Origin of the sequence: Janthinobacterium sp. SUN137 (assembly GCF_030587265.1) — a bacterium.
Classification (GTDB): domain Bacteria; phylum Pseudomonadota; class Gammaproteobacteria; order Burkholderiales; family Burkholderiaceae_D; genus Janthinobacterium; species Janthinobacterium kumbetense.
Genome location: NZ_JAPWHZ010000007.1, coordinates 1 through 57671, shown reverse-complemented (window position 1 = coordinate 57671; position 57671 = coordinate 1). Strand labels below are relative to the sequence as shown.

At 63.7% G+C, this 57671-nt stretch carries 37 protein-coding genes and 1 rRNA gene (1 of these 38 running past the window's edge); 14 read left to right on the top strand and 24 right to left on the bottom strand.

Going from position 1 to position 57671, the window contains the following annotated elements; translation table 11 throughout:
• The 16 genes from O3298_RS28040 to O3298_RS27965 form a co-directional block, all read right to left on the bottom strand.
• Positions 1–3130, bottom strand: partial view of a glutamate synthase-related protein gene (locus O3298_RS28040; RefSeq protein ID WP_099666074.1) — the 5' portion only. It extends 1571 nt beyond the left edge of the window; 3130 of the gene's 4701 nt are visible here — the first part of the coding sequence; its start codon is at positions 3128–3130; the stop codon falls past the left edge of the window.
• A 194-nt stretch (positions 3131–3324) separates the two neighbouring features.
• Positions 3325–4032, bottom strand: a complete 708-nt coding sequence (locus tag O3298_RS28035) for a transposase (protein WP_305061093.1) — start codon at positions 4030–4032, stop codon at positions 3325–3327.
• Between the two features lie 155 nt (positions 4033–4187).
• Positions 4188–4868, bottom strand: a complete 681-nt coding sequence (locus tag O3298_RS28030) for a response regulator transcription factor (protein ID WP_034753797.1) — start codon at positions 4866–4868, stop codon at positions 4188–4190.
• A gap of 138 nt (positions 4869–5006) precedes the next feature.
• On the bottom strand, positions 5007–6134 hold the full coding sequence (locus O3298_RS28025) for a HAMP domain-containing sensor histidine kinase (RefSeq protein ID WP_305061092.1): 1128 nt from the start codon (positions 6132–6134) through the stop codon (positions 5007–5009).
• 49 nt (positions 6135–6183) lie between these two features.
• The gene (locus O3298_RS28020) at positions 6184–9288 is read right to left on the bottom strand and encodes a DEAD/DEAH box helicase (RefSeq protein ID WP_251351534.1); all 3105 of its coding nucleotides are present in this window, start codon (positions 9286–9288) and stop codon (positions 6184–6186) included.
• A gap of 208 nt (positions 9289–9496) precedes the next feature.
• Positions 9497–9985, bottom strand: coding sequence for a YbjN domain-containing protein (locus tag O3298_RS28015; protein ID WP_070280193.1), 489 nt, complete (start codon positions 9983–9985; stop codon positions 9497–9499).
• 29 nt (positions 9986–10014) lie between these two features.
• The gene (locus O3298_RS28010) at positions 10015–10713 is read right to left on the bottom strand and encodes a hypothetical protein (RefSeq protein WP_305061091.1); all 699 of its coding nucleotides are present in this window, start codon (positions 10711–10713) and stop codon (positions 10015–10017) included.
• A 6-nt stretch (positions 10714–10719) separates the two neighbouring features.
• A complete protein-coding gene (locus O3298_RS28005) occupies positions 10720–12453 on the bottom strand; it encodes a putative porin (protein ID WP_305061090.1) in 1734 nt (577 codons plus the stop codon).
• Between the two features lie 37 nt (positions 12454–12490).
• Positions 12491–13207, bottom strand: a complete 717-nt coding sequence (locus O3298_RS28000) for an energy transducer TonB (protein WP_305061089.1) — start codon at positions 13205–13207, stop codon at positions 12491–12493.
• Positions 13208–13217: 10 nt separating this feature from the next.
• Positions 13218–13628 carry a biopolymer transporter ExbD gene (locus tag O3298_RS27995; RefSeq protein WP_034753784.1) on the bottom strand — a complete coding sequence of 137 codons (411 nt, stop codon included), beginning with the start codon at positions 13626–13628 and terminating at the stop codon, positions 13218–13220.
• A 13-nt stretch (positions 13629–13641) separates the two neighbouring features.
• Positions 13642–15423 carry a DUF2341 domain-containing protein gene (locus O3298_RS27990; protein WP_305061088.1) on the bottom strand — a complete coding sequence of 594 codons (1782 nt, stop codon included), beginning with the start codon at positions 15421–15423 and terminating at the stop codon, positions 13642–13644.
• 56 nt (positions 15424–15479) lie between these two features.
• Positions 15480–17117 carry a ShlB/FhaC/HecB family hemolysin secretion/activation protein gene (locus O3298_RS27985; protein WP_305061087.1) on the bottom strand — a complete coding sequence of 546 codons (1638 nt, stop codon included), beginning with the start codon at positions 17115–17117 and terminating at the stop codon, positions 15480–15482.
• Between the two features lie 146 nt (positions 17118–17263).
• Positions 17264–30916 (bottom strand): filamentous haemagglutinin family protein, encoded by a 13653-nt coding sequence (locus O3298_RS27980; protein WP_305061086.1) that lies wholly within the window; start codon positions 30914–30916, stop codon positions 17264–17266.
• Between the two features lie 180 nt (positions 30917–31096).
• Positions 31097–32044, bottom strand: coding sequence for a FecR domain-containing protein (locus tag O3298_RS27975; protein WP_305061085.1), 948 nt, complete (start codon positions 32042–32044; stop codon positions 31097–31099).
• Positions 32037–32594 carry an RNA polymerase sigma factor gene (locus O3298_RS27970; RefSeq protein ID WP_035823145.1) on the bottom strand — a complete coding sequence of 186 codons (558 nt, stop codon included), beginning with the start codon at positions 32592–32594 and terminating at the stop codon, positions 32037–32039. Before O3298_RS27970 ends, O3298_RS27975 begins: the two co-directional genes overlap by 8 nt.
• A 2-nt stretch (positions 32595–32596) precedes the next feature.
• On the bottom strand, positions 32597–33259 hold the full coding sequence (locus O3298_RS27965; RefSeq protein WP_180278660.1) for a secretin and TonB N-terminal domain-containing protein: 663 nt from the start codon (positions 33257–33259) through the stop codon (positions 32597–32599).
• 260 nt (positions 33260–33519) lie between these two features.
• Between O3298_RS27965 and O3298_RS27960 the strand changes: the two genes are divergently transcribed.
• From O3298_RS27960 to O3298_RS27940, 5 genes are all read left to right on the top strand, one after another.
• Positions 33520–33885 (top strand): hypothetical protein, encoded by a 366-nt coding sequence (locus O3298_RS27960; RefSeq protein WP_305061084.1) that lies wholly within the window; start codon positions 33520–33522, stop codon positions 33883–33885.
• 94 nt (positions 33886–33979) lie between these two features.
• Positions 33980–36328, top strand: a complete 2349-nt coding sequence (locus tag O3298_RS27955; RefSeq protein ID WP_099666063.1) for a Tex family protein — start codon at positions 33980–33982, stop codon at positions 36326–36328.
• A gap of 4 nt (positions 36329–36332) precedes the next feature.
• The gene (locus O3298_RS27950) at positions 36333–36803 is read left to right on the top strand and encodes a GNAT family N-acetyltransferase (RefSeq protein WP_305061083.1); all 471 of its coding nucleotides are present in this window, start codon (positions 36333–36335) and stop codon (positions 36801–36803) included.
• A 105-nt stretch (positions 36804–36908) separates the two neighbouring features.
• Positions 36909–37220, top strand: coding sequence for a Grx4 family monothiol glutaredoxin (grxD, locus tag O3298_RS27945; RefSeq protein WP_305061082.1), 312 nt, complete (start codon positions 36909–36911; stop codon positions 37218–37220).
• Positions 37213–37827 carry a UbiX family flavin prenyltransferase gene (locus O3298_RS27940; RefSeq protein ID WP_305061081.1) on the top strand — a complete coding sequence of 205 codons (615 nt, stop codon included), beginning with the start codon at positions 37213–37215 and terminating at the stop codon, positions 37825–37827. The genes grxD and O3298_RS27940 overlap by 8 nt, the downstream gene beginning before the upstream one ends.
• A 24-nt stretch (positions 37828–37851) precedes the next feature.
• On the opposite strand, the gene O3298_RS27935 is transcribed toward O3298_RS27940, so the two are convergent.
• A complete protein-coding gene (locus tag O3298_RS27935; protein WP_289919990.1) occupies positions 37852–38178 on the bottom strand; it encodes a hypothetical protein in 327 nt (108 codons plus the stop codon).
• An 89-nt stretch (positions 38179–38267) separates the two neighbouring features.
• Positions 38268–38675, bottom strand: a complete 408-nt coding sequence (locus tag O3298_RS27930; RefSeq protein ID WP_034753756.1) for a hypothetical protein — start codon at positions 38673–38675, stop codon at positions 38268–38270.
• A gap of 244 nt (positions 38676–38919) precedes the next feature.
• On the opposite strand from O3298_RS27930, the gene O3298_RS27925 reads away from it, so the two are divergent.
• The 7 genes from O3298_RS27925 to O3298_RS27895 all read left to right on the top strand — a co-directional run bounded on the left by O3298_RS27925 (position 38920) and on the right by O3298_RS27895 (position 46059).
• Positions 38920–39294, top strand: a complete 375-nt coding sequence (locus O3298_RS27925) for a hypothetical protein (RefSeq protein ID WP_305061080.1) — start codon at positions 38920–38922, stop codon at positions 39292–39294.
• 94 nt (positions 39295–39388) lie between these two features.
• A complete protein-coding gene (locus tag O3298_RS27920) occupies positions 39389–39793 on the top strand; it encodes a MerR family DNA-binding transcriptional regulator (protein ID WP_251351570.1) in 405 nt (134 codons plus the stop codon).
• A 124-nt stretch (positions 39794–39917) separates the two neighbouring features.
• Positions 39918–41102, top strand: a complete 1185-nt coding sequence (locus tag O3298_RS27915; protein WP_077398251.1) for an isovaleryl-CoA dehydrogenase — start codon at positions 39918–39920, stop codon at positions 41100–41102.
• Positions 41103–41155: 53 nt separating this feature from the next.
• Complete coding sequence (gene aceK, locus O3298_RS27910; RefSeq protein ID WP_289919792.1) at positions 41156–42955, top strand: bifunctional isocitrate dehydrogenase kinase/phosphatase; 1800 nt, start codon at positions 41156–41158, stop codon at positions 42953–42955.
• Positions 42952–44148 (top strand): acetyl-CoA C-acyltransferase, encoded by a 1197-nt coding sequence (locus tag O3298_RS27905; protein ID WP_152285190.1) that lies wholly within the window; start codon positions 42952–42954, stop codon positions 44146–44148. The genes aceK and O3298_RS27905 overlap by 4 nt, the downstream gene beginning before the upstream one ends.
• Before the next feature lie 74 nt (positions 44149–44222).
• Positions 44223–44891: an SDR family oxidoreductase gene (locus O3298_RS27900; protein WP_305061079.1), complete on the top strand. Its 669-nt coding sequence runs from the start codon at positions 44223–44225 to the stop codon at positions 44889–44891.
• 40 nt (positions 44892–44931) lie between these two features.
• A complete protein-coding gene (locus tag O3298_RS27895; RefSeq protein WP_289914075.1) occupies positions 44932–46059 on the top strand; it encodes an acyl-CoA dehydrogenase family protein in 1128 nt (375 codons plus the stop codon).
• 479 nt (positions 46060–46538) lie between these two features.
• Here O3298_RS27895 and O3298_RS27890 read toward each other — a convergent pair whose 3' ends face one another.
• The 4 genes from O3298_RS27890 to O3298_RS27875 all read right to left on the bottom strand — a co-directional run bounded on the left by O3298_RS27890 (position 46539) and on the right by O3298_RS27875 (position 53494).
• Positions 46539–47459 carry a YihY/virulence factor BrkB family protein gene (locus O3298_RS27890; protein ID WP_305061078.1) on the bottom strand — a complete coding sequence of 307 codons (921 nt, stop codon included), beginning with the start codon at positions 47457–47459 and terminating at the stop codon, positions 46539–46541.
• Positions 47460–47532: 73 nt separating this feature from the next.
• Positions 47533–48612, bottom strand: coding sequence for an LD-carboxypeptidase (locus O3298_RS27885; protein ID WP_305061077.1), 1080 nt, complete (start codon positions 48610–48612; stop codon positions 47533–47535).
• Between the two features lie 89 nt (positions 48613–48701).
• Positions 48702–51455: a TonB-dependent receptor gene (locus O3298_RS27880; protein WP_305057704.1), complete on the bottom strand. Its 2754-nt coding sequence runs from the start codon at positions 51453–51455 to the stop codon at positions 48702–48704.
• A 221-nt stretch (positions 51456–51676) separates the two neighbouring features.
• Positions 51677–53494, bottom strand: a complete 1818-nt coding sequence (locus tag O3298_RS27875) for an ABC transporter substrate-binding protein (RefSeq protein ID WP_305061163.1) — start codon at positions 53492–53494, stop codon at positions 51677–51679.
• Positions 53495–53710: 216 nt separating this feature from the next.
• Between O3298_RS27875 and O3298_RS27870 the strand changes: the two genes are divergently transcribed.
• Complete coding sequence (locus O3298_RS27870; protein ID WP_034753725.1) at positions 53711–54949, top strand: nucleoside recognition domain-containing protein; 1239 nt, start codon at positions 53711–53713, stop codon at positions 54947–54949.
• An 8-nt stretch (positions 54950–54957) separates the two neighbouring features.
• Complete coding sequence (dacB, locus tag O3298_RS27865; RefSeq protein WP_305061076.1) at positions 54958–56460, top strand: D-alanyl-D-alanine carboxypeptidase/D-alanyl-D-alanine-endopeptidase; 1503 nt, start codon at positions 54958–54960, stop codon at positions 56458–56460.
• Positions 56461–56474: 14 nt separating this feature from the next.
• Here dacB and O3298_RS27860 read toward each other — a convergent pair whose 3' ends face one another.
• Both O3298_RS27860 and rrf read right to left on the bottom strand, forming a co-directional pair.
• A complete protein-coding gene (locus O3298_RS27860) occupies positions 56475–57338 on the bottom strand; it encodes a CPBP family intramembrane glutamic endopeptidase (RefSeq protein ID WP_305061074.1) in 864 nt (287 codons plus the stop codon).
• Positions 57339–57558: 220 nt separating this feature from the next.
• Positions 57559–57671 (bottom strand): 5S ribosomal RNA (gene rrf / locus O3298_RS27855).

Here is a 57671-nt window from a genome sequence, read left to right as displayed (position 1 = left end):
GCGCCAGATCTTCGATCGAATAGATGTCGTGGTGCGGCGGCGGCGAAATCAAGCCCACGCCCGGCACGGAAAAGCGCAGGCTGGCAATGTATTCCGACACCTTATGGCCTGGCAACTGGCCGCCTTCGCCCGGTTTCGCGCCCTGGGCCATCTTGATCTGGATCTGGTCGGCCGAGTTCAGGTAGGCAGCCGTGACGCCGAAGCGTCCCGACGCCACCTGCTTGATGCGCGAACGCATGGAATCGCCTTCCTGCAGCGGAATATCGACGACGATCTGCTCGGCGCCCACGACGGACGCCATGGTGTCGCCCTGGCGGATCGGGATGCCCTTCAATTCCTGTGTGTAGCGGTTCGGATCTTCGCCGCCTTCGCCCGTGTTCGACTTGCCGCCGATGCGGTTCATGGCCACGGCCAGGGTCGCGTGCGCTTCTGTGCTGATGGAACCGAGCGACATGGCGCCCGTGGCGAAGCGCTTGACGATTTCCTTGGCCGGTTCCACTTCGTCGAGCGGGATCGCCTTGGTCGGGTCGAGCTTGAATTCGAACAGGCCGCGCAGGGTCAGGTGGCGACGGCTCTGGTCGTTGATGATTTGCGCATACTCTTTATAGCTGGAGAAATTGTTGCTGCGCGTGGAATGCTGCAATTTCGCAATCGCATCCGGCGTCCACATGTGGTCTTCGCCGCGCACGCGGAATGCGTATTCGCCGCCCGCGTCGAGCTTGTCCACCAGCACGGGATCGTTGCCGAAGGCCAGCGCATGCAGGCGCAGCGCTTCTTCCGCCACTTCAAACACGCCGATGCCTTCCACGTTCGAGGCCGTGCCCTTGAAGTATTTGTCCACCAGCGACTTGTTCAAGCCGATGGCTTCGAAAATTTGCGCGCCGCAGTACGACATATACGTGGAAATGCCCATCTTCGACATGACTTTCATCAAGCCTTTGCCCACTGCCTTGGTGTAGTTGTAGATGGCTTTGTCGCCCGACAAATCGCCCGGCAAGCCGTGCGCCATCTCGACCAGGGTTTCCATGGCCAGATACGGGTGAACGGCTTCCGCGCCATAGCCAGCGAGCAAGGCGAAGTGGTGGGTTTCGCGGGCCGAGCCCGTTTCCACGACGAGACCGGTGGACGCGCGCAAGCCCTTGCTCACCAGGTGCTGGTGCACGGTGGAGGTGGCCAGCAGCGCGGGGATCGCCACCTGGTCGGCGCAAATGGCGCGGTCCGAGACGATCAGGATGTTGTGGCCGGATTTCACGGCGTCGACGGCTTCCGCGCACAGCGAGGCCAGGCACGCTTCCACGCCTTCCTTGCCCCAGGCCAGCGGGTAGCAGATGTCCAGTTCGTACGACTTGAACTTGCCGCCCGTGTGGGCGCTGATGTTGCGCAAGCGGGCCATGTCGTCAAAGCCCAGCACGGGCTGCGCCACTTCCAGGCGCATCGGCGGATTGACGTTGTTGGTATCGAGCAAGTTCGGTTTCGGGCCGATGAAGGACACGAGCGACATCACCATCGCTTCGCGGATCGGGTCGATCGGCGGATTCGTCACTTGCGCGAACAGTTGCTTGAAGTAGTTATACAGCGGCTTCAATTTGTTCGACATGACGGCCAGCGGCGAGTCATTGCCCATCGAGCCCGTCGCCTCTTCGCCGGCCACGGCCATAGGCGCCATGAGGAATTTCAAGTCTTCCTGCGTGTAGCCGAACGCCTGCTGGCGATCCAGCAACGATGGCTGCTCTTTTTCGCCCTGGGCGCGGTCCTGTTTCGCCTGCCCTTCGGCCAGCTTGATCTCGTCGAGCTTGATGCGCACCGAGTTGATCCACGCTTTATATGGCTTGGCGTTGGCGTAGGTGTTTTTCAGTTCCTGGTCGTCGATGATGCGGCCCGCTTCCAGGTCGATCAAGAACATCTTGCCAGGCTGCAAGCGCCATTTCTGGATGATCTTCGACTCGGGAATCGGCAGCACGCCCGATTCCGACGCCATCACCACCAGGTCGTCGTCCGTGACGATGTAGCGGGCCGGACGCAAGCCGTTGCGGTCCAGGGTGCCGCCGATGTGGCGGCCGTCCGTGAACGCCATGGCGGCAGGGCCGTCCCACGGTTCCATCATGGCCGCGTGGTATTCATAGAAGGCGCGGCGGTTGTCATCCATCGTCGTGTGGTTTTCCCACGCTTCCGGAATCATCATCATCATCGCCTGGGCGATCGGATAGCCGGCCATCAGCAGCAGTTCCAGCGCATTGTCGAAGCAGGCCGTGTCGGACTGGCCTTCATAGATCAGCGGGAACAGCTTTTGCAGGTCGTCACCCAGCACGGCCGACTTCATCACGCCTTCGCGCGCGCGCATCCAGTTGAAGTTGCCTTTCACCGTGTTGATCTCGCCGTTATGGGCGATCAGGCGGTACGGGTGGGCCAGCGGCCATTCGGGGAAGGTATTCGTCGAGAAACGCTGGTGCACCAGGGCCAGGGCCGAGATGCAGCGCGCATCCTGCAAGTCCTTGTAATACACGCCCACCTGGTCGGCCAGCAGCAAGCCTTTATACACGATGGTACGGGCCGACATCGACGGCACGAAGAATTCCTTGCCGTGCAGCAGTTTCAAGGCCTGGATGGCGTGGCCCGACGATTTGCGGATCACATACAGTTTGCGCTCGAGCGCGTCGGTGACCATGATGTCCGGGCCGCGGCCGATGAAGATCTGGCGAATCACCGGTTCCTTGGCGCGCACGGTGGGCGACATCGGCATGTCCGTATCGATGGGCACGTTGCGCCAGCCCAGCACGACCTGGCCCTCGATGCGCACGGCGCGTTCGATTTCCTGTTCGCACGCGATGCGCGATGCGTGTTCCTTCGGCAGGAAGACCATGCCCACGCCGTATTCGCCAGGCGGCGGCAATTCCACGCCCTGCTTGGCCATTTCTTCGCGGTAATACTGGTCGGGAATCTGGATCAGGATGCCGGCGCCATCGCCCATCAGCGCATCGGCGCCCACGGCGCCCCGGTGATCGAGGTTTTTCAGAATCAGCAAACCCTGTTCGACGATCGAATGGGTCTTGTTGCCCTTGATATGGGCGACGAAACCGACGCCGCAGGCATCGTGTTCATTGGCTGGGTCGTACAGGCCTTGCGCTTTCATGGGCTTCTCCGCTGCATATGACTATCGAAAAACTAGAGTAGTGCAACGCAACAAAAAACTCAACTACAACAATTAGGGTCGGAGTTGAATTAAATTCGATTCTGTCGCTCTAAAAATTTAATAGGGACATAGTCGTAGGGATTTCAATAAAAGCGCGGAAAGGAACCATTTTTTGTTTTAAATGCGAATGCTTTTTAATTGGCGGCCGCGTCGGCCACGATTTTGCGGGGACGGCCCCGCTTGGCAGGCAGCACTTGCCGCTGCATTTTCTGCTCCAGCGCCTGCTTGAAAGCGTCGGAACCCAGCGGCCAGCCCTTCAATACAGCCTGTTCCACCACTTTCACCTGGCTGCTGCCCAGGCCTTGCTCGAACAGGCGCAGATACGCCGCCTCGCGGTCGAACGGCGTGTTGCCCAGCGCCCAGTACAGCGCATGGTCGGTGATGACGGGATCGGGACGCACGCCCGCATGGTGGGCATAGCTGGACCAGCTGTAATCGAGCGCCTGGCCCGCCAAGCCCGTTTGCACGGGCACGCATTCCAGGTAGCGGCAGCACGTGAGGAAGAAATTGTCGGGATCGATGACGGAAGTTTTGTAGCGTCCCTGCCACAAGGCGCCTTCGCGGCCGTATTTCTGGTTGAAATACGGCACGTAATAGCGTCCCAGCCACTGCATCAGCTGTCCCAGGCCCGTCGCATCGGCCGGCGTAGCCAGTAAATGTAGCTGATCAGGCAATAAAACATAGGCGTGGATGGCCACCTTGAAAATTTTCGCCCCCGTTTTCAGCCAGGACAGGAATTGCGCGTAGTCCGCCGCGTCCTGGAACACGGGCTGGCGGTTGCTGCCGCGCTGAATCACATAATGGGGCAGTGCTGGAATGATGAGGCGGGGCAAACGGGCCATGGCAGAATCGGTAAAAAGAAGGCTAAGGCCTTGATTTTACACACTTGCGAGCGCAAGGCACGACTCTGACCCTGTTTTATTTGAAATGCGGAAAAAAGCGGTTGACTCTGTCCCTTTTATTGCGCCGGCCACTTGCGGGCGGCGCAACAAGGTCATCAGGACAGGTTGAAACTGGCTGACAGGCTGTAGCCTTCGCCATACGCGCTGCGCAGCGGCAAGTCCTGGCCCAGGCCCGTCTTGGCTTTCTTGCGCAAACGATACACGAGCATGTCGACCCGGCGGCCCGCATCGGGATCTTCGCCGCCCATGCCGGCCACGATGACGTCGCGCGGCACGGGGCGGGTATTGATGGTGAGCAAGTGCAGGAAGTTGAATTCCTTTTCCGTCAAGGCGATGACGGCGCCCATCAACTCAAGTTGGCGAGCGCTTACTTTCAACGTCCACTTGCCAGGCTCGGGTACGGGATCTTGCGGCCCCACGCGGCGGTCGAGCGCTTCGATGTGCGCCGCCAGTTCGGGGAATTTGATCGGCTTGGTCAGATAGTGGTCGGCGCCCAGGCGCAAGCCCAGGATGCGGCTGTCGAAGGCGACGCGCCCCGTCAGCACCAGCACGCCGATTTGCGGATACAGCTGACGCATGCGGGGGATGACGTTGAAGCCGTCTTCATCGGGTAAACCCAGGTCCAGTACGACCACGCCGACATTGCCATGGCTCAACGCCGTCCACATACCGCCAGCGGAGCTGGTGATATGGACTTCGTGTTCGAGCTCAACGAGGAACTCCGCCATGTCTTCGGCGTAGTCGAGATTGTCTTCGACGATCAGTATTTTCGTCATTGCTACGCCATTCTTCCGTTAGTGAGCACACCGAGGGCAAACCATGCCATGCACTTCTACACCATGATGGACGGCACAATAGGTTTACGTCAAGGAATTATCACGGTTGCCTTCAGCGGAAGCAAGGCTTTTCCTTGTCTAGACAGGAAGCGGCAGCCAAATGCGGAAAAGTGCCCCGCCTTCGGGCAGATTATGCCCCTGCAAACTCCCGCCATGCACGTCCACCACGGCGCGCGCCATGTACAGGCCCAGGCCCGCGCCCGGATGCGTGGCATTAATTCCACGGAAACCTTTTGCGAACAATTGCGCCAGTTCGTCTTCCCGCAAGCCGGGCCCCGCATCGCGCACGCACAGCGCCACGCCGCCCTCGGGCACCAGCCTGGCCGACAAGGTGATGGCGCTGCCCGGCGGGCTGAACTTGACGGCGTTGTCCAACAGGATTTTCAGGCACAGGGCCATGCCGGGCACGTCGCAGCGCAGCCTGGCCGGCAAGTCTTCGTCGAGTTCCAGCTGCACGCGGTGGCTGACAGGCACGGTGGCGGCCGCCTGCTGCAGCAAGGCCAGCGGCGCGATGCCGTCGGCGGCCCGCTCGCGGCCGATGGCCGCCATGCGTTCGGGCGACAAATAGTCGTCGATCATGCCCAACAAACGGTCGACGGCCGTCTGGATTTTCACGTAGCGCTTGCGCGTGGCCTCGTCCGCCTCGGTGGACGTCGAGACGAGACGCTGGATGGCGCCGTCGATGGTGGCCAGCGGCGTGCGGAATTCATGCGACAGCATCGAGGCGAAGCGCTTCTGCTCCTTTTCCCGCTCGGCTTCCTGCGCCTGCGCGGCGCTGACGTCGCGCAAGGTACCCGCCAGGGTCACGCCCCGCCCTGCCGCCGCGGGCACGATGGTGGAATGGATTTCCAGGGCCAGTTGGTGACCGTCGGCGTGCGGCAAGTCCACTTCGCGCAACAGGGTCAAACGGCTGGCGTCGCCGTCGCGCCAGCGCTGCAGCCGGGCCGGCACGTCCGCCGCCAGCTGCGCCGCATGCGCGCGCAAGGCAGGTAAGTCGTGGCCCGTCAGGCGCTGCGCGGCGGGGCTGATATAGATCAATTCGAGGGTAGCGGCGTCGAGCAGGAAGGCCGCGTCGCGGCCGTGTTCGGCCAGCAGGCGGAATTGCGCTTCGCCCGCCCGCGCACGCAGCAAGGCGCGACGCAACTGGACGAAGCGCAGCGCCATGAGGATGACGCCGGCAAGCAGCAGAAGGAGAAAGGGCAGCATGCGTTATACCTGGCAAGAAAGAATCGCCAAGTATAAGCGTGCGGCAACGTTAATCCTCCAGCGGGGCGAAAATCTGCTGCAAGTCTTCCTGTGTGAGGGCCATCTTTTGCGATTCGCCTTCGGCCAGGATCGATTGCGCCAGCTCCGATTTCTTTTGCTGCAGCAGCTGGATTTTTTCTTCCAGCGTGCCCTTGGCGATCAATTTGTAGACGAATACGGGCTTGTCCTGGCCGATGCGCCAGGCGCGGTCCGTGGCCTGGTTTTCCGCCGCCGGATTCCACCACGGGTCGTAGTGGATGACCGTGTCGGCCGCCGTCAGGTTCAGGCCCACGCCGCCCGCCTTCAGGCTGATCAGGAAGATCGGTACGGCGCCCTGCTGGAAGGCCGCCACTTGCGCGCCCCGGTCCTTCGTTTCACCCGTCAGCAAGGCGTAGGGGATGTCGCGCGATTCCAGTTCTTCCTCGATCAATTCCAGCATGCTGGTAAATTGCGAGAAGACGAGAATCTTGCGCCCTTCGTCGAGCAAGTCTTCCACCATCTGCATCAAGTCGAGCAGCTTGGCCGAACCGGCCGACTGCTTCTTCGCTGGCAAGGATTTCACGAGGCGGGGGTCGCAGCACACTTGCCGCAGTTTCAGCAGCGCTTCGAGGATGACGATCTGGCTGCGCGCCACGCCCTTCTTGTCGATTTCTTCGCGTACTTTTTGATCCATCGCAAGACGCACGGTTTCATACAGGTCCCGCTGCGGCCCCGTCAATTCCACCTTGCGCACCATTTCCGTTTTCGGCGGCAATTCCTTGGCCACATTGTCCTTCGTGCGGCGCAGCAGGAAAGGCTTGATGCGGCGATTCAAGAGCATGCGGCGCAGCGGATCATCCTGGCGCTCGATCGGATGGCGGAACTGGGTGTTGAACGTCTTTTCGTCGCCCAGCAAACCCGGCAGCAAGAAGTGGAATTGCGACCACAGCTCGCCCAGGTGATTTTCCAGCGGCGTGCCGGACAGGCACAGGCGGTGGCGCGCGCGCAGCAGGCCCGCGCTTTGCGCCGCCTTGCTGCGCGTATTCTTGATGTAGTGCGATTCGTCGAGGATGACGAGATGGAAATCGTGCTCGCGCAAGGTTTCCTCATCGCGCGGCAACAGGGCGTAGGTAGTCAGCACCAGGTCGCATTGGTCGATCTGGTCGAACTGCTGGGCGCGGTCCTTGCCTTGCAGCAGCAATACCTTCAGGCCGGGCGCAAATTTTGCCGCCTCGTCCTGCCAGTTGCCCATCAAACTCGTCGGTGCAATCACCAGCGCCGGATGCGTCAAACGGCCCGCCTCCTTTTCCACCAGGATATGCGCCAGGGTTTGCACGGTTTTACCTAAGCCCATGTCATCGGCCAGGATGCCGGCCAGGTCGTGGTCGCGCAGGAATTGCATCCACGCCAGGCCATCGGCCTGGTAATCGCGCAGGGTCGCCTGCAGGCCGGCTGGTGCCGCCACTTTTTGCACGGCGCCGAACTGGCTCAGCTTGCGGCCCATGGCGCGCAGCTGCTCGCCGCCCGTCCACTGCATGTCCAGGCCGCGCGCCAGCTCTTCCAGGCGCGCCGCGTCCAGGGTCGACATGCGCACCGCATGTTTGATCTTGTCGCTGAAATACAGTTCCCCCAGCGTGTTCAGGATGGGGCGCACCCTGCCCCACGGCAGGGCCACACGGGTGCCGTCCGACAAGGTCGCCAGCATCTGGTCATCGTCCGCATGCGCCTCGATGACTTTCGGGTTGAAATCGTTGGGCGCATTGCGGATCAGTTGCACCAGCACGGGCAGCAGCGGCACGCGCTCATGGTTGACGACAATGCCCAGTTCCAGCTCGAACCAGGCGTTGCCGCTGTCCGGGTCCTGGTCGTCGATTTCCGCGTACCAGTCGCCCACGTCGCTCACGTCGTAGCGGTACTTGGCCGTCTTTTCCACGATCCAGCCCTGCGCCAGCAAGGCGTCAATGCCGGACTCGGCAAAACGCAGCCATTCCGCCTGGGAAGGCAGTTGCAAGGCGCCCTTCAAGCCGCTCAAGGGGGCGGAGCCCGGCTTCTTGAATTGCAGCTCGGCCAACGTCGCCAGCGCGCGCGCTTCATCGACCGTGTTTCTCTGGATAATTTCCGTCACATCGCCCACTTGCCGCACCACGCGCTGCGACGGGTCGAACGAGACTCTTTCGCCATCGTAGTCATAGGACAGCACGGCGAAGTCGCTCCAGCGCTGCGCGCCGCCATCGGCCAGCATGGCGCTATCGAGCAGCAAGACCGGTTGCGCCGGCACATCCTTGCGCAAGCGCTGCGGCAACGGTTGCGGCAGCGGCATCAAATGCTGCAAGCCCTGCGCCAGCAGCAATTGCGACACGCGCACCTTGTCGTTCGCGTTCAGGGGCGGCGCCTGCGCCACCAGCGCCTGCAAGTCGGCCAGGGAAATGTCGGAGCCGCCCTGGTTCAGTTCCAGCACGCCGCACGACAGGTTGTCGATGTACCACGGCGGATCCGTGGGCAGCATGTAGTCGATCTGGTCGGCGCCATGGTGCTTCGCGCCTTCCGGCGGGTCCACTTGCCAGCCCAGGCGCATGGTCTTGCCTTCGTCGCGCCAGAACAGGCGCGCGGGACGCACGGGACCTTCCTTCAACGGGTACACGAGGCCATTGCCGACATCGGCCCAGGAATTAGCCCACAACAATTTATCCTGCTCGGCCAGCATTTTCAGCAGGGCCGCACCCACCTTGCCCTTCGGCTCCGTGGCGCTGCCCGTCTGCGAATTCTGCCCGCTGCGCATGGCCACGAAGAAACGCACGAGGTCTTCGTCGGCTGGCGTCAAAAACGTGGGGGGCGCCGACAGCAGGGAAAAGATTTCGCTGATGGGAGAAGCCGCCGCCACGTCGCCATTCGGCCGCAGCCGCGCCTTGTACAGGCACAGGGCCACGTGGCGGCCACCGCTGGTGGGCGCCAGCACGTAGATCAATCGATGCTGGTTGAGTTTGGGGTCCGGTTCGGCAATGCTCAGCACGGCTTTCGGATGGGCGGCTGCCTCCACCCGCTGCAGCCAGGTGGCGACGGCATACGGCAAAGGCGCTCCCGGCGCGCTGGCCGGGGCAACTGGGGTTTCACTGGTTTCGTCGCGGGTAAAATCCATGGGGCGCATTTTTGTGTAAAGGTCGTATCCAAATCGGCAACAGGCAATATTATCCGCCATACAGCCGTTGCTGGCTTGATTCACACACGCTCTTTGAGCAGTTTTAATGCGCGATGCCTAAAAAATAAGTATTTAATACGACACTTGGGACCCGCAGACGGCAAAAAAGGCCCGTCACGGGCCTTTTTTGCCGCCGTTGACCCGCTTATCAGGCCGGCACAGTTTCTTCTTCTGCCACGTTGACGGCTTCGACGAGCGGAGCGGTGCTCGTATCGGCCGGCGTAAAGTTGCGCAAAAACAAGAAGAACTGACCCATCATCTGCGTCCACAGTTGCAGATTGATATTCAGGTACTCGCGGCTGACGCCGCCGGCGACCAGCACATCCATTTCCAGCACGACGAAATCGCCATGCTGGGCCACGCGGGCAAAACGCTTGCTGCGGTGCCATTCGGCCAGCAAGCCGGCCGGCAAGTCGCCGCCCTGCACGCGCAGCGGGCAGCTCAGGGTCAGATCCGCATACTGGCCAGGCGATGCTTCATTGCCCCACAGCACTTGAAAGCCGATGCCATGGCTGGCGCTGTGCAGGCGCACGACACCGTCGTGTTCGATGCTGGTGACGGCGCAACCGGCTGCCTTGATGGCCTCGGCCGTTTGTTCCGCATTCAGGGTGGTCAGCAAGCTATTCGTGTTTTCCATCGTCATTCCATTCATTTCGAAAAGTAAAATTATTGGGGGGCCGGTGCGGGGGCGGCCGGCGTTGCTGCCGCTTCGGTTTGACGCGCATCAAAGCGGCCCTGGTACAGCTGGTCGCCGTACTGCTGGGCAATCTGTTCGAGTTTCACCCTGCTTTGCGCGGCGAACGGCTGGCGCGCCTTCATGACGTCCAGCACGTCGAGCCCTTCATACGCTTGCAGGATTTCCTGTCCGGCCGCATACAGCTGGGCATTCTTGCTTTCGCAGCGCGCCAGGGCGCCGCGCTGGGACGCCACTTCGCCGTCGAGGCGCACACGCTCCGCTTCCAGCTGCTTGCCCGTGGCGGCCAGCTGTTCGCTGGCCTGGCGGTACTGCGCCAGGCTGGCGCTTGCCTCTTGCGCGGCGGCGGCGCTGCGCTGTTGCTGCTCGCCCAGTTTTTCCCGTTGCGCGCGCTCCTGCGCCAGTTGCGACTGGCTGCGCGCCAGTTCCTTTTTCAAGCCATCGCTGGCAGGCGCGGCGACGGGCGCCGCCTTGGCGGCAGGTACGCCCTTGGCTTTCAGCAATTCCAGCTCGCCGCGCGTCTGCTGCAGTTGCGCCGTGACATTGCGCAACTCGGCGCGCAGGCGCTCTTCCATGCTCTGGCCCTTCTGTCCCTGCGCCTGGGCCGTGCCGGCGGCCAGCAAGCTCAGCAACAGTAAAGGCACGCGCACTTTGTTGGATATCAACATCATGGCTCCTTAAAAACGCGCGTTCAATTCGATTTGCAGGGTGTCGATCGACAGTGCCGAACCGAACACTTCGCGACTCGACGTCCAGCGGCCGTTCAGCCAGGTATTCTTATCGAGCGCATACGCGCCGCCCAGGTAGTAACCGCGCGCATTCGTGCCGCCCAGGTGGAAGGTGGAATCGTTGTAAGCGTCAGGCAAGGCATCCGGTTCGATGCGCTTGTAGCCCAGCAAAACGTTCCAGTCGCCGCGCGCCGCCGGGCTGGCCTTGCCCAGGGTCGCCTGCAGCATGTAGGCATTGCCGCCGCTCCGGAAATCGGCTTGCGACACGCCGCCCGTGCCGCCGAAATTGTTCATGATGCCGCCCTTGGCGCGCGCCCACATTTCGTTCTTGTCGTAGGCCATGTTGCGCACATAATCGCCTTCGATGCGCAAGTCCGTGCCGCCGGCCACCTTGCTATCCCAGCGCGCATTCAGGTTGGCCAGGCGGAATTTCGACGCCAGGCCCACGAATTGCGGCTGCGGCGTGTTCGCCGGGTCCAGCGGATTCAGGGCGATATTGCGCAACAGCATCAAACTGTTGCCCTTTTGCATGCTCGACGGACGCGACCAGTCCGTGTTGCAGCCATCGGCGCCCGCATACAGCGCACACGGCTGCGAATACTCGCCGCTGATGTTGCGGAAATTGTAGTAGGCCAGCGCGCCACGCAATTGGTGGTCGCTATTGATCTTCCACGACGCGCCCACTTGCGCGCCCAGCAGCCATTTGTTTTCACTGGACATTTTTGCCTGGCTGCGGCTAGGCGCATTGTCGGACGAATATTCGAGCGGAATCAGGCCCAGGGTACCGAACACGGTGACGTCCTTGCTGTCGCCCACCGGTTGCTGCACCTTGGCGGCGATGCCGTCGAAATTGAGTTCGCTGGAAAACAATTCATCACTGGAAACAAACGGATTGTCGAAGCGGCCCGCCGTCAGTTTCAGCCAGGAAGCGGGCTGGTAGGACAGCCAGGCCTGGTCCAGCCAGATGTTTTTCTTGCCCAGGCCGCCGCCCAGGGTTTGCGTGGTGGATACCGGGCTGTCGTCATTGCCGCTGGCCAGGCGGATGCCTGCCTGCGTGCTGTCGGAAATGTCGGCCAGGATGCCCAGGCGGGCGCGCGCGCGCAGCAAGTGCTTGCGGTCTTCGCGCGTGTTCAGCAACGCCGGCAAGGCCAGGTTGGTGTTCGAATTGACGTCGTAGCCGCTGCCGCTGTTGAGCGAGCGCCAGTCGATCTCGATATTGCTGTTGGCCATGTCGTAATAGCGCGATTCGTAGCGCGCGCGCACGTCGCCTTCGACGCGGATGCGCTTGGTCCAGGCCGGCGTCTCATTCGGCGCCGCCCAGCCGCCCGCCTTCGCCTCGGCCAACACTTGTCCCTTGATTTCGTCGCGGATCTGCTCGCGCACGGTTTGCGAAATATACGGCACGCGCACGTCGCCCGGCTGCACCTGCGCCAGGGCCGCCGGCGCTGCCGCCGGACGGGCTTGCGCGGCGGCCAGCGCTTCGCTTTGCGCCTGCGCCAGCAGCGCTTCGCCGGCATCCTTGTTGAGGGCGCCGCTCTGGATCAGGCCGCGGATCAGTTTGACCATGGTGCTGTCGGCCGGTGCTTGCGCTTGCACGGCGCCTGCTGCCACGCTCAGGGCCAGGGCAGCGAGCGCCAGCGGAAGGCGGCGCAGGCGCTGTGGGGAAGAAAATAAGGAATTCATTGTTTCTCTCGAAAAAAATTAATATGAATTGGGGGCGCTATGGCCGGCGGCCCTTGATCGACACACGTGCCGGGAAACGCAGGGACGCCGGCGGCCGCTCGTCGGCGCGGAAGTCGCGCACCATGGCCAGCACTTGCTCGTCCGTCTGCGCATTGCCCGTGCCTTGCACCAGCTGCACTTTCGTCGTCCTGCCTTCCGTATCGAGCCACAGGTCGACGCGGATGTCGGCAAACGCCAGCTGGCGCGTGCGCGGATCGCGGGCAAAGGCCAGCTGCAGCGCGTTGGCCACATAGCGGCCATACGATCCAGCGCCGAGGCCACCGCCACCGCCGCCGCCCGTCATGCCGCCGCCGCGCCCGGCCTGGATGCCGAAGGCATCGCTGCCGGCCTGCGCCGCGCCGTCGATGGTGACAGGGTCGCCCTTGTCCGGCGACGGGCTTTCCGGCGCGTCATCCATGGGCTTGTCGGCCGGCGTCGGTTCCGGCTCCGACACTTCCGGCACCACCTTGTCGGGCGTCGGTTCCGGCAGTTTTTCCGGTTCCGGCGGCGGTGGCGGCGGAGGGGGCAGCATCAGCATCGGCGGGGCCGCCACTTCGCGCTTGGTCGCGGCCGTGTCCGACAGCAAATACCAGACCAGCGCGGCCAGCGCACCGGCCAGCAGCGCGCCGCCGGCCACGCCGCCCCAGCGGCGCCACCACTGCGCCGCGCCCGACGGTTCCAAGGCGGCCATCTTCATCATGTCGTCACGCTTCACCTTGCGCTCCTCATGCCGGCTTGCCGGTCACCAGGCCCACCTGGTTCAGGTCTATGCGGCGCAGCAAGTCCAGCACTTCGACCACTTTCGCGTATTGCACGGCGGCATCACCGCGCACGATCACGGGGAAGTCGGGCGTCAGGGCCTTTTCCGTGCGCAAGCGCTCTTCCAGCTCGGGCAAGGTGACGGGATAGGCGTCGAGGAAGACCTGGCCCGCGTTGTCGATGGTGATGGCCTTGGTCTTCGGTTTTTCCAGCGCCATGGCCGAACTGGCCTTGGGCAGGTCGACCTTGATGCCGGGAATGCTGGCATTGCTGGTCAGGATGAAGATCACCAGCACCACCAGCAGCACGTCGACGAAGGGCGTGATGTTGATGCCGCCGCTACGCTTGCGGGGGGTAAACTTGGCGGAGGTGGCCATGGTTATGCGCCCCTCACGCCTGTTGCAGCACGGGACGCATCTGGCGTCCGTCGCCCTGCTCTTCAGCCAGACGCGTGGCGAATTCGTCGACGAAGACAGCCATATCGGCGACGATGGCATCCGAACGCGACGACAGCCAGTTGTAGCCGAACAGGGCGGGAATCGCCACGCCCAGGCCTGCAGCCGTACACAGCAGCGCCGCCGCCATGCCTGGCGCCACCGAGTTGATGTCCACGGCGCCGGCCATGGCCGCCACGACGAACACCAGCATGATGCCGATCACGGTGCCGAACAGACCGACGTACGGCGCGCCTTCGATGGTGGTCGAGAGCCAGATCATGCGTTTCGACATGCGCTCGCTTTCACGCACCATCACGCCATCCATGGCGGCGCGGATGGCGCCGATCGTCGCGTTGGACACGGCGTTCAAGTCGTAGCCGCGGTCGTGGCGGCGGCGCATCTCGTCGATGGCCACGTCATACAGGCGCCACAGCGAGGAATCCGTCTTCACGGAAGTGCTCAGCTTGCCGTTGCGCGCCAGGTGGTCCAGCGGCGCGCCGGCCGCTTCGTGGAACGACTGCATGAATTGCGCATTGGCGCGCGAGATGGCGCCATAGCTACGGCCCTTGCCGATCATGATGATCCACGACAAGACCATCATCAGGCCCAGCACGCCGACGACGATCCACGCGTCGAGCGGCATGGCGGCGATGATGAAGCCGAAATGGCTCTTGCCGGCCTGCTGTTCGTCGGCGCCAAACACGGCCAGGCGCGATTCGGAACCTTGCGAGACGGCGTCGGCCAGCAGCAGGGCGTCGGGACGGGCCGTGCGCGACAGGCGCAGCTCGTCGATGGCGCCCGTGAAGTTGTTCAGGGTGGCGGCGCCGGAAGCGACCGGCGCCGCATCGGCGCCCACCGACGCGGCGCTGGTGAAGGCTGGCAGCGCGGTGGCAAGCGACACGGCCGGACGGCCGCCCACGTACAGGGCCACGTTGGCTTTATCGGCTTTCACAGCCAGGTGCGACCATTGCGCGGCCTGGATCGGTTGGCCGGGCTTGCTGCGCTGGCCATTCACCTGCACGAAAGGCACGCCCTGGTCGACGCCGATCAGCAATTCGTTGGCGCCGTCGCGGCGCGCATACAGTACTTGCTGCGGGCCCAGGTTATCGGGACGCACCCAGGCGGAAAAGGTGAAGGGCGCGCCGGCGGCCAGCGCCAGCGAAGGCGAGGCAGGCAGCATCAGCGGTGCCGTACCCAGGCGGGCGCCGGCGCCGATGACGGAACCGTCCAGCGCCGGCACGGCTGTCTGGGCATGGTTGCCGTAGGCGGTGCTGTCGCGCGAAGGCACGCCAGGCTCGGTGAAGTGGTACACGAGGCTGTAATCGGGGTCGAAGGTGCGCTGGCCGTTGCCGGAAGCGGGCGCCTTCGGATTGCCGTAGTACATCCACAGCTGCTGCGGCGTGCCGGCCGTCAGGGCCGGTACGTCGACCCAGATCAGGGCGATGCCCAAGAGCGGGTTGAACTGCTCGATCTGGTGGTTCAGCACCGTCTTGTCGTCGCCCGCCACGAAGCGCAGGTCGGCGCCGTTGTCGCTGACGCCTTCGAAGTTGAAGTTACCAGAATGCAAGCGCAGCAGCACGGGAATGCGGCCGGGATCGCCGCCCACGGCGCCCGCCTTCGGGCCGGCGTCGACGGTGACGGGTTTGCGGTAAGCCCAGTCGGGCTGCCACCAGGCATGCGCCAGGCCGGGAACGAGCGTGCCCAGGATCGTGAGCAAGAAAAGAAAACGTTGCATGACAGTGATTCTCCGAAGAAAAGTCTAAAAAAGTGCAGTGCTGGTGAGCTGGCCCGTCAGTAGCTGGCCGACAGGTTGAAATTGATGCGGCGCACGTGTTTGTGCGTGCGCGGGCCATCGCGCAGCGGGTAAGCGAAATCGATGCGGCCATTCAGGTAGCGCAGGAACTGGAAGCTGCTGCCCACGCCCACGGAGGCCAGGCCGAACAGGTCTTTCTGCTCGATCATCGGATCGCGCAGACGCAGGCGCGCGCCATCGGCAAAGGCAAACAGGCGCCAGTTTTCCAGGTGGCTGAAATACGTCAGCTGGGGCGTGCGCCATTCGACGGTGCCGGAAACGCCATAGTCGCCCGTCGCTTCGGCCGACAGGTAGCCGCGCACGGAATTGGCGCCGCCGGCGGCCATCTGCTCGCCCGACACGAGCGCCGCGTCAGCCAGCTGGCCCGACATGCGCCCGTGCAGCTGCGCGCCGCTGCCCAGGGTGTAAGTGGCGTTGGCGTCGCCCTTCAGCACGAGGAAGCTGGGAGACGCCTTGTAGCGCTTGTTGTCGTAGGCGGCGCTGTCGCTGCCGTAGCCGAACGCGGCGCGCGTGCCGGCCACCAGCGACAGGCCCAGGCCGTAAGTCGCCGCATCCGTCTGCGCAAAGCCGTTATACGACACGCTCAGGGGCACGTACTTGAGCGGAATATTGCTGCCCGTGCCATTGAGTTTCAAGGCTTCCTGGTTATCCTTGAAATCGATGCCGGCAGAAAAGCTGTGCCACCAGATGCCGCTGTTGGGCACCGTGTAGTTGACTTTCATGCCCAGCGCGTGGCCCTTGCCCAGCACGCTGGTGCCGCCCGTGCTGGCCACGTTGCTGTTCGACTGGTAGCCGGTCGCTTCCACGCTCCAGCCCTGCGTGCCGATCGGCGCCACGTACGAGGCGGACCACACCTTGGTCTGGTTCAGGTCGCCCGGCGTGCCGAAAAAGCTGATGGTGGCGCTATGTCCCATCTGCCACAGATTGTCGTGACCGACCGACATGCTGCTGCGCAACTTCTTGGTATCGGCGCTGTAATCGTTGTTCAAGCCGATGCTGGCGCGCCACGGACTGCTGTCCTCGACCTTCAAGTCCACGTCCATGGTGCCGGGCAGGCTGCCCTGCTTGACCAGCGGCATCACCTGGCGCTTGGGACCGCGGTTCAGGGCCGTCAGCTCCACTTGCGCCTGCGTAAAGTCGGGCACCTTGCCTTCCGTCAAGGCCGGCACTTGCTGGCGCACGTCGAGCGGCGAGTTGTATTGCGCGCCGACGACGCGCAAGCGTCCCACCTTCGTTTCGCTCACCTGCAGCACCACCACGCCCTGCTCCACCTGCTGCTCCGGCAAGTCCACGTAGACGGACTGGTAGCCGCGGGCTTGATATGCCGCAACGAGGGCGTCGCGCGCCCCTTCCACGTCCTTCAGGGTGCGGCCCGGCCCCAGGAAGGGCGTCACCGCCTCTTCGATGGCACGCGCATCGAGCACGGTATTGCCGCGCACCAGGTATTCCTCGATCGTCACCTGCCGTTCCGGCGCGGCCACAGGAGCGGCCGCCGGGACCGCGTCCTGCGCGCGCGCCATGCCGGGCAGCGCCAGCATGGCCAGGCACAGCATCGTCAAGGCGGTTGCAGGCGCCGCTGGCGGCACGCCCCTGCCCTTGGTTGTCATTTCACGCATCTTCCATTCACCTTAAAATCAAACGGTTGCCCTGTGTTGCGGCGCTGGGCCGGCGTATTTTTGTTGCTAATGCTGATCTACTGATGCCTAGACAGCCGCCGCGCGCGGCGACTGCCGAATGTCATCAAATGTTCATAAAACTCCGCTCAAGGCTGCAAACCGCGCCGCTCGTTCGGCGTGAGCGCCTGCAGCTGCGGCGCCGTCAACGGCCCCGCCCCCAGCACCTGCACCACACCGGCCGGCTGGTAGCTGGACGCCTGCGGTTCGCCGCCCGTGTGCTTGCCAACACCGGCTTCGTCCGCCTGCTCGTTGCCAAAGCCCAACACCTTCACCGTGAACAGCGACGGCTGCGCCTGGCGCGTGGCCGCCCGTTCGCGCTGCAGCACGTCCTGCGCCGCCGTCACGGCTTGCGTGGCGGCCGCGCTGGCATTGCTGAGCGCCCCCACGTTCACCGAGGCGATCACGGGCATGCCCGTGGACTTGCCCTGCACCTGGATGTTTTCCGCGTTGACCACCTGCAAGGCCGCCAGGTTGACGTTGCCCGAGACGCGGATGCCCGCCTCGCCCGCGTCGATGGTGCCCAGCGGGGCGATCAGGTCGATGTCGCCGGGCGGCACCTCCGGGATCGGGTTCAGGGTGGCGATGCCGGCGCCCGTCGTCGGCGTGCTCGGCGACAGGCTGACGAGGCCGATGCTGTCGTAGGTGCGGCGCTGCGGCGTGTAGACGACGGTGGACTTGGTGCCGCGGCCCGCATTGATGTCGCCCGTGGCCGACCAGGCCAGGATGTTGCCGCCGAATGTGGTGAAGATGCGGCTCTGGCCCAGCAGGATGCTGTCTTTCGCATACATCTGGATCTCGCCCGCCCCCTGCGTCAGCACGCCCGAGCCTTCGCCCGGCGCATAGCCGCCGTCGACGCCGATCAGCGCGCGCCCGCCCGGCACCGCGATGCCGATATCGCCGCCGAAATCCGTGTGGATGCCGGCATCGTTGACGATCACGTGCGGCACGTTGACGGTCGGACGCCCCGCCTCGGCCCACTCCTGCGGACTCAGGTAGCGCACGCCCGCGACGGGCCGCTTGGTATAGATGCCTGCGTAGTCGTTGACCGTGTACAGAGCGCTGCTGAACATCGTCAGGTCGCCCTTGTACTCGATCTTCTTGCCCGCCTTGTCCTGCGTCGGAAAGAGGGTGGCGATGGCTTCGCGGCCGCGCAGGTAGCTGCCGCGGCGCACGCCGTCCGGATCGTTGTACTCGCGCCCGGCCGCCTTCAGTTCGGCAAAGTAGACATTGCTCAGGTACACCTGCTGCTGTTCCTTCGGCAAAGCGGCAAAGAAGCTGCGCGCATCGGTGGCCGGGTCGTAGCGGATACCCAGGCCGCTGTCGCCGCCAAAGCGCGTCGTCAGCCAGTTCACTAGGTGCAGCTGGCTGACCTGCGCGTATTCGCGCGCCAGGTCGCGCCGCACGCCGCCCGTTTGCTGGCCGGCCTTTTCCAGTTCCGCCTGTTTCGTGCCGAGGAAGGCGGCAGCGCCCGCCTCGTCGCCTTTGTAGCCGAACTGGCCGCGCAGCCAGTCGGCCAGGGTCAGCTTGCCGCCGTAGACGTACACGGCGCTGCCGGCCTGGTCGGCCAGCGGACGGCCCGGGTCGGCCAGCTTGGCCGGGTCCAGGTAGCGCGCCGCGAAGGCCGCGTAGTCGGGGCCATTGCGGCCCACGCCGGCGGCCACGCTGATGCCGGCGCCATTGCCCCGTTCGGCGGCGCCGACATTCACGATGGAACCGAGGCTGCGCAGCTCGCCCTTGTCGGCCATATACAGGTCGCGTCCGGCGCTCACATTGAGCTGGCCCGGTCCCGCCACATAGAAGGTGCTGTAGCGGATATCGCGCCCGGCGCTGACGACGGAAACGTCATCGGCATGGCGGTGCACGAACAGGTTGCCGCGCGCCGTCGAGCTGCCGGTGACGACCGGCTTGTCCGGATAGTCCGGCCGGCCGACAAAGCCCTGGCTGGTCCATCCGGCCGCGCCGTCCGGCACGCCCTCGACGCTGCCGAGCGGCGTGCCCGAGTTGACGATATCGCGTCCGGCGCGCACGGCCACGGCGCCGCCGCCCTCGTACCACAGGCCCAGGGCGCCGCTGACGCCCTTCAGGTTGCCCCGGTACACGATGCCGCCCGTGCGCAGGCCGACGATGTCGCCGCTGCTGGCATAGAAATGCGCGGGCAGCTGGCCTGCCGGCACATAGTCGGACACCGTCGGCGGCGTCATGCTGAACAGCGGATACAGTTGTTGCCCGGCATCGCTGGCACCGTTCGGGGTCGAGCCGAACCATTTCAGCGCACCGGGCGCCAGCGCATCGGCGCTGACGTTATGCAGCGGCAGCAGGCCGTACCAGACTTTATCCAGGGCGCCGACGAAGCCCGGATTGAACGGATTCGGCAGCATGCGCGGGTCGGCGCCCGATGGCGTGATCGGATAACCGGCCGCATGGATGGAATCGGCGGCCAGCATTTCCAGCTGGCCCGTGCCCGTCCTGACAAATTGCGGCGCCACCGGCGACGGCGCCAGGATCACGCCGTTTTGCGGCATGTCCACCTTGCCGCCATCACCACCCAGCCTGCCCAGGCTGGCATTGCCGTAGTACAAGCTGCCGCTGGCGGCCACGGCGCGCAGCACGGACGGCATGACGAAGCGCCCGTCCGTCGGCGCGTGGTTGTCGCCGATCGTCGAATTGATCCAGGACGAGGTGGGCGTCAAGTTGCCGCCCGCGCTGAACAGGTCGATGGCCGTGGCCGGCGTCCACAGCGAGAACCAGCTCCAGCCTTCGCCGGTGCGCGCCACGCCCTGGTAGTTGAACGGCGAACCGTTGCCCAGCTGCTTCACGCGGCCCGCATCGGCCGTGCCGCCCAGCACCAGGTCGCCGCGCGCATCGATGCGCACGCCGCTGTCACCCGGCACCAGGATAGGCCCGCCGCTGGCGATGGACGTGCCCGCCGTGTAGGTTTCGTACGGCCGCGATTCCGTCGGATCGGCGCGGTCGAAACGCAGTTCGACGCCGCCCACGGCGCCCGCCTCCATGCGCAGCGCGCCACGCAGGTTGGTGAAGGTACTGTTGAGCGTGGGATACTGGCGCTCGAAGCGCGTATCGACATTCGCGAAGTCGCCGTTGCGGTCGAAACTGCGCACCGCGGCGACCGGATTGAGGCCGCCGCCGATGCGGATGTCGAGGTCGCCCCCGCCCGTCAGCAGCAGCTTGCCGTCCGGCGTCACCCTGCCCGTGCTGCCCACGGCCACGTTCAGGCCCTGGCTGCGCGGCGCGAATTCGCCGGCCGGGTCGGCACGCGAGGTCAGCATGCCGGCGTCGCCGCCCGCCTGCAGCAGCACATTGCCGCCGCCCAGGGTGCCGATGCCCGTAAAGCCCGACACGACCGGCAAGCCGGCAAACAGGTCGGGACCTTCCGGGCGCGCGACGTAGGTGCCGAAATTGACCCACCACGCCGTCGGCACGCCCGCGCCCGTGCTGCCGCTGCCCTGGCGCCACAGCCAGCTGCCGATATCGCTGGTGTCCTGCTGCGCGTTGAGGAAGCCGATGGCATCTTCGCGGCGTTGCGTGGAGGTGCCCAGGGTATCGCCCTTGACGTCGCCCTGGGCGCGCAGCAGCAGATTGCCGCCGTGCTCGGGATACCAGGCGCGGTACAGGCTCTCGCTGCCGCCATCGACGAAGCGCGTCAGCTTGTCGCCCAGGGCGCCGAGCAGCTGGCCCTTGGCGTTCAGGCCGCGCGGCAAGTTGAACAGATCCTTGCCATCGACCAGCGGCGAGGCCGACTGCGTGCCCGCCGTGTAAACGCCATACAGCGAACGCATGTCGAAGTCGCCCGCGGCCAGCAAGTCGAGGTCGCCCGTGCCCGTGCGCAGCACACTGAACAGGGGCTGGCGCGCCGGTTCCACATTGGTCACATATTCGGGCGGCGTGCCGTCCGCCACCTTGATCACATAATGGGCATAGTACTCCAGCATGAACTCTTCGCTGCCAAACCACGTCTCGATATCAACCTCGCCTTCCGGCATGCCCTCGCTGATGGCTTGTTCACTGAAGATATATTTGCCCGGCAAACCCGTACCCGGCTTGACCGACGTCTTTTCCCCCATGCCGTAATGCGTATCGGCCAGCATCAGATGGGCGTCCTTCGCATGCGGCCGCAGCGCGCGCGTATCGGCCGCGGCCGTATCGGCGCCGCCCACCAGGCGCAGCGACCACGCTTGCGAACCCTGGGCCAGCATGGGCGCCAGCGCCAGGTTGCGGCCCTGGCTGCCGCTGCCATCCTCGCTGCGCAGCGCCACCATGGTCGCGTCGCCAGGCAGCTTGACCAGCGTGCCGGCTGGCAGCACGCTGCCCTTGTCCAGCGCCAGCGCGGAGGCCAGCACCACGCCATTGATGGCATTGACGCTATCGCCCGTGTCGCGCGGTTGGCCTTCCGGGAAGGGCAAGGCCACATTCGCCGGCCACACCATGGCCGCCACCTTGGCCGCGCCAGGCAGGCGCAGGCCGGCATCGAGCTGCATGCCGCTCGATAAGGTCAGCGCCTTGGGCAAGACGGTGCCGGCCGCGTACAGCACGCTGCCGTCGGCATTGCGCACGGCACCGCCCAGCACGCTGCCTGCTGGCAAGTTCAACTCCGCCGTCAAGGTGGCGCGCGCCGCCAGCAAGGTGCCGCTGCGCAACTCCATGGCTTTCATCGGCACGGCAAAATTGACGCTCGTGCCCGATTTGAAATACGTGTCCTCGGCCAGGGTCACCAGGCCCGCTTGCGGCACGACGACCTCGCCGCCCCACGGCAGCCGGCCCTTCACCAGCTGCCAGCCCTTGTTATCCACCGTGACGGGCAGCTTGCTGGTATCGAAACCATCCGTGATGCTGCCAAAGACGCTGAGCTTGCCACCGGCGCGCAGCACCAGCGCACCGGCCTCGCCCGAGCCGTACACGCCGCTCAGGCGCGCCAGCGGATTGACGCCGTCGTAGCGGTGGCCGGACAGGTCGATGTCGCCATCGATATGCAGGTCGCCGCCCGGCGTGGCGCTGACGATCTCGACGCCGAGACGCAGGTGGAAGGCGTTCGCATCGCCGCGCAGGCCGCGCAATTTGTTGTTCATCAAGTTGCCGTTCGCCAGCGCATTGACCATGAAGGCCTGGCTGTCCCCGTGCTTCTCGTCCAGGTAAGCCTGGTTGATGCTCTGGTAGCTGCGGCCGTCCGCATCCTTGCCGGCGCCGGCCGGGGCATCCTTGTATTGCCAGAAGGCGTTGACGTTGACGGTGCGCACGCCGGCGATGTTCAGCGCGCCGGCCGCGTCGATGTCGATATCGTTGCCCGTGGCGCCACCGAGGCGGCGCGCATTCAGGTCGATGCTGCCGTAGTTGCCGCCGCCTTTGCCAGCCTCGCCGCTACGCAGGTCGAAGCGCGCGCCGTTTTCCAGGGTCAGGCGGCCGCCAGGCGACGCCAGTTCGATCACGGCGCGGTTCGGCGCCTCGATCACCTGGCCATAGCTGTCCGTGCGCAGCACCGTGCCGTGCGCGTCGAGCACGGCACCGGACTGGATGGTGACGCCGTCGCGGCCGGCCAGGCGGATGCTGCCCACCTGCTCCCCGCTGGCGTCGATGCGGCCGTTCACCGTCAGGCTGCCGCCGTCGACGGAGACGCTCACTTCGCGCGCCTTGAGCTCGTCACCGATGGCCAAATTACCCTGCTTGAGCTGGAAGCTGCGGCTGCCGAATACCTTGCCCGTGTTCAAACGCTGGTTCAGGCCGGCGAAGTCGCCGATCCGCTGGGCGCGGATGTCCGCACCGCCGGCCGCGTAGCCTACCTGGGTGCCGCCCGCGTCATAGCTGCCGCTGGCGCCGCCCAGCAAGGTGCCGCGCAAATCGACGCTGCCGGCAGCGTCACCGGTGGCTGTCGCGCTGAGCTTGCCGGCGCGATTGTTCACGGCCGACACGTCGATCACGGAGGCGGCCGCCTGGCGCACGTCGCCTTCGCGGCTGTCGAGGATCACGTCGCCGCCCCAGCTGTACTTGCTGGTGTCGTAGAAATCGATCTTGCGACCCGCCAGGTCCAGCTTGGCCTTGTCGCCCAGCAGCACATCGCGCTCGGCCGACAGGGTCAATTTTCCGCTTGGTAAGACCACCGACGTATCCACGCTGACATTGTTGCCGCTCAGCGCCACTTCGGCGCCCAGCGCGCCGGCCAGCGCCGCATTCGTCGGCGAGGCGGCGGCCGCGCCTGCCGGTGCGCTCACCTTCAGGTCGCCGCCCGCCGTAATGCGGTTGACGGAGCCGGCCGCGCCCGTCAGCAGCGGCGTGTTGATCAGCAAATCGCCGCCGCTGTAGCGGTAGCCATTGGTGGCCGTATCCCACGCGCTTTGCGACTGGTAGACGGACAGGCTGCCCTTGTTGTTGGCCGTCAGCTGTTCGCTGGCGTTCAGCGCCACCTGGCCGAAGCCCAGCACCAGGCGATCCAGCTTGTGGATGGTGTCGGGACGGCTGTCCGGCGTGAAGCCGAACTCGATGCGCTTGGCATCGACCTGCAGGCGGCCGCTGCCCGTACCGGGGCCATTCGCAACCACGGCGCCGGGCGCGTTCGTCGCGCCCTGCCACACGAGGGTGTCCGTGTGGATGCGCGCCAGCGCGTCCGCGCCGCCATAGCCGTAGATGGCGGGCGTATTGAGCACCAGGCGCGACAGCGACGACTTGCCCGTGGCCGCATCGATGGTCGACAGCTGCGACGAATCATAGAAGTTGAAGGAGTTGCGCGCTGTCAAGCCCAGGCTTTCCAGCGCCGGTGCACCCGTGCTGGTGTCGCCGCGCAGCAGGCGGTCGAGCACGCCCTGGTTCAGCGCCAGGCCGTCCGGCAGGGCGCCGCGGGCGCTGGCGTCCGCCAGGGACGCCTCTCTGCCGACATTGATCGCCCCCATCGCCAGCACCAGGTTGCGCGTGCCGTAGCGCACGTTGTCGCGCAGGGTAAACGCGCGCTCCGTCACGGCGGCGATGGTGCCCTCGGAATACAGCGAGGTGCCGCCGCCACAGGCGCCGTCCGCCTTCCTGCAGGCGCCGATGTCGATGATGCCGGGGCCATACGATTCGGACGATGGCGCCGCGGCCGGCAGCATGTCCAGCCAGCCGTTCGAAACGGCCAGCACGCTGCCCATGGGCAGGTACACATAGCCGTCGCGCGAGTCCCAGGCCGCCTTGCCGCGGCCCAGCGTATTGATGCCGGAACCCTGCTCGAGGATGATGCCGTCGTCTTTTCTCGCCGTCACCAGGAACACTTCGGCCGCCTTCAGCACGGCGCCGTCGCGCAGCACGATGCCGCCCGCCGATTCGTTGATGGCGGCGATATTGGCGCGCTGGTTGCTGCCCGTGCCAAATTCGCTGTAGGTCACGCGCGGCAAGCCGCCGATGCCCACGCGCTGGGCGCCGAAGGCATTGATCTGCGACGCGTGCACGGAGACGCCATTGAAATCGGCCAGCGGCGCCGTGCCGTCGGCCAGCACTTCGTAGCGGGTCGATGCATGGTTGCCCGTGCCCAGCAGCAGGGAGCCGCCGAAGCCGCCCTCGGCCGGCGCGTACAGGGTGCTGCCATCCATCATCAATGGCGTATGGTTGTTCTCGACGCTGTGCAGGGATGGAGCGATCAGTTGCAGCCGCACGCCCTTGGCGTCGCGTTCGAGCATGGCGCGCGGCACGCCGTCGCGCGTGGCCTGCGCCACGGCAAAGGCGGCATAGCCCGTTTCATTGTATTGCGAATAGCTGCGCAGCACGTCGGCCGGCGTCAGGATGGCTTGCTGCGCCACCACGTCGCGGAACGCCGTGCCCGCCACGCCCGTCTGCGCCGCGGTGGCAAACGAGCCATTGCGCATGGCGATCGTGCCGCCTGTCTCGACGGCGCCGGCCAGGCCATTCAATTCCACGCGGAATGCACCGGGCAGCAGGGCGAAAGTCGATGGCAGCAAGGTGTAGGTGCCGGCCGCCAGGCCGGGCACGCCCGCGCCGATGGTGATCTGGCGTCCCACGGCGGGCTTGCCCGCGCCTTGCTCGGCCGTCAAAGGCGCCACGTCCGGCTGTACGCCGGGAATGATGGCGTACACGGGGTTGGTATTCAGGCCGGGCAGGGTGAAGCCGCCGTTCGGCTTCATCTGCACCAGCGGATTGAGGCGCGCGTCGGTGGAGCCGCCGCGTCCGGCCAGGAAGGCCGCGCCCGTCAAGGTGCCGCCGCCCGACAGGTCGAGCACGGCGCCGGCTTGCACGTCGACGGCGGCGCCCGTCAAGGCGATCTCGGGACCGTTGCCCACGCCCTTGAACACGACGTCGTTGCCGTCATACAGGTAGCTGAGGCCATCGAGCGTGCCGCCGTACGGCATCGTCAAGCCTTTCGCGCTGACGGACGTCAGGCTGCCCGGCAACAGGTTGACATGGCCCGTGTAGGCTTCATAGCCTTCGGCGCCCAGATTGATCTGGCCCAGCGGCGCGCGCAGCACGCCATGCTGGTTGATGGTGGGGGCAACCAGGCTCAGGCTGCCAAACACGGAGAACGGCTGGTTCGGCGTGGCGCTGCCGGCGCTGCGCCCGATATCGAGCGTGCGCAGCGGATCGAGCGTGACGCGGATAATGCCGTATTCGTCGATGGCGCTCTTCTGGCCCACCGTGACCATGCCGCTGTCGCCCGTGGCCGGGTAGATTTGCGCGGCCACCAGGGTGGCATTGCCCGGCTGGTACAGGGCGGCGCTGTTCGACAGGCGCATGTCGCCGCGGCTGTTGAGGGTCAGCTGCTCGAAGGCATCGCGTTCGACCACCAGGTCTGCGCCGCTGCTCTGCGCGATGGTGCCGCGCGTACCCATGTTGACCTCGCCCGCGATATCGAGCATGCCCGCATCGATCTGCAGCAGGGAATCCTCGGCCACCAGCGGCACGCCCAGCATGCCCCGTCCCCTGCCCAGGTTTTTCGAGCCTTTCACGGCATTGGGCACGATGTAATCGTCCTTCTGGGCACGCACGGCCGTGCCCAGGCGCACATACGGTGCCGCCAAGCGCACCTGGCTGGCAAGGCTGGTCGCCTTGTCCTGGCCATCGGGCAAAGGCTGCTGCGCCAGCCCCAGCGAGGTGGCGCTGAGGCGCAGGCTCTGGCCCAGCGACAGGTTGACGTCGCCGTCAAAACTGAGCATGCCATTCACATGCAGGGCAAGGTTGTCGAAGCCGCCCGCCTGCACGCGGTCGACGCCCAGGCGCGCGCTGCCATAGCGCAGCGCCGCATCCTGCTGGCCGGCGCGCAAGTCGACGGGCAAGGCACTTTCGCCCTGCGCCTGCGCCAGCAGCATTTCGCGCGGCACGCGCACCGCGTTGTCCACGTTGCCGCCTTGCAAGTTGTAGCGGTCGACCTTGCCATAATTGGGCGTGTCCAGCGCCAGCGCCAGGGTGCCGCCGGCCGCACCGACGCCACCGGCCGCGGCGCGCAGGGTGCCGTCGGCAAAGATGCCGTTGTACGAACTGAGCGAAATCAAGCCGCCATTGCCAGCCACGTTGACGGCGCCCTGGCTCGGCAAGTCCAGCGCGGCTTGCGCGCCGCTGGCGTCGAGCAGGGCGCCAGGACGCACGACGACAAAGGCATCGGCCGCGTCGACGCTGGCGGCGTCAGCCTTGTAGCGGGCGCCGATTTCGATGCTGCCGCCCTGGTCCGCACGGCCATAGCGACCGCCGCGCATGTCGGTGGCGACCGTGGCGCGGCCAGCGACATCGAGCACGGCCTTGTCGCCGATCCAGATCGACGTCGCTTGTCCCTTGCCGTTCGGCAGGTCCACATCATTGCCCGTGCCAAACGTGCCTGGCAGGATGGCGATCTTGCCGCCCCAGGCGTCGAGCCGCCCATCGACGGTGATCTGGTCATTGCCCGTCAGGCTGATCTGGCGGCCCGGATCAACCTTGATGACGGCGCCCTGGGCCACCGCCAGGGCGCCCTTCACGTGCGGACTGCCGGCCGTCAGCGACAGGTTGGCGCCGGCGCGCTGCGTCAGGCGGGCCTTGCGCGCATCTTCCTGGTACAGCTCCGGCGTCCACAGTTCCAGCGCGGCGCCAGGATCGGTGCCGCCCGCCACCGTATGGCCCGTGGCGGGATTGAAATGCAGCACGGGCATGGTGACGTCAATATGTGCATCCTTGACCACCACGACGCCATCGCGGCCCGTGATGGCGTAGTCGGCAAAACCGCTCCGGAACAGGCTCGCGTCCAGCGCCAGCAGCGGCTTGACGGCCGCGTCGCGCCCCAGCACCATGCCGGCCGGCAGCACCAGACCAGGCGGTGCGCGCAATTCTTCGGTGGCGATGCTGCCCGCCGCGTACTTCGTCGTCACCGGTACGATAGGCAAGCCCTGCGGAAAGGCCGCCGCCGACACCACGAAGCCGGCATTCAGGCCATTGATGACCGTCAGCACGCTGCCGGCTGGCACGATGGAACCCTCCCATACATACGTCGCGTTGTTGATGACGACGTGCGCGCCAGGCGGCAACAGCAGGTCGGCCCCCAGCACCAGCGGTTTTTGCACCGACACATCCACCACCACGGGTTTGCTCAAGGCCTGGCCCGGCTTGATCACGCTGGTGGTCAAGGTGAAAGCCAGGGGAATCGTCTCGCCCTTGGCGATCAGCAATTCATCGGCCAGGCGCAGGGCCAACGGCGAACTGCTGCCGCCTGGCAACACATCGCCTTCGAGCAGCTGGCCGCCGATGCTGACGGCCGCGCCGCTGTCGATCACCAGGCGTCCGCCGCCTTTCACGCCATAGCCGCGCAATTCGCCATCGAGCTTGAGCATGGCGCCCGTCGGCGCCTTCTCCGTCGGCAGATCGACCGCCAGGGTGATGTCGCCGCCGCGCCCGCCCTGCAGGCTGCCATTGCCCATCAGGGCCGCGCCGGACGAGACGTCGATGACGCTGCCGCCCGTCAGGTCGATGCCGCCCGAGCTTTTCAGGCTGACCTTGCCGCCATTGATATACGGCAAACCGGCGCCGGCGCCGGGATCGAGTTCCAGGTTGCTCCACAGGCCGCGCGCATCGAGGCGCACGCCGGGCGCCACGCGCACGCCGGCCGTGCCCGTGGGACGGTTGTCCGGCACGAGCTTGCCATCGGCCCATACCGCGCCCGCATTCGCCAGGTAGCGCGAGACGATGTCGCCGGCGGCGATGCTGCCGCCGCGCGCGCTCACGTTCGCTTTCAGCGCCACGTCGGTGGCGTGCAGGGCGATGTCGCCGCCATCGGCCACGCGCACGTCGGCATTGACGTCGAGCTTGTCGTAGGCATAGATATTCAGCACGCCCAATTCCAGCCCGTTGAGCCAGTCGGCGTCGAGCTGCAAGGTCTGGCTGCGCGCGGCCGGCAAGGCGGCGTCCAGCAGCTGGCCATCGGCGATGCCGGCCACCTTGCCGATTTGCACCTTGTCCAGCACGGCTTGCGGGCTGTCGCGCATCTGGCCCGTCTTGGTATCGAAGACGGGTGTCATTTTGCCGACGATCAGTTGGCCGGCGCGCGCCGCCGCCGTCTGCGCCTGCTTGTAGCCATCCACGCCGTCATCGCGCTTGCGCTGCTGGCGCTCGCCCTGGAACACGGACGTGTCGATATCGCCTTCCAGCACGGCCGCGCCCGTGGAAACGATCAGGCGGCCCGCATCGCGGCCCACCGTATAGCCGTTTTCCAGGCGTTCGCGCGGACCGATCAGGGCATTCGCATAGGTTTCCGTCGTATTCGCGCCCCAGCGCGCATGCGTGCTTTCATAGCCGCGGTACAAACCCGTGTACAGATTATCGCCCGGCGCCGTGCTGAGCTTGTACATCGCGCCATCGGCGCCCTTCAGCCACGTCTGCTTGACCATGCCCGTCTGCACGTCCAGCGAGCCGCCGGCGATATTGATGCGCGAGCCGGCCTGCGTCACCACTTCGCCGCCGCCAAAGCCGACGGTGCCGCCCTGGGCCGCCCATTCACCGATGCCGTGGCCGCTGGTGTTCAGGTAGCCGCTCACTTCCAGCAAGCCGCCGGCCGTGTACCAGCGGTCCGTGGCATAGCCATTCGTACCGGCCGGCACCAGCACCAGGTCGCGGCGGTCGACCCACACATCGCTGTTGTTCAGGTATTTGGCGTCGCGGCTGCCGGGAGCGTCGCGCTGCTCGTTGCCCTGCACGTTGATCAGCACATTGTTGCTGCTCATGTCGACCTTCACGCCGACGGCGCCGGAGACGTCGATGGCGGCGTCGCGCGCCACGTGGCTGCGGCGGGCCGCGTCGACCAGCACCTGGCCGCCCGTGGCAAGGGTCAGCGAATCGCCTTCGAACTCCACGTTGCCGGCCGAAACGATGCGCACCAGCGACTGGTCGCGCCGGTCCAGCGGCGTGTCCGTTCCCTTGCCCGTGTCTTTCAGCAGGGTGTCGCGCTGCACATCGAGCGCCGTGGCGCCGTTATCGTCGATAAAAATGGCGCTGACGCTGCCGCGTCCCATGGTGACCTTGGCGTCGTCGCCCACCGCCGCCAGGTGGATGGCGCCGCGTCCGTTGACGGAGGTGCTCGACAGCAGCACGCCGTCCTGGCGCAGCGTGTTGCCACTCAGCGTGATGTCGCCGCCGGCCGACTGGATCAAGCCGCTGTTGACGACGGCGCCGGCGTCGCTGCCGGCCGCGCGCAGCATCCCGACTTCATTGCCGCGCGTGCTCGAATACTGGTTCTTGTCCGTGCCCTGGCCCGGGCGCACGACGATGGCGTCGCCGGCGGCCAGCGTGGTCTGGCCGTTCGGCGTGGTGATGGCGCCCGCGTTGTGGACGCCTCGGCCAGCCAGCAGCACATAGCCGCCGCCTTCCGTCACCGTCTGCGGCTTGCGCGTGTCGATGCGCGCGCCGGCGGCGACGAGGACATCGGCCTCGGCCTTGCCATGTTTGAAGGTATTCTGGTCCAGCAACAAGTCATTCGCAAAGGTCGGCACGGCGCCCGTGCCCTGCGCCTTGCCGTACAGGCCGCTCTTGAACTGGCTGTCGCTCATGCCCATGGCGGCGGCCGCCAGATTGCGCGTATCGACCTGGCTGCTGCCCGTAAACACGATGCCGTTGCGGTTGACGATCATCACCGTGCCATCGGCCTTGATCTGGCCCTGGATCTGGCTGGGGCGCGCCAGCGGATCATTGACCCGGTTCAATACGGACCAGTTCGATTTCTGGTCGAACTGCAAGGTGGTGTTCTTGCCGACGTTAAAACTTTCCCAGTTCAGTATCGCCTTGTCGTCCGTCTGCACGACCTTCACGACGGTCTTGCCGTCGGCCTGGCTCTGCACCGGTCCCTGGGCATTGAGCCAGCCGGCCGTCAGGCTGTTGCTGTCGATCTGCAAGCCGCCCTTGACCAGGCCATCGGGAGCGCCGCCCGCCGCCAGCGCCGCCTGGCGCGCGGCCGCCTGCACCGCCTGCTCGGCGGCGATGCCGCGCGCGGCCAGCAACAGGTTATTCAGCGATTGCTGCAGCTTGCCTTCGGCCTTCTGCTGCTGCAGCAAAGGATTGTTCAGCGACGTGGCTGGCTGGCCATTCGGCAAGCGTCCCGTGCTGGCGGCCGTACCCTGCTGCGCGCCCTTGCCGGCAAACCAGGCGCCGCTGAACGGCTGCTGCGCCTGCGCGCCGCCTGCCTGCAGCAGCACGGCGATGGCCAGCGCCAGCGGTTTCAGGCGCACGGGGCGCCCGGTCCGGTTGCCCGCCATGGCGGAGGAGGATGCGTGTTTCGTGACCGACTTGCTTCGCTGCATGGCGACATTCCCTTTTCATGTTCCGTTGCTGACCGATATCGCGAGGCGGCGCGCGGCACGCACGGGGCGGGCGGCAGGCACTGATTCGCGGCTTCCAGCAGCATTGACAGGGAACAAGGTCCGGGACTGCAAAAGGTCATGAAAATGTCATAATTGGCGGCATGCCATCGGCGTGCATCGCTAGCCAAACAGCACGATGCCGCCCGGCAGCCGCGTCACGCGCGCGCCATACGCGTCCTGGATCAGGGCGATCACGTCGTCGAGACGGTCGAGCGAAAAGCTCGCTTGCACGCGCGTGAGTTTCAAGGCGTCGCCATTGAGGATCAGCTTGCCGGGACGGTAGCGGTTCACCTCATCCACCACCTCGGCCAGGGTGCTTTGCTTGAATACCAGCAAGCGCTGGCGCCACGCGCTGACGTCGCCCCTGGCCACCGCGCGGGCGATGCCGAAATGCTCGGGCCGGTAGCGCAGCTGCTGGCCGGCCGCCAGTTCCGCATCGTTGCCGGCCTGCGCCACGCGCAGGCGGCCCGCCAGGCACGTCACGCACACTTCCTGGCCAAACAGGCGGATATTGAAACGGGCGCTGCCGGCCGACACGGTGCCGTCGCCCGCCTGCACGCGCACCCGCGCCGCGCCGCGCAAGCCGGCCTGGAATTCCGCCTCGCCCGCCAGCAGCACCAGCGCCGCGGCGCCATCCTGCACGGGCGCCGCGTCGAGGCGCGTCTGCGTATTCATCTGCACCAGCACGCCGCCATCGAGCGCCACTTCGCGCTGTTCGCCCGTACCCGTGGCGTAGTCGGCGGCAAGACCCGCGACGGCCGGCCACAGGTCCATGGGCGGGCGCAGCACCAGCAAGCCCAGCGAGGCGGCGACGGCGCCGCCGAGCCAGGCGCGCCGCGCCGTGTTGACGGGTGCCTGCGCCCGCTTGACGACGCGCGCGGCCGGCGCCATGGCGCCCCACACGGCGCGCGCCTCGGCAAACGCGTTGGCATGCTTGCGGCTGCGCGCGCACCAATGGCGAAACACTTGCGCATCGCGCTCGCTGACCTGGCCCGAGGCCAGGCGCACGACCCACGCCTGCGCTTCCTTCTGGATGACACTCATGTCGTCTTCCGCTTGTTCAGTCATGATGTTTAGACGTTTTTCCCGCGCCGGGACCGAAGCGCTGAATGAAATCGCGTCCCATGCGCTCGCAGCAATGTTCCAGGCCGGCGCGCAATTCCTTCTCTACCGTGCGGGCGGAAATGCCGAAGCGCTCGGCGATATCGCGGTGCGGCAACTGGTCGACGCGGGCGGCGATGACGATGGCGCGCCGGCGTTTCGGCAACTCCTGCAAGGCCCGCTCCAGTTCTTCCAGTTCGGCGCGCGCGCTGAAGGTGCGGGCCGGGTCGGCCAGCTCGTCGGCCATCTCGTACAGGTCGTCGATATCGGGCAAGCTGAGCAGACGCGCATTGTCGCGACGTTGATCTTCCGCAATGTTGATGGCGATACGCATCAAATAGGCGGACGGGTAGCTGATGGCCTCGGGCGCATTCATCCGTTCGACCCGCAGATACGTTTCATGCAGCGCGTCGTTGGCCAGGTCTTCCGAGCCCAGGCGGCGCTGCAAGTGGCGGCGAAACTGTCCGTAGCGTTCCAGGAACAGCTTGCGCAAGGTGGTTTTGAGCAATTCCGGCATGGTCAGGGCGCCCCGGCCAGCAGGTAGGGCGCGCAATCGGCATCCGGATCGGGCCGCGGCGTCAATAAAATCGTCAGCGGCTGCGGCAAGCCCGCCGGTGGCGCGCCATCCATCAGCAGGCTGCGCAAACGCTGCAGCACGGCGCGGTCGCGCTGTTCCACGCCGCTCGGTTCCAGCACGTGTACGGCGCGCACCTTGCCCCGCTCGTCAAGCCACAGCTGGAAAGCCAGGCGGTAGCGACCGAAGGCGTCCGGATGCAAGCGGCACAGGGCGCGCGTGAGCGAGCGCTGCAGGATGGCCGCATAGCCTTGCAACGGTAGCGCGGCAGGAGCGGCCTCGGCCGGCACGGGCGCCGGCGCCACGGGGGCGTCGGCCAGCGCCAGCAAGGTAAACGCGTTGCTGCCGCTGAAGCGCGCGCCCAGCTGCGTGCCTGCCAGCAAGCGCTGCAGCGCTTCGGCCGGCGTATAGTCGCCGCGCACGGGCGCTGCCACGCGACCGGCCGCCAGCTGGCTGCTGACGAGCACGGAATACCCGGTCACTTCGCCGAACGCCACCAGAGCCGCATCGAGCGGCTGGGCGGGCAAGTCGAAGCGCAGGGTCGCGTGCGCGCTGGCGTCAGCACCGTCCGCACCCGCAGCCGGCCGCACGAATGTCATCAATGTCATGAATGTCATCAGCAAGCAGGCGGACAGGGCATTGCCCGTTGCGGCGCGGCGGTGGCTTAGTGTCATTTTCCAGGGGAATCAACGAAAAATCCTGCTCATGAAGTGTCTTGACTGCAATGTTGCCTGCAGAATGGCAAGATGGTAGCTTCATAAAATGACAACTGCATGACATGGCATCGGCCCGCATGCCGGCCTGTGTCATCGCCGCGACATATGATCTTGCTATGCTGAACGCCTGATCCACCACTGCGGGAGCCGCCATGGCACGCCTGTTATCACTATTGCTGCTGGCCTGCGCCACCCTGTCCGCACAGGCGGACGAGCACACCGTCGTCGTGAAGGCGGCCGCGCCGGAGAAGGGCTGCGTGGAAGTGGAAGTCAATGGCAAGCGCGCGCAATCGATGTCTTGCTTGAATGAAAAATTATTGCCAGATAGCAACACCGTGAACCGGCAGCCGCCCGCCCTGTCCGGCGCGGAAGCGATCGTGCAGCGCCCGTCGAACCAGCTGGGCCTGTACAACCGCGCCGCCCTCGAACACCGCATGGGCAATGCCTTTGGCAAATCCGTCACGCCGCAGCGCCCGCCGCCGGCGACGCCCGCCAGCCCGCTGCTGCCGGCCCGCTAACGCTGTTGTCAACGCACAGTCCATTTGCGCTGTCAAGATTGCGCAATCGCGCCGATTGCGTATCATTCCAGGCTTGATCGCTCTGGAAACAACCATGCTGCCCACTATCGAACAACGTCTTGCCCTTGAACTTGCCGCCAAACCGGTGCAGGTTGCCGCCGCCATCGAACTGCTCGACGAAGGCGCCACCGTGCCCTTCATCGCCCGTTACCGCAAGGAAGCGACCGGCGGCCTCGACGATATCCAGCTGCGTCTGCTCGAAGAGCGCTTGCGCTACCTGCGCGAGCTGGAAGAGCGGCGCGCCGCCATCGTGGCCTCGATCACGGAACAGAACAAGATGACGCCCGAGCTGCTGGACGCCGTCATGCACGCGGAAGACAAGACGCGCCTGGAAGACTTGTATCTGCCATACAAGCAAAAGCGCCGCACGAAGGCGCAGATCGCCATCGAAGCGGGCTTGATGCCGCTGGCCGACGGCTTGCTGGACAATCCGGAACTGACGCCGGAAATGGAAGCGGGCAAGTTCCTGCGCGAAGCGTTCACGAGTGCCGATGGCAACAACCCGGGCGTGGCGGACACCAAGGCGGCCCTCGACGGCGCGCGCCAGATCCTGATGGAGCGTTTCGCCGAAGATGCAACGCTGCTGCAAACCTTGCGCGAATACGTGCAGGAACACGGCATCGTCGAATCGAAAGTGGTGGAAGGCAAGCAGGACGAAGGCGAAAAATTCGCCGATTATTTCGATTACTCGGAAACCATTTCCACAGTGCCGTCTCACCGCGCGCTGGCGCTGCTGCGCGGCCGCCGCGAGGGCATCCTCGACGTCACCCTGCGCCTGGATACGGAAGCGGAAAAACCGAAATGGGATGCGCCGCACAACCCGTGCGAAGGCCGCATCGCCGCCCGCTTCGGCATCAAGAGCCTCGGCCGTCCAGCCGACAAATGGTTGCTTGACACGGCGCGCTGGACCTGGCGCGTGAAAAGCTTCATGCACCTGGAAACGGAACTGATGGGCGCGCTGCGCGAACGCTCGGAACTCGACGCCATCAATGTCTTCGCCACCAACCTGAAAGCGCTGCTGCTGGCCGCGCCGGCCGGCCAGCGCGCCACCATGGGCCTGGACCCGGGCTTGCGCACGGGCGTCAAGGTCGCCGTGGTCGATGCCACGGGCAAAGTGGTCGACACGGCCGTGATCTACCCGCACCAGCCGAAAAACGACTGGGACGGCTCCCTGCACACCCTGGGCCGCCTGGCCGCCAAGCACAATGTGTCCCTGATTTCCATCGGCAACGGCACCGCCTCGCGCGAGACGGACAAGCTGGCGCAGGATTTGATCAAGCAGCATCCGGAAGCGAAGATGACGAAGATCGTCGTCTCGGAAGCGGGCGCGTCGGTGTATTCGGCGTCCGAGTTCGCCTCGAAAGAGTTGCCGGACATGGATGTGTCCCTGCGCGGCGCCGTGTCGATTGCGCGCCGCCTGCAAGACCCGCTGGCCGAACTGGTGAAAATCGACCCGAAATCGATCGGCGTGGGCCAGTACCAGCATGACGTGAGTCAAAGCCAGCTGGCCCGTTCGCTCGATGCCGTGGTGGAAGATTGCGTGAACGCCGTGGGCGTGGACGTGAACACGGCGTCGGCGCCGCTGCTGGCGCGCGTCTCCGGCCTCTCGGCCAGCGTGGCGCAAAGCATCGTCACCTACCGCGACATGAAGGGCGCGTTCACCTCGCGTGCGGCCTTGAAAGCCGTGCCGCGCCTGGGCGACAAGACGTACGAACAGGCAGCGGGCTTCCTGCGCGTGATGGGCGGCGAAAATCCGCTGGACGCCTCGGCCGTCCATCCGGAATCGTACCCGCTGGTGGAAAAAATCCTGGCCGATATCAAGAAGGATATCAAGGCCGTCATCGGCGAAACGGCCCTGCTGAAAACACTCAGCCCAGCCAAGTATGCGGATGAAACCTTCGGCGTGCCGACCATTTCCGACATCTTGAAGGAACTGGAAAAGCCGGGCCGCGATCCGCGTCCGGAATTTACGACGGCCACCTTCAAGGAAGGCGTGGAAGAAATCCGCGACTTGCGCCCGGACATGATTCTCGAAGGCGTGGTCACCAACGTGGCCGCCTTTGGCGCCTTCGTCGACATCGGCGTGCACCAGGATGGCCTCGTGCACATCTCGGCCCTGTCGAACACGTTTGTGAAAGACCCGCACACGGTGGTCAAGGCGGGACAAGTCGTGCGCGTGAAAGTGCTGGAAGTCGATGAAAAGCGCAAGCGCATCGCGCTGACCATGCGCCTGACGGATAGCGCGCCGCAGGCGGGCAGCAAGCCGGAGCAACGTGGCGACCGCAACGACCGCCGCAGCATGGCGCAGCACCAGTCGCAGTCGCGCAACGCGCCGGAACCGGCCGGCAGCATGGCCGCCGCGTTCGCCAAGCTGCGCGGTTAAGTTCGTGGCCGCCAGGCAGGGTATCACCATCCTGGCGGCGGACGCGGCCGGCCCGGATGCGCAGCTGCTGCTCGACGAATTGTCGGACGCATTGCTGCGCATCAATGGCGACAGCGGCCGTTCTTCCTTCGATGCCGAGGCGGCCACGCCGCGCGGCGGCTTTTATCTTGCCCGCAACGCCGCCGGTGACCTGCTGGGCTGCGCGGCCCTGCGCCCGCTGGGCGGGCCGGACAGCGCCACGGCAGAACTCAAGCGCATGTATGCGCGCCCCGGCCAAGGTGGCGTGGGCGCGGCCCTGCTGGCCCATGTGGAGGCGCAGGCGCGCTGCTTCGGCTATGCGCGGCTGCACCTGTCCACCCGCGTGGCGAATACCCGCGCGGTGGCGTTTTATGCCAAACACGGCTATGCACCCGTCGTTGCCTGGGGCAAATACGTGGGCGCGGCACAATCGGTGTGCTTGGGCAAACAGTTATAAGCGTCAACGTGGCTGACTTGCCCGATTTATGACTTGAGCGCATACCCGTGCCGGCGTTTTCTTATAAAATGACGGCATCTATTTATTTACCCATCAGAGGCAGCTATGAGCGACGTACAAACCTGGATCAAAGAAACCGTGACGAACACGCCAGTCGTGCTGTTCATGAAGGGCACGGCCCAGTTCCCGCAGTGCGGCTTTTCCGGCCGCGCCATCCAGATCCTGAAAGCATGCGGCGTGGAAAACATCGCTACCGTCAACGTGCTGGATGACCCTGAAGTGCGCCAAGGCATCAAGGATTACTCGAACTGGCCAACCATTCCGCAACTGTATGTCAATGGCGAGTTCATCGGTGGTTCCGATATCATGAATGAAATGTTTGAATCGGGCGAACTGAAGTCCCTGCTCGATGCCTGATAGTCAACAGCAGCGGCCGCGCCGTATCGTCGTGGCCATCACGGGCGCCACGGGCGCCGTGTATGGTTTGCGGCTGCTGCAATTGCTCGGCGCCATCCCCGGCGTCGAGACGCATCTGGTCTTGTCGGATGCAGCCGTATTGACCCTGCACCAGGAAACGGGCGTGGGGCGCAAGGACATCGAAGCGCAGGCGCACGTGGTGCACAAGCTGCGCGACATCGGCGCAAGCATCGCCAGCGGCTCGTTTCAATCGGATGGCATGGTCGTCGCACCGTGCTCGATGAAGACCCTGGCGGCCGTGGCCCATGGCCTGTCGGATAATTTGATCACGCGGGCAGCCGATGTGGTACTCAAGGAGCGCCGCCGCCTGATTTTGATGGTGCGCGAAACGCCGTTCAACCTGGCGCACCTGCGCAATATGACGGCCGTGACGGAAATGGGCGGCATCATCTTCCCCCCACTACCCAGCTTTTATCACCACCCGCAAAGCATTGCGGAGATGGTCGACCATACGGTCGCGCGCGTCATCGACCTGCTCGGCATCGAGCACGCCCTGGCGCCGCGCTGGAATGGTTTGAAAACCCCCAGCGACGGCACGCCTGGCTAGCCCTCTCCGCTTGCTACCGCCAATTCAACGCTTCTCAAACTGAACGGCACTGGCCTGCTTCAAATCCCTGGCTTCTTCAACCATCCTGCGGTGGGCGATCCGTTTGCGCATCACTTCCGCATGTTGCGCGGCAGTCATGGGGGGCACGGTCATCAAGTCCTTCAGCTGCGCGGTATTGCTGTAGTTACTTTTCATAAGACGGCTCAAATGCTCGGCTCCGTAGTGGATGAACTGGCTGCTTCTGATGTGATTATGCGCTGGTATTGGCCGCTGCGCCGCTGCGCGCGGGATTATTGTCAAATAATTCCGCTGCAGCGCAACATGCGAGGTCTTATTGTGCGACAAAATCATGTCTCCAGTATGACGTTGCGCAAATAAAAGGACAGGAAGAGCGCCGCCAGCGAAAGGCGGACGGCGCCGGCCGGGGATGGCCTGAATGCTTACTTTTGGTAGTTGACTCTGACCAGCATGCGAATAAATTCTCGCGCGATTTGACGATGATGTTCATCTAATCTTTGCAAATCGGCAATTAATTTCACATCGGCGGACTCAAACCGCGACAAAGCGCTGCCCGCTTCGCCATTCGGCGTGGCGCTTTCCGGGCCGCCAAAACGCAACCATTCCGCCGGAACGCCCAACCATTGGGCAATCATGCGCAATTTCTCTTGCGTCGGAATTGCTTCACCTACTAACCATTTCCTAGCTGCATGCACGGTAATCGGGCGCCCGTCGAAACGGATATTGAATTCCCGGGCCAGTCTGGTCGGGCTGTCTGGAGAATAATGGGCGTTTTTGAGAGCCAACTGAAGTCGCTGGCTGAAGCTTTCGCGTTCGTTAGAAGAATTCATAGGTGTACTATTTCATGTTGTAACATGAAAGTCAGTTTCTTGAATGACCATACAGAATGTTACATTTGAAAAGAGTATCAATTAACAATTAACACTCCGGCCGGGCTTTCCGGGTAGAAAAGTGGGCCGAATTTTCTCTTGTGATTCTGCGTGGCTTCGGGTCAAATTCGCGGCTGGCCTTGATTTTCGCACTGCAGCACGATTCAAAGCCTCGGTTTGGCATTACAACGTACGGTATCGGATAATGCCCTCCTCTACCGATGTACGCAATGCCCATGTCATACAATTTCTTGTAGACAAAGTTTTCAGAAGGGCCATTTTGTTTCCAACATGGAAACGATTCGAACAACGTGCTCAGAGTGAAACGTTGTTTTTTGATCGTGCCGGTTGGAAAGAATCTGCGCCCGAAAAATTTTACTGCCATCGCAGCGAAAAGAATGTCGCTGTTATGCCAGGAAAGCTCTTTTTGGTGTCATCTTGGCCACCAACTCTCGATCTTAAGCGCGTTTGCGCCAGAAGAATCAATTTATTTTCAGTAACTGTTGCCTTATTCGCCAAATTCCCCTATCTACGTCCTCTTTTTTCTTTGTTGCAGCACGGGCAGGGCACGCTACAATAGTATTGACGTTGACGTAAACGGCACTTTGCCACCCATTACCCCGCAGCACCCATCCAGCGACCGACCACCCATGCAACCGACACCGCCCGCAGCAATGACGACCTATACCATTACCGAACTGGCGCGGGAATTCGACATCACGGCGCGCGCCATCCGTTTCTATGAAGACCAGGGCTTGCTCAGTCCGAAACGCGAAGGCGCGGGCGGGCGCAGCCGCGTCTACACGCCGCGCGACCGCACCCGATTGAAACTGACCCTGCGCGGCAAGCGCCTGGGCCTGGCGCTGTCGGAGATCAAGAGCCTGGTCGACATGTACGAGTCGCCGAAGGACACGCGCGCGCAGATGGACCGCTTCCTGGGCGTGCTGGCGCAGCACCGGCAAACCCTGGAACAGCAGCGCATCGATATCGAAATGGCACTGGCGGAAATCAGCGCGCATGAAGACGCTTGCGCGCACATGCTGGCGGACTTGAACCTGGATCAGGCGCAAACCAGCTAGGCAGCGATGCGGCGGCGCAGGCCGCACGCGCATCGCTTTACGTTTACGTAAACGTCACAACTGAGTATCATAGCTTCACTGACCCGGCATCCATGACCGCCACACTTATAACGACGAGGACGACATGCTCCATCTCCCAGGCTTGACCTTTGACCACGGCGAAGACATCGCCTCCCTGCGCGAAGCGATCCAACAATTTGCCGCCGCCGAAATCGCGCCGCGCGCGGCCGAGATAGACCGCACCGACCAGTTCCCCATGGACCTGTGGCGCAAGATGGGCGACATGGGCTTGCTCGGCATTACCGTCAGCGAAGAATACGGCGGCGCCGGCATGGGTTACCTGGCGCACATCATCGCCATGGAAGAGATTTCGCGCGCCTCGGCCTCCGTCGGCCTGTCCTACGGCGCCCATTCGAACCTGTGCGTGAACCAGATCAAGCGCAACGGCACGGCTGAACAAAAGGCCAAGTACCTGCCGAAGCTGATCACGGGCGAACACATCGGCGCGCTGGCCATGTCGGAACCGAACGCGGGCTCGGACGTCGTCAGCATGAAGCTGCGCGCCGACTTCAAGGGCGACCGCTGGGTCTTGAACGGCACCAAGATGTGGATCACCAACGGCCCCGACGCGGACGTGCTGGTCGTGTACGCGAAAAACGACCTGGAAGCGGGTCCGCGCGGCATGACGGCTTTCCTGATCGAAAAGAATTTCAAGGGCTTTTCCATCGCGCAAAAGCTCGACAAGCTGGGCATGCGCGGTTCGCACACGGGCGAACTGGTGTTCCAGGATTGCGAAGTGCCGGCCGAAAACGTGCTGGGCGGCCTGGGCAAGGGCGTCAACGTGCTGATGTCGGGCCTCGACTTCGAACGCACCGTGCTGTCCGGCGGCCCGCTGGGCATCATGCAGGCGTGTATGGACCTGGTCGTGCCTTACGTACATGACCGCAAGCAATTCGGCCAACCCATCGGCGAATTCCAATTGATGCAGGGCAAACTGGCCGATATGTATTCGACCATGATGGCGTGCAAGGCCTACGTGTATGCCGTGGGCCAGGCGTGCGACCGCGCCACCACGCCGGAAGCCGTGCGCCAGTTGCGCAAGGATGCGGCCGGCGCCATTCTGTATAGTGCGGAAAAGGCGACGTGGATGGCGGGCGAAGCGATCCAGGCCCTGGGCGGCAATGGCTACATCAACGAATTCCCTGCCGGCCGCCTGTGGCGCGATGCCAAGCTGTACGAAATCGGCGCCGGGACCAGCGAAATCCGCCGCATGCTGATAGGCCGCGAACTGTTTGCGGAAACCAAGTAAGCACGGGCGCGCGGTAATCGACTGGGTGAAGAGCTATTTATGCGAGCACAGCTATGACGCACATTGCCTTCCCCAAATTGCTCTCTTCCCAGATTGCATTCGATATCGCGCGCACCATCCGCGACGGCTTCGACAAGCATTACCGCCTGTTCCGCGAAACCAGCCAGCAAGCCAAGCAGTATTTCGAGCAAGGCGCCTGGGCCGCGGCACAGACGGCGGCCCGCGAACGCATCGACTTTTATGACAAGCGCGTGCAGGAATGCGTGCAGATGCTCGAAGATGAGTACGAAGAGTCGGAGTTGAGCGATGAAGTGTGGCGCGAACTCAAGCTGCACTACATCGGCATGCTGACGGAACACAAGCAGCCGGAACTGGCGGAAACCTTCTTCAATTCCGTCTGCTGCAACATCCTGCACCGCACGTATTTCAATAACGACTATATTTTCGTGCGTCCCGTCGTGTCCACGGAATACATCGAAACGCAAGACCCGGTCCCCACCTACCGCGTGTATTACCCGGGCAAGGACGGCTTGCGCCACACCCTGACGCGCATGCTGACGCACTTCCAGCTGGATTGCGCATTTGCCAACCTGGAGCGTGACGTGGCCCAGGTGGAAGCGCGGCTGCAGCAACTGTTCGGCGGCGACAGGATCGAACCGAACCACCAGATCCAGGTCTTGACCAGTTTGTTCTACCGCAACAAGGGCGCCTATCTGGTCGGCAAGGGCATCAACGGCAACCGCGAATATCCGTTTGTCGTGCCCATCCTGCACAACCGTCACGGCAAGCTGGTGCTCGACACGGTGCTGTTCGAGCAGCAGCAGATCGCCGTGCTATTTTCATTTACGCGCGCGTATTTCCTGGTCGATATGGAAGTGCCGTCGGCGTACGTGCAATTTCTCCGAAGTTTGCTCCCGCGCAAGCCGCGCAGTGAAATTTATACGATACTGGGCTTGCAAAAACAGGGCAAGACGCTGTTTTACCGCGACTATCTGCAGCATCTGAAGCACTCGTCGGACCACTTCGAAAGCGCGCCCGGCATCCGCGGCCTGGTGATGCTCGTGTTTGCCCTGCCGTCGTTTCCGTATGTCTTCAAGGTGATCAAGGATTTTTTCCCGCCGCCCAAGGAAACCACGCGCGCGCAAGTCCAGCAAAAGTACTTGCTGGTGAAACACCACGACCGGGTGGGCCGCATGGCCGACACGCTCGAGTATTCCAACGTGGCCTTTCCCCGCGCCCGTTTTGCCGAGGAATTGCTGGCCGAGCTGAAACAGTTCGCCCCCTCGCTGATCGAAGAAGACCACGAGCAGATCATCATCCGCCACCTGTACATCGAGCGGCGCATGGTGCCGCTGAACATGTGGCTGAGCAATGCCGAGAAGGAAGGCCGCGACGACCTGGTCGAACACGCCATCGTCGAGTACGGCAACGCCATCAAGGAATTGGTGGCGGCGAATATCTTTCCGGGCGACATGCTGTATAAAAATTTTGGCGTCACGCGTCATCAACGTGTCGTTTTTTACGATTACGATGAAATCGAGTACATCACCGATTGCCAGTTCCGCGTCATTCCCCAGGCGCGCACGGAGGAAGAAGAAATGTCGGCCGAACCTTGGTATCCCATCGGCAAGCACGATGTGTTTCCCGAACAATTCGGCACCTTCCTGCTGGGCAATCCCCGCATCCGCACCTATTTCATGCAGCACCATGCCGACCTGCTGACGGCGCAATATTGGCAGGCGCGCAAACAGCGCATCGAAGACGGCCATATCGAGGACGTCTTCCCTTATCCGCAGCACCTGCGTTTTTGTATGCAGTCATCATCCCCACCCCTAACCGGAGATCCAACATGAATGATCCAGTCGTAATCGTCGGTGCCGCGCGCACCCCCATGGGCGCCTTCCAGGGCGACTTTGCCAACGTCACCGCCAGCGACCTGGGTGCCGTGGCCATCCGCGCCGCCGTGGAACGGGCTGGCGTGGCGCCGGATGCCGTGGAACACGTATTTTTCGGCAATTGCCTGATGGCTGGCCAAGGCCAGGCGCCAGCGCGCCAAGCCTTGCGCAAGGCTGGCTTGCCCGATTCCACGGGCGCCGTGACCCTGTCGAAAATGTGCGGCTCGGCCATGCAGACGACCATGTTCGCGCATGACACCTTGCTCGCCGGCAGCGCCGACGTGGTGGTGGCGGGCGGCATGGAATCGATGACCAACGCCCCTTACCTGGTGCCGAAGGCGCGCGGCGGCTACCGCATCGGCCACGGCATGATCTATGACCACATGATGATGGATGGCCTGGAAGACGCCTACAGCCGCGATGAAAAGGGCAATGCCCGCTCGATGGGCACGTTTGCCGAAGAGTGCGCCAGCCAATACCACTTCACGCGCGAAGCGCAGGATGCCTTCGCCATCGAATCCGTGAAACGCGCGCAAGCGGCCACCAAGGATGGCAGTTTCGAATGGGAAATCGTGCCCGTGACCGTCTCCGGCCGCGGCGGCGACACCGTCGTCAGCATCGATGAAGGCCCGCAAAAAGCCCGCCTGGAAAAAATCCCCACCTTGAAGGCGGCGTTCAAGAAGGATGGCACCATCACGGCCGCCTCGTCTTCGTCGATCAACGATGGCGCGGCAGCCCTCGTGTTGATGCGCGAATCGACGGCGAAAAAGCTGGGTTGCACCGTCATCGCGAAAATCCACGGCCACGCCACGCATGCGCAAGCGCCGAACGAATTCACCACGGCTCCCATCGGCGCGGTGAAAAAACTGTACGCCAAAACGGGCTGGAGCAGCAGCAATGTGGACTTGTTCGAGATCAATGAAGCGTTCGCCGCCGTGCCGATGGCCGCCATGCACGACCTCGACATTCCACACAGCAAGATCAACATCCACGGCGGCGCGTGCGCGCTGGGCCACCCGATCGGCGCCTCGGGCGCGCGCATCATCGTCACCCTGCTGGGCGCCCTGAAAAAAACCGGCGGCAAGCGCGGCGTGGCGGCCCTGTGCATCGGCGGCGGCGAAGCGACGGCGATGGCGATCGAACTGGTATAAGCTCTTCCTGAGCACGGGCGCGCACCGCAGTTCACGGTGCGCGCCCTTTCATTTTATTTTCAGGGAGAAAACATATGCCTACCGCATTGATCATCGGCGCCTCGCGCGGCATCGGCCACGAGCTCGTCCGTCAATACCGTCACGATGGCTGGCGTGTCATCGCCACGGCGCGCACACCGGACGCTTGCGCCGCCCTCGCGCAACTGGGCGCGGAAGCGCACCAGCTGGACGTGACGGACGTGGAAGGCTGTGCCGGCCTGGGCTGGAAACTCGACGATGAAAAGCTCGACGTGGCCATCCTCAACGCAGGCGTGTACGGCCCCCGCCACGACGGTTTCCCCGCGCAAGCCGATTTCGACCTCGTCATGCACACGAACGTGCTGGCGGCCATGCGGCTGCTGCCGATCCTGGCGCCGCTGGTGGCCAACGCGAAAGGCAAGCTGGCCGTGCTGTCCTCGCACATGGGTTCCCTGAGCGAACGGGGCAATCCCACCGGCTCGCTGTACCGCGCCAGCAAGGCGGCCCTGAATTCCGTGCTGATCGACACTGCCCTCGTGCATGGCCCGCAAGGCGTCAGCTGCGTGGCTTTCCACCCGGGCTGGGTGCGCACGGACATGGGCGGCGCCGGCGCCGATATTTCCCCCGAGGAAAGCGCTGCCGGCATCCGCGCCACCCTGGCCAGCCTGCCGGCCACGGACAAGGCCGTGTTCCGCAACTACGATGGCAAGCCTATCGGCTGGTAACTCCCTGAATTCACGATAAAAACAAACGAGACGACGTCCCATGATACTCAATGAAGAACAGACCATGATCCAGGAAGCGCTGCGCAGTTTTTCGCGCGAGCGCCTGGCGCCCAACGCGGCCCGCTGGGACAAGGAACATCATTTCCCGAAAGAAGAATTGCAGGAATTGGCCGCGCTGGGCGCCTTTGGCGTGGCCGTGCCGGAAGCGCTCGGTGGCGCCGGCCTCGACTACGTGTCCCTGGCCCTGGTGCTGGAAGAAATCGCCGCCGGCGATGGCGGCACCTCGACCATCATTTCCGTCAACAATTGCCCCGTGTGCAGCATCGCCATGATGTACGCCAACGATGCGCAAAAGGAACAGTGGCTGCGTCCGCTGGCGCAAGGCACCATGCTGGGTGCGTTTTGCCTGACGGAACCACACACGGGCAGCGACGCGTCCGCCCTGCGCACGACGGCCACGCGCGACGGCAATGACTACGTGATCAACGGCACCAAGCAGTTCATTACCAGCGGCAAGTATGCGGACGTGGCCATCGTCATGGCCGTCACCGACAAGGCGGCCGGCAAGCGCGGCATCAGCGCCTTCTGGGTACCGACGAACACGCCCGGTTACATCGTGGCGGGACTGGAACAGAAGATGGGCCAGCATTCGTCGGACACGGCGCAAATCCTGTTCGAGAATTGCCGCATCCCGGCGGAAAATATGATCGGCGAAGAGGGACAAGGCTACAAGATCGCCCTGTCCGGCCTGGAAGGGGGCCGCATCGGCATCGCCTCGCAAGCCGTCGGCATGGCGCGCGCCGCGTACGAAGCGGCGTTAAGTTATGCGCGCGAGCGCGAGAGTTTCGGCAAGCCCATCTATGAACACCAGGCCGTGCAATTCCGCCTGGCCGACATGGCGACGCAGATCGAAGCGGCGCGGCAACTCATACGCCACGCGGCGGCCATGAAGGATGCGGGATTGCCGTGTTTAAAAGAAGCGGCCATGGCCAAGCTGTTCGCGTCGGAAATGGCGGAAAAAGTCTGCTCGGACGCCATCCAGGTGCACGGCGGCTACGGCTATGTATCCGACTTCCCCGTCGAGCGCATCTACCGCGACGTGCGCGTGTGCCAGATTTATGAGGGCACCAGCGATATCCAGAAGATACTCATCGCCAGAGCTTTATAAGCAAGGAAAGAAGGCGCGTGAAGCGGTAAAAGTCTCGGCGCCTTGAGCAACCGTAGCGAGCAAGCTCGATATCGGCTTGAGTAACGCAGCCGTACTGAAGTACGGCGAGTAACGCCGAGTCGAGAGCGGGCTGCGCAGTAGGTTGCCCAAGGCGCCAGCCACAGACGAAAAAAAGCCCGCTAAAACGCGGGCTTGTTCCAATGTATTACCAATGCTTTAATCGTGTCATGGACGCCAGTGCTATCTGCAAAGTGCCTCCTGATTTTCGGACTCCCATGCTATCTGCATGGTGACTCCAAGTGTAAATCGACCAACGTATCCGGAATTACAAAAATCCACTCTTTCGCACTGTCACGCCATCGACATTACACCTGTCGGTCGCCGCGCTGAGCCTGGATAGTGAGACTATTCGCAAACGAATCTCAATCACTGAACGGAGTATAGCACAGCTTTTTGTGCAGTGCAATAATCTTTTTAAATCAAGTCCTTAGTGCCAGCGGCTTGTCTTCTTCGCCGCCGCGGGCCACCCTTTCGTACTCGGAAATCACTTGCGCGCCCAACAGCAGCAAGGTGGCGCCGATTTCCAGGCTGAACATGACGACGATGGCCGTCGTCATCGAGCCATACACGATATTGACCTGCGACAAGGTGGAAAAGTACCAGACCAGCACATGGCGCGCGATTTCCCACAGCAGGGCCGCCGTCACGCCGCCGATCAGCGCATGCGTGATCGACAGCCGTCCGACGGGCATGACCAGGTAGATCGAACTGAGCACGAGGATTTCCCCCGCCAGCCCCAGCAAATACAGCAACACGCCGGACACGCCTTCCAGACCCCAGTCGTGGCGCAAGAAGCGCACGCTTTCCTCGCTCATCACCTGCAAGCTGCCCGCCACCAGAGTGATCAGCAAGATACCCACGCCCAGGCACAGGATATAGCAGTACGGCAGCACGGCGGAAATGAGGAAATGGCGGCGGCGGATGGCCACGCGGTGAATGAAAATCACGCTCATGGCGTTTTCCAGCACGGTAAACGCCAGCGAACTGAAAAACAGCATGGTCAGCAGCAATAGCCAGCCGATCACGCCCCGATTGTTGAGGAAATGCGCCACTTCCGCCACGATGGCCTTCGATTGTCCGGGCACCAGCCATTCCAGGTAATGGCCGATTGTCTGCAGCAATTCGTCCTGCGCGATCACGTGCGACAGGGCCACCACCACCAGCATCAGCAAAGGCACGATGGACAGCAGCGAGTAATACGCGACGGCGCCCGCCAGCAGCAAGCCCTGGTTGGCGCGAAAGCCCTTCAGCACCTGCAGCACGAAAGCCAGCGGGTGGCTCAAAATGTAGGCGCTGGCGCGGCGGTTGATCATGAGCAAACCGTTCAAGGATGTCGGCATGGCCCGATGCCTTGCCGCACATGCCCCTAGCATACTGACTATCCCCGTACTGTGCCGTGCGCGAACGAACAGACTAGCTCACGGCGGCTTCCAGCAAGGTCAAGGTTTGCCGGTCCGCATCCAGGGTGGCGAGGATGCCCATCGGTATCGTGAACTGGTGGCGGATGTGGCCAAACGAATAGCCGCTGACGGCCGGCACCTTCAATGGCAGCAAATGCTGGTCCAGGGTGGCATCGAGGGTCAGCGCCGTATCGCCCTCGGCCGCCTCGCAATGCTCGAAGATGCCCAGCATCAATGCCGCCGCCGTGTTGAAGCCCACGGACAGGTCGAGCTGGCACAGCATGCGGTCGATGCGGTACGGTACTTCATTGATTTCTTCGAGGAAAAGGATGTGTTCACGGAAATCGGCCGCATACGGCGTGCCGGCCAGCGCGCTGACCATGCACAGGTTGCCGCCCGTCAAGCGTCCCGTCGCCTGGCCGCCGTGCACGGTGCGGATGGCGAAGTTCGGCTGCGTCTGCGCGCGGCGGTGGTTGTCCAGCGCCATCGGGATCGTGTAACTGTCTTGCGGCGTCATCAGCACATTGCGCAGCTGCGTCACCGTGTAATCGGACAACGTGGATGACGCCACGGGGCCGTGGAACGTCACCAGGCCCGTCTGGCGGCCGATGGCCAGGTGCAGCGCCGTGATGTCGGAATAGCCGATCAGCACTTTCGGGTTGCGCTGGATCAAGCCATAGTCGAGCAGCGCCAGCAGCGAAATGCAACCGGAGCCGCCGCGGATGGCCCACACGGCCTTGACGTCCGGGTCGCGGAACGCGGCGTGCAAGTCGTCCAGGCGCTGCTGCACCGTGCCCGCATAGTTGCCGTGCACGGCGCGGATGTTGGCACCCAGGCTGGCGCGCAGTCCCAGCGATTCGATATTGCGCTGGGCCTTGGCGATGGACTCCTCATCCGTAAAACCGCCCGGTGCGATGATGGCGACCAGGTCGCCGTCGCGCAGGCGCGCCGGTTTGATCAATGCGTGTTGCTGTTGCATGCGTTTTCCCTTCCCTTGCGCGGCCGCCACCCATGCCGGTGTGCCTGCCGCCCCGAGGGTGGCGGCCAGCAAGCCGCCGAAGTGGCGCCGGCTGAGATTGGTCTGACTGGACATGCGGCCCTTTCCTGGAATAAAAAACGGCGACGCCAGGCGCCGCCGCACGAGGTTAGCATGCCGGCGGGATCGCCGCCGGCATGGTTGCCTTACATGAACTTGTACTTCAGCTGGAACGACAGCGAACGGCCGCGCGGGTCGGCCACGCGCGGGTCCCAGCCGGCGCCCACCACTTCATCCACGTTGTGCGCGGTGAACGGTGGATCGCGGTCGAACAAGTTCTGGATGCCCACGGTGATGGTGGTATTTTTGAAGCCCGTGTACGTGCCCGACAAGTTATACGTCGTGTAGCTGGACACGTCCGGCTTGAAGCCCGGTGGCGGCGCGCCCTTGCCGCCATTCGGCACCTGGTCCTTGTAGCCCGACGAAAAACTCTGGATCAGCAAACCGCTCCAGTCGCCGCGCGATACGCCGAAGCTGGCATTGTGTTTCCAGCGCAGGTACAGGTCGCGCGTATAAAACTTGCCGACCAGTTCCTGGTATTCCTGGCCTTGATATTCCGCAAACTTGAAACTGTCCATATACGTGCCATCCAGGGTCGCCGTCCATTTCGCGTCCCGGATCTTGCCTTCGCCGCGCAAGCCCACGTCCAGCCCGCGCACGCGGCTGCCTGCCGCGTTGATCCAGCCCGCCTGCACGTACTCGATGGTGCCGTCCGGATTGCGGTGGATGTACTGGTTCAGCGCCTGGTAGTTGGTCAGCACGATTTGCGGCGTACGGTTCAGGATGCGGTCCTTGGTGTTGATGGCCCAGTAGTCGAACGAAGCGGAATAGCCCTTCACCGGTTCGATGACGATACCGACGCTGCCCTGCTTCGACGTTTCCGGTTTCAGGTTGGTATTGCCGCCCGTCTTGTAGTCAAGGCGGTCGATGGCGCAGTATTCGGGCACGCCCGGATGCTTGGCGCAGCCTTCCTGGTCGATCACGCCGTTCGGCAATTCCTGGCTCAGCGAACCGGAGTACAGCTGCTGGAAGCTTGGCGCGAGGAAACCTTTGCTGGCCGAACCACGGAACAGCAGGAAGTCCATCGGCTGGTAGCGGAAGGCCACTTTCGGATTCGTCGTCGCGCCCACCAGGCTGTAATCATCGCGGCGGATGGCCAGCTGCATTTCCAGGTCCTTCGTGACCGGCACCAGCAATTCGGCATACACGGCCTTGACGGTACGGCTGGCATCTTTCAATGCGGCATTGCCTGGCGCCAGCAGGATCTGGATGGCGTCGACATCTTGCCCGAAGCTGTAGCCTTCGCGGCGCAAGTCAAAACCGGCTGCCATGGCCAGCGCACCGGCCGGCAGCTGGAACAGCTCGCCCGAAACGGAACCATCGATCTGCGTCAGGGTTGTCTTGCCATGCTGGAAGTCGCCACGGAACTTGGTCGATTCGATCAATTGCTTGGCCGCTTCCGTCTGGCTCTGGCCGGCGCCCACCCACGGATTGATGATGCCCGTCGCCAATGCCGCGTACAGCTTGTCCGTATAGGAATAGCCATCCGTCAGCTTGGTCTTGGTGCTGCTTTCGGCGCGCGAAATGCCGGCCTTGTAATCCCACTTGCCAAAGTTACCCTCAAAGCCCACCAGCACGCGGGCATTGTCGGTCGTGTTTTCCTGCGTGCGGTTCCCCACGTCATTGGCGCGCCATTTGTAGGAAATCGGCTTGGTCTTGTCGAACGACGGGATGTAGGCCGACAGGTCCTGGTAATACGCGCCGCCGACCGGATACAGATTCTTGTTGGCGACGGTCGCCTGCACCTGCATCGGCGTCAAAATGGCCGTGGCCTTGGTGCGCGAACCGAGCACTTCGACAAACATGCGGTGGTCTGGCGCCAGCTGGAACGTACCGCGCGACAACAGATTGGCCCGTTCGACGGGGAATTGCAGCACATAGTCGGCGCCATAGTCGTAGGCGCAGGAATATTTGGTGCGCAGCGGCGAGGTCACGTCTTTCCACAGCTCCGTCTGGTACTGCGACATGCCGGCGATGCTGTCGCACTTGCCCTGGAAGCTCAACGGATTGGCTTGCAGGTATTTATTCGCGTCGCCGGGCAGCTGGAACGAGGCGCCCAGCGCCGTGCCGGCACCCGCCATCTGGTTGGCGAACGGCGTGCCCGTGGTATCGGGCGACAGGCCACGGCCCGGCTGGTAGCCGTTGACGAAGGAACGGTCGCTGCCGTTCAGGCGCTGCGCCTTGTCGACGGTCAGGCTGGCCATGATGTTGTAGCGATCGCTTTCCAGCGAGCCCGTACCTGCCAGCAGCGAAGCGCGGCGCGTGGCGCCGCCGCCTGCCTGCGTATCGTTGGTGGAAACGGACGCTTCCACGCCGCTGTAATTGGTTTTCAGAATGAAATTGATCACGCCGCCGATGGCGTCCGTGCCGTAGATGGCCGAGGCGCCATCCTTGAGGATTTCCACACGCGAAATTGCACCCAGCGGAATGGAGTTCAGGTCGACCGACTTGCCGCTGGCGCCATGCGTGGCGATGCGGCGGCCGTTCAACAGCACCAGGGTGCTCGATGGTCCCAGGCCGCGCAGCGAGGCGAACGAGGCGCCGCCGCTGACACGGTCGGCATCGGCGCCAAACACGTTATTGCCCGAAGTCATGTTATCGGCGCCCGTGCCATTCGCCGACAGGGTGCGCACCAGTTGCTCGGTCGTCGTGATGCCCTGCTTTTCGATCTGATCAAAGGTGATGACTTGCACCGGCAGCGCGCCTTCCTTGGCGACGCGCTTGATGCTGCTGCCCGTGACTTCGACCCGTTGCATTGCTGGCGCCGCCGCTTCCTGTGCCATCACCGGTCCCACCACCCCCATCAATGCCACCAATTGCGCTAGCTTCTTCAATTTCACGGGTCTCTCCTTTATTTGGGCAATCGAAACTTGAGTTCTCAAGTCAGGCTGTTTTTTTTCACGTCGCAACTGTCTGTCTCGCAGTACATTTTTTTATGACATTTGCGCATGACTTTATTTGTTTTCATTTTCAGAGTAGCGCGATGCATCCGGGCCCAGCCAATGAAAAATGCTTTCCTAACCATAACTTTTTGGAATGAATGCCCTTTTCAGCGACATGGTCACTTGCCTGCGGGGCTAGCCCTGGTTTTATCCACGTCCAGATAGCGCCAGGACGTGAATTCTACGGGGTGGCGCCTGTAGTTTTTTAGCCACGGTTGTTGCAGGTCGGCAGAGATGGGATGCGTCAGCAACACCCACGGCGTATAAGCGTGGATCAGCTGAAACAGGTCGAAGTACAGACTGCGTCGGCGCGGCGTATCGGATAGCAGGCGCGCCTCCTCATAGCGTTTATTGTAATCGGGCAAGTTGAAGCGGGCATAGTTGGCGCGGCCAACGTTGCCGCCGTACAACAATTGCATAAAGTTATCGCCATCGGGGAAGTCGGCGATCCAGTTGGTCTCGAACATCTGCACCTTGCCCAAGCGCGAGGCCTTGATGATTTCCGTCTTCTTGTCGCTCTTAAACTCCACGCGCACGCCGATGGCGTTCAGGTTGCGGCGCCACAATTCGTCGCGCAAGCGTCCCACCGTACTCGGTTCCGTATGCATGGTGAGCAGCAAGGGCGTGCCGTCCGGCTGCGTGCGGAAACCGTCGGCGCCCGCCTTGTAGCCGAAGCGGTCCAGCAAGGCGCGCGCCAGCGCGGGATCGTAGCCGACGGGGCTGCGGTACTGCTTGTCGTAGCCGAGCACATTCGGCGGCAGCGGCGACTGGGCCGACAAGGCCAGTCCTTTTTTCAGCAGCGCGATGTCTTCGCGGCCGTTGTAGCTGAGGGCGATGGCGCGCCGCAGGGCCAGCTTGTCCTTGCTCATGCCGCCCAGCACGGGGTCGTCCATGTTCATCCACATGTAATATGTTTGCAGCACGGGAAAGCGCGTCAGCTGCAAGCCCTTGGCGGCCAATGCCGGTTTCAGCGCGCCGTTTTCCAGCACCATGTCCGTCATCGATTCCGGCACTTGCTCCAGGTAATCGAATTCGCCCTTCAAAAAACCCAGCATGCGCGATTGATATTCCTCAACGATGCGCACCTCGATGCGCTCGACCAGCGGCAAGCGCTGACCTTCCAGCGCGGTGGCGATGGCGCGCGCATCGACCGGCAAGGCGGCCAGCGCCTTGGCCTCCGTATGGAACACGGTGGCACGGAAAGTCGGGTTGGCCTGCAGCACGATCTTGTCGCTGCGCTTCCACTCCTTCACGAGGAACGGCCCCGTGCCCACGGGGTGGTTGCCGATCTGTCCTGCCGCCGGGTACGCTTCGGCCACTTCGCGCGCCACCACGGCTGTCGCCGGCATGGCCAGGTAAAACAGGAAGTTCGGATCGACACTGTTCAGGCGGATGCGCAAGGTGTATTTGTCCATCGCCTGCAAGCCGGCGATCGGCGTGTCGTAGCTGAATTTGGTTTTCAGGGCGGCATCGCCCACCAGCTTGTCTTCCAGCAAGAACAGCCACGGCGACTTCAGGCTGGGGTCATACAGGCGCGTCAGGCTGTAGACATAATCCTGCGCCGTCACTTCGCGCGGCTGGCCCTTGAAAGCGGGATCGGGTGTGAAGAAGATGCCGGGCTGCAAGTGAAAGGTGTATGTGCGCCCGCCATCTTCCACCGTCGGCATGGCGCGCGCCGTATTGCCCTGCAGCTGCACGGGGCGCGCCAGGTAGTCATAGCGCAGCAGCGGATCAAAAATGTTTTCCATCAAGTTCAGGCTGGCCAGGTCCGAGGCCACGGCCGGGTCCAGGCCCGTCTCGCTGGTGCTCAAAAACAAGTGCAGGGTCTTGTTCGCGCGGGCCGTGCTGGGGGACGCAGCATCGGCGGCGTGGGCCGGTACGTTCAACAGCGTCAACAGGGCCAGGCCGGCGGCGCAGGCGGTTTTGCGTAAAAACATCATCAGTGATCCAGTGCAGACAAGGTAACGAACAGCGATTAGCGACAGGTATCCCCCACACTACGCGGGCAAGCTACGGGGCGCCAATGAAAACAGGCTGCCAGCTTATAACTTTTTGGCATGCGATTGCTGCATTCTTTCATCAACTCGTATCGGGCTGCCCCTATACTTTGTTTGCAGACATTTTTTACTCCCGACACACAGAACTGATCGCATATGGCACTTAATTACATCTGGTCCGGCTTTTTCCTCGTTGGCTTCCTGGCCGCAGTGCTGCAGTGGCTGTTTCTCGGCGATACCGATATCTTCAAGCGCATCATCGATGGCACCTTCGAGACGGCGCGCATGGGCGTGATGGATATCGCCCTGCCGCTGGCCGGCGTGATGACCTTGTGGCTCGGCATCATGAACATCGGCGAAAAAGCGGGCATCGTCGGCTGGCTGGCGAAAGTGATCGCCCCCTTCTTTTCGCGCATCTTCCCGGAAATTCCGAAAGACCATCCGGCCACGGGCCACATGGTGATGAATTTCTCGGCCAACCTGCTGGGCCTGGACAACGCGGCCACGCCGTTCGGTTTAAAAGCCATGGAAAGCCTGCAAACCTTGAACCCGAACAAGGAAGAGGCGACGAATGCGCAAATCATGTTTTTGGTGCTGCACACCTCGGGCCTGACCCTGATTCCGCTGGCCATCATGGCGCAGCGCTCCATCCTCGGCGCGGCCGACCCGTCCGACATCTTTATCCCCTGCATGATCGCCACCTATGTGGCCACCATGGTCGGCATCATCACGGTCTCCATCAAGCAACGCATCAACTTGCTCAACCGGGTCGTGCTGGGCTGGATGGGCGGCATGACGAGCGCCATCGTCGCCATGATCTGGTATTTCACGCAATATCTGACGAAACAGGAAATCGAGCTGGTCTCGAAGGTGGTCAGCAACCTGGTATTGATCAGCGTCATCGCCATCTTCATCATCGGCGCCCTGCGCAAGAAGGTGAATGTGTATGACGCGTTCATCGAAGGGGCAAAAGGCGGCATCCAGACGTCGATCACCGTGATTCCCTATCTGGTCGGCATGCTGGTGGCCATCAGCGTGATCCGCAACGCGGGCGTGTTCAATTTCCTGATGAGCGGCATGAACTGGTTCTTCGCCAACCTGGGCATCAATACGGACTTCGTGCCCGCCTTGCCGACGGCCATGATGAAGCCGCTCAGCGGTTCCGGCTCGAAAGCCATGATGATCGATGCCATGAATACCTATGGCGTCGACTCGTTTGTCGGCCGCCTGGCCTGCGTCTTCCAGGGCTCGGCCGACACCACCTTCTATATCGTGGCCCTGTATTTCGGTTCCGTCGGCATCCGCAAGACGCGCTATGCCATCACGGCCGGCCTGATCGCCGATCTGGCTGGCGTGATCACGGCCGTCTTCGTTGCCTACGTCTTTTTCCACTAAGGAGCACCATGTTACGTCCTGTTCTGATGGCTGCGCTGTTGGCGGGTCTGGGCCTGTCGAGCGCCCACGCGCAATTGCCCGAATCCGTCAGCCTGCTGCTGCGCAGTGCGAATATCCCGGAAGACGCCATGGGCGCCATCGTCTTGCGCGGCAACACCACCGTGCTGTCGCATGGCGCCGAACGCAGCATGCAGCCCGCGTCCACCATGAAGCTGGTGACGACGGCCGTGGGCCTGGAGCAGCTCGGTCCCATCTTCCGCGGCCGCACGGAGCTGCGCACCAGTGCCGACGTCATCAATGGCGTGCTGAAGGGCGACTTGATCCTGCGCGGCGGCGCCGATACGGATTTCAATGCGGACGTGCTGGCGCACATGCTGCAAACCCTGCGCAACCAGGGCATCGTCAAAATCAAGGGCGATCTGATTCTCGACCGCCAGTTGTTCCAGCCGGCCCGGCCCGACATCGGCGCCGCGCCCTTCGACGAGTCGGCCGAGTTCCGCTACAACGTCATCCCCGATGCCTTATTGCTGAACACCAATCTGATCGATATCAACATCAGTGCGACGGAGCGGCAATTGAGCTTCCAGATGCAGCCGCCGCTGGAGAATGTCAGCATCACGAGCGACATGAAACTGGTCAAGGGCAGTTGCGCCAAATGGGAAGATGGCTGGCGCCCGCCCGAATACCGGCGCGATGCGAGCGGCAAGCTGCAGGTGATACTGCATGGCACCTTCCCGCAGAATTGCAGCAAGGCCACCAGCATCAATGTGCTCGATCGCAACGATTATGCGGACAGCTTGTTCCGTGCCACCTGGAAACGCCTCGGGGGCACGATCACGGGCACGGTGCGCGAAGCACCAGGCACAGGCTTGCCGCCGACGGCCGAACCTGTCGGCACGCGCATGCTGGCCGACCACGTGGCGCGCGCCTTGCCGGAGGTCTTGCGCGATATCAACAAGACCTCCGATAACACCCTCGCCCGCACCCTGTTCCTGAGTCTGGGCAGTTTGCAAAGCGATGGCTGGCTGGGCAGCCGCCCCGTCGCCATGGCGGCGCCGGAAGATACGGCCAGCCGGGCGCGGCAAGTCATCCAGGAATGGTTCCAGCGGCACCATATCGATACCCAGGGCATGCTGGTCGACAACGGTTCCGGCTTGTCGCGCACGGGACGCATTGCGCCAGCGCAAATGGCCGGCGTCTTGCAGGCGATGCAGCAAAGCCCGTGGGCACCCGAGTTCCAGTCCAGCCTGCCCATCGTGGCGCTGGACGGCACCATGCGCAAGCGCCTGTTGAACAGCCCGGCCGCCGCGCGGGCCCGCATCAAGACGGGAACGTTAAAAAATGTCGTGGCCATCGCCGGCTATGTGCCCGACGCCAACAACCAGCAATGCGTGGTGGTCGCCATGATCAATAGCGACCTGGTGGGTAACGGCAATGGCCGCGCGGCCGTCGATGCGCTGATCGAGTGGGTCGCCAGGAGCGGCGCTACGCCGGCAGTGGCCGGACAATAAGGCCGCCAGGTGAACTAGTCCCGCGACGTGCCCGGTGCACTGGCAAAAGCCAGGCGCAGCACATACGCGGCGACGGCGCCGATCAGCAAGACGGTCACCAGCGAACCTTCCACGCCGAAGGCGCCGCCGGTCAGCACGGCATTGCCAGCCAGTTCGCCGCGCAGCAGACCATCCGTGGCCGCATGGCCCGATACGGTCGAGGAGAATACCTGGCCGACGCAATAATTCCAGCCGATATGCGTGCCGATACACACCCACAGCCGGCGCGTCGTCATATACAGCGCCGCCTGCAGCACGCCATACGCGACAAGTGCGATGATCGCCAGCGGCGAAAAGCCGGCATTGGGCAAATGGGCCAGGGCAAATACCAGGGATGAGATCACGATGGCAGCCTTGTTGCCCAGCGCACGTGCCGTCACGCCGAACAGGATGCCGCGAAACATCATCTCCTCGGCCATGCCGACCAGCACCAGTTCGGCCAGAGGGAGCAGCAACAAGACGCTCAGGGCGTTGACGCCGCTAAACTGATACACGCCCAGCGCAGCCAGCACACCGAAGGTCAGGGCGACCAGTCCGGCGCCGAGCAGCAATCCGCGTCCCAGTTCCCCCGCCATGCCCGGTATCGCCAGTTCTGCCGGCTGGCGCTTTTCGATGCGCCTCACATAGAAGCGGTAGCCAAACCACACCAGTACCGCCGCCAGCAACTGCGGCCACAGGATGCGGTAAGGCTTGTCCACCAGCTGGGAAGCGAGGCCCATCACCAGCGGTACAGCGGCAAAGGTGAGAACCATCCCAAGCACGATCTGCACCAGGGGATAGGCCATCAGGCGCGCCAGGGGGGATTTCTTCGTTGCCATGCTCAGGGTGCTGTCCATCATCGCTTTCCTCGTGGGTTGTCAGGGAGTGGCTGCTGCTTTCTTGTTTCATGTAGCGATAGTAACAGCATTTATATAAGCACTTATGTAAATATCGAAGGATGTTGTATTTTGTGCACTCTTGGTGAATGAGCGAAAGCGGGAGGGGGAACAGCAAGGAATCAGCAGACGAAAAAAAACCCGACCATTGCTGGTCGGGTTTTTTTCTTACTGCGAATAACAAGCCTGACGATAACCTACTTTCACACTGGTTGCAGCACTATCATCGGCGCAAAGTTGTTTCACGGTCCTGTTCGGGATGGGAAGGGGTGGGACCAACTTGCTATGGTCATCAGG

Bases quoted from the DNA above. Each gene is read 5' to 3' on its own strand.
- O3298_RS27905 (WP_152285190.1), top strand. From the start codon at position 42,952: ATGAATGATCCAGTCGTAATCGTCGGTGCCGCGCGCACCCCCATGGGC.
- O3298_RS28010 (WP_305061091.1), bottom strand. From the start codon at position 10,713: ATGATGTTGATATCCAACAAAGTGCGCGTGCCTTTACTGTTGCTGAGC.
- O3298_RS27965 (WP_180278660.1), bottom strand. From the start codon at position 33,259: ATGACATTGATGACATTCGTGCGGCCGGCTGCGGGTGCGGACGGTGCT.
- O3298_RS27885 (WP_305061077.1), bottom strand. From the start codon at position 48,612: ATGTCCAGTCAGACCAATCTCAGCCGGCGCCACTTCGGCGGCTTGCTG.
- O3298_RS27940 (WP_305061081.1), top strand. From the start codon at position 37,213: ATGCCTGATAGTCAACAGCAGCGGCCGCGCCGTATCGTCGTGGCCATC.
- O3298_RS27900 (WP_305061079.1), top strand. From the start codon at position 44,223: ATGCCTACCGCATTGATCATCGGCGCCTCGCGCGGCATCGGCCACGAG.
- O3298_RS27870 (WP_034753725.1), top strand. From the start codon at position 53,711: ATGGCACTTAATTACATCTGGTCCGGCTTTTTCCTCGTTGGCTTCCTG.
- O3298_RS27990 (WP_305061088.1), bottom strand. From the start codon at position 15,423: ATGCAACGTTTTCTTTTCTTGCTCACGATCCTGGGCACGCTCGTTCCC.
- O3298_RS27930 (WP_034753756.1), bottom strand. From the start codon at position 38,675: ATGAATTCTTCTAACGAACGCGAAAGCTTCAGCCAGCGACTTCAGTTG.
- O3298_RS27980 (WP_305061086.1), bottom strand. From the start codon at position 30,916: ATGCAGCGAAGCAAGTCGGTCACGAAACACGCATCCTCCTCCGCCATG.
- O3298_RS27960 (WP_305061084.1), top strand. From the start codon at position 33,520: ATGGCACGCCTGTTATCACTATTGCTGCTGGCCTGCGCCACCCTGTCC.
- O3298_RS27985 (WP_305061087.1), bottom strand. From the start codon at position 17,117: ATGCGTGAAATGACAACCAAGGGCAGGGGCGTGCCGCCAGCGGCGCCT.
- dacB (WP_305061076.1), top strand. From the start codon at position 54,958: ATGTTACGTCCTGTTCTGATGGCTGCGCTGTTGGCGGGTCTGGGCCTG.
- aceK (WP_289919792.1), top strand. From the start codon at position 41,156: ATGACGCACATTGCCTTCCCCAAATTGCTCTCTTCCCAGATTGCATTC.
- O3298_RS28025 (WP_305061092.1), bottom strand. From the start codon at position 6,134: ATGCTGCCCTTTCTCCTTCTGCTGCTTGCCGGCGTCATCCTCATGGCG.
- O3298_RS27915 (WP_077398251.1), top strand. From the start codon at position 39,918: ATGCTCCATCTCCCAGGCTTGACCTTTGACCACGGCGAAGACATCGCC.
- O3298_RS27935 (WP_289919990.1), bottom strand. From the start codon at position 38,178: ATGATTTTGTCGCACAATAAGACCTCGCATGTTGCGCTGCAGCGGAAT.
- O3298_RS27975 (WP_305061085.1), bottom strand. From the start codon at position 32,044: ATGACTGAACAAGCGGAAGACGACATGAGTGTCATCCAGAAGGAAGCG.
- O3298_RS27860 (WP_305061074.1), bottom strand. From the start codon at position 57,338: ATGATGGACAGCACCCTGAGCATGGCAACGAAGAAATCCCCCCTGGCG.
- O3298_RS28020 (WP_251351534.1), bottom strand. From the start codon at position 9,288: ATGGATTTTACCCGCGACGAAACCAGTGAAACCCCAGTTGCCCCGGCC.
- O3298_RS27875 (WP_305061163.1), bottom strand. From the start codon at position 53,494: ATGTTTTTACGCAAAACCGCCTGCGCCGCCGGCCTGGCCCTGTTGACG.
- O3298_RS28030 (WP_034753797.1), bottom strand. From the start codon at position 4,868: ATGACGAAAATACTGATCGTCGAAGACAATCTCGACTACGCCGAAGAC.
- O3298_RS28005 (WP_305061090.1), bottom strand. From the start codon at position 12,453: ATGAATTCCTTATTTTCTTCCCCACAGCGCCTGCGCCGCCTTCCGCTG.
- grxD (WP_305061082.1), top strand. From the start codon at position 36,909: ATGAGCGACGTACAAACCTGGATCAAAGAAACCGTGACGAACACGCCA.
- O3298_RS27895 (WP_289914075.1), top strand. From the start codon at position 44,932: ATGATACTCAATGAAGAACAGACCATGATCCAGGAAGCGCTGCGCAGT.
- O3298_RS27925 (WP_305061080.1), top strand. From the start codon at position 38,920: ATGCCCTCCTCTACCGATGTACGCAATGCCCATGTCATACAATTTCTT.
- O3298_RS27995 (WP_034753784.1), bottom strand. From the start codon at position 13,628: ATGGCCACCTCCGCCAAGTTTACCCCCCGCAAGCGTAGCGGCGGCATC.
- O3298_RS27970 (WP_035823145.1), bottom strand. From the start codon at position 32,594: ATGCCGGAATTGCTCAAAACCACCTTGCGCAAGCTGTTCCTGGAACGC.
- O3298_RS27890 (WP_305061078.1), bottom strand. From the start codon at position 47,459: ATGCCGACATCCTTGAACGGTTTGCTCATGATCAACCGCCGCGCCAGC.
- O3298_RS27955 (WP_099666063.1), top strand. From the start codon at position 33,980: ATGCTGCCCACTATCGAACAACGTCTTGCCCTTGAACTTGCCGCCAAA.
- O3298_RS27920 (WP_251351570.1), top strand. From the start codon at position 39,389: ATGACGACCTATACCATTACCGAACTGGCGCGGGAATTCGACATCACG.
- O3298_RS28015 (WP_070280193.1), bottom strand. From the start codon at position 9,985: ATGGAAAACACGAATAGCTTGCTGACCACCCTGAATGCGGAACAAACG.
- O3298_RS28035 (WP_305061093.1), bottom strand. From the start codon at position 4,032: ATGGCCCGTTTGCCCCGCCTCATCATTCCAGCACTGCCCCATTATGTG.